This is a genomic window from Bacteroidota bacterium, from assembly GCA_016715945.1.
GTDB lineage: Bacteria > Bacteroidota > Bacteroidia > Bacteroidales > F082 > JALNZU01.
This window is the reverse complement of record JADJXJ010000003.1, coordinates 230,687-288,357: the sequence shown is the minus strand read 5'-3', so window position 1 is coordinate 288,357 and position 57,671 is coordinate 230,687. Positions and strand designations below refer to the sequence as shown.

Sequence of the window (57,671 nt, the reverse complement as noted above, 5' to 3'; positions counted from 1 at the left end):
ACGCTGCGCGACGGTAGCCAAAGAAATGTGATTTTAAGCAAGTCGGCCTTTCATACCCCGGAGGGAGAGGTTGCCGGCCTGATTGGCCTGATCATCGACATCACCGAGCGGAAGAAAAACGAACTCGACCTGATCATTGCCAAAGAAAAGGCTGAGGAAAGCGACCGGCTGAAAACCTCGTTCCTGCACAACCTCAACCACGAAATACGCACTCCACTGAATGCGATTCTCGGCTTCTCCGACCTGTTGTTCGACGACATCCCCGACGACCAGAAGCGTGAGTTTGTTGAAATCATCAACAGCAATGCCGAACAACTGCTGCGCATCATCGACGATGTGCTCATTGTTTCGCGCATGGATGCCGAGCGCCTGACAGTGGACAAGGTGACTTTCGACCTTGGACAGCTGTTGCACGATCTGCAACTTACTTTTGCCAATGCCTGCGCCGACAAAAACCTCAGCTTTAAAATAGAAAATGGTGCGTCGTCCCGGACAATGATTGAGACCGACAAAGCCAAGTTGCGCCAGGTAATCAGCGGATTGCTCGACAATGCCGCGAAATACACCCTCAAAGGAGGCATTACGATAAGCTATGATGTTGATGGCGACGACCTGAATATCCATGTGCACGACACAGGAATAGGCATCGAACCCGAAGATCAACACCGGATTTTTGATCGGTTTTACCGGGGCAATAAACCACAGAAAATGGCCATCAGGGGCAATGGGTTGGGACTCAGCATTGCCCAGGGCCTGGTCAGACTGCTGGGTGGCAGCCTTTCCGTTGCTTCCGAGCCTGGCATAGGCAGCACATTCAGCCTGCATTTGCCCGGGGTGGTCAGAACCTCTGAAATATTGCCCGCCGACCAGCCCGGGAGCCTTTCTCAACCAGTTGCCGGCAAAAAATACCGCTTCCTCGTGGCAGAGGATGAAGACGATAATTTCGACTACCTACGCAGGTTGTTGGGTCAGTCAGCATTGGCTGTCGACCGTGCGCGTACCGGAGCCGATGCCCTGCAAATGGTTGACCGCACTGCCTATGATATGGTGCTCATGGATCTGAAAATGCCAGAAATGGATGGTCTGGAAGCTACCAAAAGAATACGGGAAAAATATCCTGCCTTACCCGTTGTGGTGCAGACCGCCTATTCCCAACCCGACGAAATCAGGCAGGCCATTGCAGCAGGCGCCACCGATGTAATTGTCAAACCCATAAGCCGCGAAGTGTTTTATGAAGTGCTTCACCGGCTGCTTGGCTGATAAACAATTCTGACCACAGAAGAGTAGCCGTCAACCTGCTCCACCTGAAGCAAATAAAGTCCGGGGATCGCGCCGGAAGCTTGAAAAAGCTCATCCAGCACAATTCGCCCGCCCATCACCCTTGGCCTTTCCAGCCCTGACATACGCCGGCCATCGGCTGTAAACAGCCGCAGCGCCGACACCTCATCACCTATATCTGTCAGAACCAACGACTGTCCCCGATGTGCCGGGTTTGGCAAAACACGGTATATCCTGGCTTGCTGCCCGTGAGGATAAATACTTGCAATCCCTTGATATTCATAGGCTCCCAAATCAGGCAGGCCGTACATCACCCGCTCATGCCCGTCAAGGTCGGTGGCCGGAAGCGGATAAGCCGGCAATGAAGCTGTGCCAGCATCAATGCATGGACTCCCTTGTGCAAGCCTGAAATTCGAAGAGTTTTCGTCTTCGAACACAGGATAACTTTCAATACAATTATTATAAGTGCCTGTAAATGTGCTGCCGCCAAATCCTTCCACACCATATTGCACAGCACAGTGGTGAAACTCGGGCACGGAATTCACATCCCAGATCCAAACCTGAGAACCAAAATCACCTGCACAGGTATTGCCCCACAGGATGCTGTTGTAAAGCCTGGCATGAGCTTCAAAGTTGCAGTAATACCCTCCACCCATGGGGGCAAAATTGTTGACAATGGTCAGGTTGGTCATCACGGGCGAGGCAGTAATGCTGGCGATTCCTCCCCCGAAAAATACAGCCTCGTTGTTGTAGATCAGCAAATTGGCAATTGGCCGGTCGGGAACCGAACGCAAAAAACCGATGGCACCCCCGAGCGCGCTAAAGTTTTGGGTAAAAATGCTGTTCATCAACAGCGGACGGCTGTATTCAAACGAAGCTGCACCTCCGATGCCGTTGGAACTGTTGGTTGAAAAATGACAATGCGAGATATCCGGCTCCGACGACACATAACACACTGCTCCTCCATAGCCATAAATCATTCCGTCGTTGCCTGCATGGTTGCGCCTGAAATTGCAATGCGCCAGAAGCACATTGGTTTTGTAGCTGTAAATAGCTCCGCCCCAGTAAAATGCGTAGTTATTTTCAAAACTGCAGTGCCGGAAGGCAATTTTATCGGTTTGCAATGCCCTCAGTACCCCACCGTAGCAATTGACAGAATCGCCCGTGGCTTTTCCAAAACGGAACACGCAATGGCTGAAGAGGCTGGAGTCGGTCCCGATAGGAGTATATTCGAACCTGAGCCCGTTCCACCCGCCGGCATTGCTATGAATATTCCCAAAACCCGAGGTATCGGCCACGGTGAAATATGCTGTCGGAAGCAGTGCCAAGGGCCTTGAGATTGCCCTGCACTTCAATGGCATAGTGCCCCGTGAAAACAACCTTTGTGCCTGGCATGATCTGAAGCAATCCGCCCTGAGGCACAAGCACATTGCAGTTCACAAACACCGTATCATATTGCCAGGTGCCCGTCTGCTCGCCGCAGGCATAATGATTCTGAGCCAGCAGCTCAAACGGGGCTGAATGAAATGCTAGAAGCAAAATCAGGAATAAACGAATGGTTTTCATTTGGCTTTGGTTCTTCAACAAAGTTAGGGAAACTTTTTGCCAGCTTGAAGCGAATGGATAAGCCGGAAAAGTTTTCACGAAAAGCGCAATACGGAGGTGTCTTGTCTGTGTACCGTTTTTTTCGGAAACAAGTCCCTGACCCTTCTCGCAGGTGTGTCAGAAAATGTTTCCGCAAATGTTCAGTACCACTTGCGTTGTGCCTCATCCAGCAAGCTTTCGAGCTGTGCAAGATGCTTTTGCAGCATCTGCGCTTCATTTCGCAACGAGGCTGGCAATGGCCCGGCCGGCATGAGCAATCTGGCGCTTGTAAGCAGTTGTGATGAACGCAGAAGCAGTGGAATCACCTGCGCGCGTGGCTTGCGTTTGTTGTAGGCCTCCACAGCTTCGTTGTAGGTGGCCACTGCCGCATTGAACAACTCGTTGCTTTGCTGCATCGACCCGACAATGCGGTTATGGGTGAGCACCCTGACCGACTCCTCCAGAAAGCTGATGCGGCTTTGCGTGGCCGGATGCCGGAACTGCCCCTGACGAATCCGTCTCAGCTCAGAGGTGTATTGATCCAATGGGTCGCTGTTCAGGTAAACTGCAATGCTATCGTTGGGATGCCATATTCCGGGAAGCCGTGCATTGGTGTTTCGGACAAAGCCCTCGTGCGACAGGGGCTCCTGCAGCAGTTGCCAGATGGGGTCGTAAGGCATATGCGAGTGAATCATGCGTTGTGGTGGCACCATAAACCACAAGGTGTCGTATTCAGCCTGATACTTTCCGTTGACGATGGCTCCTGAGGCCCAGGTCGGATCGGACAAATACCAGTTGCTGTCGAGAAGTACCGCAATCCACAGATGAGGTTCGGGTTGCAGCTTGCCCTGCCAGCGCGTATATCCGGGCACCTTGATGGTTGTAAGTCCCATGAGCCTGCTCAGGCTGTCGAGCACGGCTACGTAACCTTCACACAAAGCGGCGCGTTTGCGCAAGGCCATGCGTACCAGTTCCTGATTGCTGTACAGCTTCTGATCGTGCAGGGCAGCCACATCATACCGCAGATTTTGGGCTGTCCACGAAAATGCTGCCCGAAAACGGTCGGCAGGCGATGCATATCTGGTCTGAATGGTATTGGCCAAAAGGACAATATCGTTGATATACCTCCGTTCTGTCTCCCGCATCAGTGCATCCGGCTCCGGATTTTTCTGACCAGATAGCTGAACCACAGCAAACAACAAGATTATCAGCAACCTGAATTTCGACCTGCCGGCCCGAAACAACATATCTCGCTTTAGTGGAGAAAACGTACGCAATGTGGCTTTTGTTATGGAGAGAAGGCTGGATACCGGAAAAAAAGAAAGGCGCCTGTTGGCGCCTTTTTTGGTACCCGGAGCCGGGATCGAACCGGCACGAGTGTTATCTCACTGGTTTTTGAGACCAGCGCGTCTACCAATTCCGCCATCCGGGCAGTGAGGATCGACAGCGGTGCAAAATTAATGCAAAATTATTGACCCGCACCACAGAATTAAAGGCATCGCTCATGGATTATCAAAAACAAGCTATTCCATTCCCGGGCGATTGCCAAAAAATGTCTGCAAGCATTCACGCACACGATTGCGCAAATTATATATCTTCGTGGAGTGGGCTTTGGCCCGTCATTCCGCTTTTGTTATTGATGTATCACCTGATGATTTAAGTATGAAAAAAGTATATCCCGATGCCTTGTCTGCCCTGGCCGGAATTTCCGACCATATGACCTTGATGGTTGGAGGCTTTGGCTTGTGCGGTATTCCTGAAAACTGCATCTCGGCCCTGGTGCAGATGGGCGTAAAAGGGCTCACCTGTATTTCGAACAATGCTGGTGTGGACAATTTCGGTCTGGGATTGTTGCTTCGCAACCGCCAGATCCGTAAAATGATCTCCTCGTATGTGGGTGAAAACGCGGAATTTGAGCGCCAGTTGCTTGCCGGCGAGCTCGAAGTGGAACTTATCCCTCAGGGCACCCTTGCCGAACGATGCAGGGCGGGAGGTGCTGGCATCCCGGCATTCTACGTGCCGGCAGGTTTTGGCACCGAAGTGGCACAGGGCAAAGAAGTACGCGAGTTCAACGGAAAGATGTATCTGCTCGAACATGCTCTCACTGCCGATTTTGCACTGGTCAAGGCATGGAAGGGCGACACCCACGGCAACCTGATTTACCGCCACACCGCCAACAACTTCAACCATGCCATGGCCATGGCCGGCAAAATAACCATTGCCGAGGTTGAACACCTGGTGCCCGCCGGCGAGCTCGACCCCAACCAGATACACACCCCAGGCATCTTTGTCCAGCGCATCTTCCAGGCCACCAATCTGGAAAAACGCATCGAATTTGTCACCACACGCAAAGCTTAACTTTTATGGCACTCGATAAAAACGGCATAGCAAAACGCATTGCGCAGGAGCTGCGCGACGGTTATTACGTCAATCTGGGCATTGGCATTCCCACCCTGGTAGCCAACTACATTCCTGAAGGGATGGAAGTGGTGCTCCAGTCGGAAAACGGCTTGCTTGGCATTGGCCCTTTTCCCCTGCCAGGAGAAGAAGACCCCGACCTGATTAACGCCGGCAAGCAAACCATTACCTACACCAAGGGGGCGGCATTTTTCGACTCGTCCACCAGTTTCGCCATGATCCGTGGCGGACATATCGACCTCACCGTCCTGGGCGCCTTCGAAGTTTCGGAAAAAGGAGACATCGCCAGCTGGAAGATACCGGGCAAAATGGTCAAAGGCATGGGAGGCGCCATGGATCTGGTAGCCTCTGCAAAAAACATCATTGTGGCCATGACCCATACCGACCCGAAAGGAAATTCAAAATTGCTGCCGGAATGCACCCTTCCGCTCACGGGCGTGCGTTGCGTGCGCAAAATTGTCACCGACCTGGCCGTGCTCGAAATTACCGCGGAAGGCTTCCTTTTGCTGGAGCGTGCTCCTGGCGTGGAGGTGGAGGAGATTGTCCGGAAAACAGCCGGTAAACTGATCGTGCCGGACTACGTACCCGAGATGCAGGTCTGAAATGCTCAGATAAAGCGCTCGCCCTTGTCAACCATAATGTCATTGACAAACTGGCGGATCATCTGTTCGTTTTTTTTCTGGCAGATCAATAAGGCATTGTCGTCTTCCACCACGATGTAATCTTCGAGGCCCTGCAGCACCACGAGCTTGTCTTTGGGCATGTTCACAATACAACCCTTCGAATCGTAGAGCATGACGTTGTTGCCCACCACCGCATTCATGTTGTCATCCTTGGAACGGATTTCGTAGAGCGAACCCCAGGTGCCCAGGTCACTCCAGCCAAAATTGACGGCCATCACATACACATTGGTGGCCTTTTCCATCACTCCGTAGTCAATGGAAATGTTGCGGCATACGGCATATGTCTGACGGATAAACTCCTTCTCCTGTTCCGTACCGTATTTTCCCAGCCCTTCGCGAAACAACTCGTTCACCTCGGGCAAATAGGCATCGAAGGCACGGTTAATGTTTTTCAGCGACCAGATAAAGATGCCGGCATTCCACAGAAAATCGCCACTTTCGAGGAAAGAAACGGCAAGATCGTAGTTGGGCTTTTCGGTGAATGTTTTCACCTTGCGCAGCTTAGGCACCTCGCTAAGCACCTCATCTTCAAAATACTGTATATATCCATAACCAGTATCCGGGCGACTTGGCCTGATGCCCAGGGTAAGCAGCCAGTCGTGTTCGGAAGCCACCTTCATGGCATCGGACAGGTCGTCGACAAATTCCTTCTCGTTGAGGATGATATGGTCGCTGGGCGCCACCACTATGACTGCATCCGGGTTGCGTTGCATGATCACGTGGTTGGCATAGGCAATGCAAGGTGCCGTATTGCGCCGGCTCGGCTCGCACAGCACCTGTTCCGGACGTATGGCCGGAAGCTGTTCGAGCACAAGGTCGCGGTAAATTTCGTTGGTGACAATGTAAATATTTTCAGCGGGACAAAGCGAAAAAAACCTGTCAAAAGTCATCTGAATCAACGTCTTGCCTGTTCCCATAATATCAATGAACTGCTTGGGACGCGAGGTTTTGCTCATGGGCCAGAATCGGGCACCTATGCCACCGGCCATGATTACGCAGTAATAATTGCTGTTTGGGCTCATTGTTTTGCTTTTGCTTGATTAGCAAAGTTAGTGCGTCGGGATTGAAAAACAATACCCGGATGAAAAAAGCCTGAACCTACGACGGCTTGCTTAGCGGTTCGCAGCATGCTCTGGCTCAGAAACCAGAATCACCTGCACTTTTGGCCCGAAAATGTAGAGGCGATTGTCGTCGCAGCACAGGCAGGTGTAACGCGTTCGCCGGAGCTTCAGCTTGATAAACTGCCTGCCGTCGGGCAAAGCAAAGCGGCTGTTCAACGGCAACATATCCACGGTAGGATATAAACTTTTCACAGGCTTGCCGCAGTCGGGGTCGTAACGCCCGAAGAGTTCACGCAATTGTCTGTCGCTGCAGTCGGTGATGCCGGGTTTGGAAAAGTGCTCCATGATGCCCTGTTCGAGGTCGGGCGGAAAGACTTTTCGCGTCAAAAAAGGCATCACCAGCTCACGAAATGCTGCGCGCCATTCAGGGCCATGGGGTTTGTGTCGCCTTCCGTATCGTATATATGTCTGATAATGTGCATACTCGTGAAGAAAAGTGAACAGAAACTCATACTTGTTTAGGTTGTGGTTTACCGATATCCGGTGAGGCAAATTACGTGTGGCGGGGCGGTAAACACCCAGCCTGGTTTTGCGTTCGCGGCTGATGACAAACTTCACACCACCCGTGAGGAGCATGTGCAGCACATTGTTTGCTGTGTCATCCGGCAGGTACTTTTCAAGTGTTTTAAGACTGTCGGGCATGGTCGGGAATTTCAGAACGGTGCACCCAGCTGCGGCAATCGCAATCGCCTTTGTGGGGCTTACCCCCGGGCAGATAAACCTTAGTTCGGCAGGAAGTGAGTGCAGGCAGAATAAAAAGGATGCTGATTATGAATAACTTCTTAAATTTCAATTCAATAGAATTTTGCGAAACAAACATAAGACAATGCCGGTTATTGCATGAAACACGGCAGGAGTTTTCAGAAATCTTTTGCATGAAACAAGGCTACTATACACGTGTTTATTGTTGTAATTTTACCGCATGTTGATTACGGGAACATTACAAACCATTGGGGAATATGTGCTGCTGATGTTCGAAACCTTCAAGCGTCCGGACAAGGGACCGGTTTTCCGACGTCAGTTGCTGGTCGAGATCATCGGCCTGGGGGTCGATTCGATTGGTTTGGTGGTTCTTATGTCAGTATTCACCGGGGCTATCGTGGCATTGCAAACAGCCTACAACATCGACTCGCCTTTCATCCCGCTGAGTATGGTTGGCTACACCACACGCCAGCTGATGGTGCTCGAGTTTTCGCCCACCATCATCAGTATTATCCTTGCGGGCAAAGTCGGGTCGCGCATTGCTTCGGAAATAGGGACCATGCGAGTGACCGAACAAATCGATGCCCTCAGGGTGATGGGTGTGAATCCGGCCAACTTTCTGATTCTTCCAAAGATCACCGCCAGCATGCTTTTCAACCCGGTGCTCATCACTTTCAGCATGGCTGTGGGCATATGGGGCGGCTGGGCCGCATGTGTGGTTACCGGGCTGGTCAGCTCGGTGGACTACGTGGAAGGTCTCCGCGGCTGGTTTGAGCCTTTCACGGTTACCTATGCCTTCATCAAGACCCTCGTTTTTGCTTTCATCATCACTTCCGTATCCGGTTTTCTGGGTTATACCGTAAAAGGCGGCTCGGTCGAAGTGGGCCGCAACAGCACTCGTGCCGTGGTTATCAGCAGTGTGCTTATCATTGGTTTCGACTTGTTGCTCACCCAACTCCTGCTGGTATGATCGAAATCAACAAAGTGAGCAAAGCCTTTGGTGAAAAGGTGGTGCTCAAAAAAATCAGCACCTCTTTCGAACAGGGCAAAACCAATCTTATCATTGGTCAAAGCGGCTCGGGCAAGACAGTGCTGATGAAATGCTGCATCGGCCTCATCGAACCCGATGAAGGCGAGATCACCTTCAACGAGCGTCCTTTTTCGTCGCTACGCGAAAAACGCAAACGGGAAATCCGCAAGGAAATGGGGGTGCTTTTTCAGGGTGGGGCGCTCTTCGATTCGCTCACGGTGGAGGAAAACGTGATGTTTCCATTGAATTTGTTTACCAACATGAGCCTTGAGGAAAAACGCGAACGCGTCAACTTCTGCCTCAACCGCGTGAACCTGGTAAACGTCAACCATCTCTACCCTTCCGAAATCAGTGGGGGAATGATGAAAAGGGTGGCCATTGCCAGAGCCATCTCCAACAACCCGAAGTACCTGTTCTGCGACGAACCCAACTCGGGCCTTGACCCAAAGACGGCCGAAATCATCGACCACCTCATCAGCGAGATTACAGAAGAATACAACATCACCACCGTTATCAACACACACGACATGAACTCGGTGCTGCAGATCGGTCAGCGCATCAACTTCCTTTACAAAGGCGAGCTGTGGTGGACGGGCGACAAAAACAGCATTTTGCACACAAGCAACCCTGAGCTGAATGAGTTTGTCTTTAGTACTGAATTGACACGGCGCTTAAAATGACGGTTCCATGATCGACACCATAATATTTATCTTGCTTGCCCTCAGTGCAATAGGTGGCTACCGCAACGGGCTCATCTCTGAGGTGACCTCCTTGCTTGCTTTGTTGCTTGGCTTTGTGGCTGCCTACTACTTCTCGGGCATCACAGCCGAGTTCCTGACTGAAATTATGGGAATCGGCGGGCGATTTCTTTCCATTCTGGCCTTCATCGTTACCCTGATCCTGGTGATGATGCTTATCATAGGATTAGGAAAACTGATTGAAAAATTCACCGAAAGTCTGATGCTGGGCTTTTTCAATCGTCTCACCGGAGCTTTGTTTGGCCTGCTCAAGGGCGCACTGATCCTGAGCCTGCTAATCATGCTGCTCAACTTTTTGAAGATTTCCGATCACCTCATCCCGTCAGAAAGGCGACAAAGCTCAATGCTTTATCCGCGCATCGAAGCCTTTGCCCCACTGGTACTCAAACGCACCGGGGCAGAAAAGTACATACCCGAAAACCTGCGTCCGGAGGAAGATGAAAAAGATGATAACGCTGCCTCCGAAACGGTTATCATCTGATTTACAATAAAATAAGTTAAAGCCCCAGGCTCAGGCTAAGCAACTCGGCAATGTCGTAATTCTTCATCCGCTCTTCCTGATTTTTGTATTTGATGCCGTCGCTCATCATCACCATGCAGAAAGGGCAGGCCGTGGCAATGATATCGGCTCCGGTGGCTATCGCCTCCTCCGTGCGCTCGATGAAGACTTCCTTGTGACCCTTCTCAGCTTCTTTAAACATCTGCCCTCCGCCTGCTCCACAACATAAGGCTTTGCTGCGGTTGCGCTTCATCTCTACTTTAGCCACCGGCAGGATGTCGAGCACCGCCCGGGGCGCTTCGTATTCGTTGTTGGCCCTTCCGAGATAGCACGGATCATGAAAAACGATGGTCTTGCCCTCAAATGGGGTGCTTTTAACTTTGATGCGACCCTCGTCAATAAATTTCTGCAGGAACTGGCTGTGATGCCACACTTCGTACTTGCCCCCAAGCACCGGATACTCGTGTTTGAGCGTGTTGTAGTCGTGCGGGCAGCAGGTCACAATCTTTTTCACCCCATAGCCATTGAGCAGCTGTATGTTGGTGAGTGCCTGCATCTGAAAAAGCATCTCGTTGCCTGCACGCCGGGCCACATCGCCGCTGTCGCTTTCTTCTGTTCCCAGCACGGCATAATCCACCTTCAGGTAAGTAAGCAGTTTGACAAATTCGCGTGTCACCTTGCGGTAACGATCGTCGAATGCTCCGGCCGATCCTACCCAGAAGAGCCATTCAGGCTGGTGCCCTGCTGAAACTACTTCGGCCATCACAGGCACCTTTATGTTGATCTTGTTGTCCATGTCGGCTTCGTTTTCTTTGTTAGTCAATGTTGTTCATACTGAGGTCTTCGGCCCATTTCAACCTGTCGTAAGGCGAAAACTGCCAGGGCGCCCCGTTGTTTTCAATATTGGTGAAAGCGGCGTTGAGTCCGCCGGGGGCTGCCGACTTTTCGAGCACCAGGTACCGGCGCATATCGAGGATCAGCGAGGGCTGGTGAATATTGACCGGACATTCCATAGCACAGGCATTGCACATGGTGCAGGCCCAGAGTTCTTCTTCGCTGATATAGCTGCCAATCAATGCCTTGCCATCGTCGTACTGCAATCCGTTCTTTGCCAGTCCGGGGCCTTTTTCTTTCATTCTTGCCCGCAAATCCATCATGATCTTGCGGGGCGAGAGCAGTTTTCCGGTGATATTGGCCGGACAAACTGCTGTGCATCGGCCGCACTCGGTGCACGAGAGGGCGTTCATGTAGTTGACCCATGTCACATCCTCTGCGTCAGCCACTCCAAAACGCGAAGGAGGCGCATCAGCCGGAGCATCGGCAGCCAGCGAGGGATCGAGCATGAGCTTCACCTCGCGGGTAATGCTGTCCATATTGTCAACCACACCCAAAGGCTCAATACGGCTCACAAACACATTGGGCACCGACATGAACACATGAAAATGCTTGGAATAGGGCAGCACATTGGCAAACACAAAAATCAAGAGGATATGAAACCACCAGTTGAACTCGTGCCAGAAATGCAGCTGTTCCGGACTCATGCCCTGAAACAATGTTGCAATCCGTTCGCTCACAGGATAGTTGCCGACAAGCGGACGACCTGCCGCAGAGGCATCAAGCAGATAAAAAGTATTCATTCCAAGCAGGCTCACCATCAGGAGCAGAATAAAACTCAGGGCAAGATTGGCATCGGCTTTGGAAACCGGCTTCATTTCGACCCCGTAAAAACGCTGAACCCTGAAAAACAACCTGCGGGCCAGAAAGATGAGAATGCTAATCAGTATGATAAAGGCAAAAACATCTCCCGCTCCGGTGAGAAAATCGTAAAACCCGCCCAGAAACGAAAACATCCGCTCGGTGCCTGCCAGCCCGTCGAACACCATCTCGATGCTGCCAAACAAAATCACGATAAATCCCCAGAAAACCAGCGCATGTAAAACGCCGGCAAAAGGAAAGCGCATGATCTTGCTTTGCAGAATGGCCACCTTAAAGGTGACCAGCAGCCTCTGACCAAAGTCGGTGAGCTTTTTGGGCTTTGTAAAACGAAAATTATAAAACAACTGCCGCATGGTGTAGGCAAAAACACCCAGTGTGACAAGCAGCGATATTCCAAACAGAATTTGCTTGAGCATGACGATGAGGTTTTGGAGTCAATGCAATATTATGTTTTTTTAACGAAGCCCGGAAATTAGGTTACTGCCCAGACCTCTCCGGAATTACGCCAACGCATTCGGAAACCGAGGTTATCTACCTGTTTTACTGTTATTTGCATGATTATTTAGGCTGTGTACAAATTACAATCCTGTGCTCATGCGTGGTTTTAAAGAAAATTTCTTGAGGATTTTAACACTTCTTAACCTAAACTTTGGAAACTTTCAGAACATTTCAGGTTTCCTTGGTGTTAAATGCCCATCATACTAAACAACCTGTTCAACACAAAAAAAATGACGCACAAAAACTTGTTATTTGCGCTCGCCTTGTTATTTTCAGCAATCGGGGTGTCAGCCCAGCAGGAGCTGCGCCTGAGCCTGGATGAGGCGATCGCACAGGGACTGAAGCACAACTACAGCCTTCAGCAGGCGGGAATAGAAGTTGAGTCGGCACGGCAGAAAGTGCGCGAAACCACTGCCACGGGTTTACCGCAAGCCAATGCCAACATCAGCTACAACGACAATGTGAGTTTGCCCACCACCCTGCTTCCGGGAGCTTTTCTTGGTCAGGACGAACCGGTGGCCGTACGATTCGGCACCCGATACAGCAGCACCGCAGGCCTGACACTTAATCAGCTGCTGTTCAGCGGCAGCTACATTGTGGCGCTGCAGTCGTCGCAGGCTTTCCTGAGGCAAAGTGAAAAAAACCTTGTCAAAACTCGCATCGGGGTGACCAAAAACATCAAAGATGCCTATGCCCTGGTACTGGCCACCTACGAAAACCTGAGGGTAATCGATTCAACGCTTAGCATCACCCGCGACCTTGCCCGCCAAACCCGCATCATTGTGGAAACCGGCTTTGGCGAGGAAACCGACCTTGACCAGCTTTTGCTGATGGTTGACGAACTGGAGACTGCACGCAACAATGTCCTGAGTCAGGTAAAAATCGCTGAAAACCTGCTGAAGTTTCACCTCGGCATCGATCCACAAACCCCGGTACATCTGACCGACAAGCTCGACGATCTCGTTGCACGTTTTGCCAGCGAACAGCTGATCAGCCAGGAGTTCATGATCAACGAAAACATTGATTATCAACTGCTCAAAAACCAGGAACAGTTGGCCGGGCTGCAGCTCAAACTTCAGAAAAGCGCCTATCTGCCCACACTTTCGGCATTTTTTAATGCCCAGACCAATGCCCAGCGGCCGGAGTGGGACTTTTTCGACAGCAAAGGCCGGTGGTATTTCAGCTCCGTTTGGGGCCTGTCGCTCAACATCCCCTTGTGGAGCAGCGGCGAGCGGGCAGCACGTGTGCGACAGGCTCAGTTGCAGCTCGATGCCATGAAAGTGGCCGAAGCCTCCTTGCGCAACAACCTTGGCCTTCAATTTCAAACCTCGCAAAACGCCTTCGGCAATGCGCTGCGCACCACCGAAAATACGAGAAGAAATAAAGCCACAGCCGAAAAAATCTACTACCGCACCAGCGTAAAATATACCGAAGGACTTGCTTCGAGCCTCGATGTGCTCAACACCCACAACCAATACCTCAATGCACAAACCCAATACATCAATGCAACCCTCGACCTGCTTAACAAAGCCACCGAACTGGAAACATTGCTGGCAAAACCCTGAATAACACCATGAACAACGACAATCGCAGCCAGGAAATCATCGTTCATGCAGTGGAAGTGTTCAGGCGCTTTGGCATCAAAAGCGTGAGCATGGACGACCTTGCCCGGCATATGGGCATGTCGAAAAAGACACTTTACCAACACTTTGACGACAAAAACCAGCTGGTGGAGGTTTCGATGAATCACCTTATTGAGGCCGACTATTGTTCGATGAAAAACATCGAGCAGCAAAACCTCAATGCCATCGACGAAATGTTTGCCCTCTACCGGCACGCAAGCGTCAATGTGCGAAACCACAATCCTGTGCTTGAATACGATCTGCAACGCTACTTCCCGAATATCTACAAGAGACTACGCGACCGCACCCGCGCCCAGATGCACGAGATTATGCTCAACAACCTCAGGAAAGGGAAAGCCGAAGGCTTTTACCGCAGCAACCTCAACGAAAACATCATCGCAAAACTCTTTGTGCTCAGGATGGAAAACCTCATGCATACCGACATGGTAACAACCGAGGAGCTTTATTCCGAGGCTTTTTTCATCGAAACCTACCGCTACCATTTATTTGGCATCCTTTCGGAAGCCGGACTACAGTTTATCAAACAGAACTATCCCGATTTTTTTGAATCAAATAACTAATATCCAATGAAATACAAACTCATCATTGCTTTTTCCTTTGCGGCCATATTGCTCTCCTGCAGCAACGGCAACAACGGCAAGGACGCCGAAAAACAACTCGAAAACTATTTGAAGCAACAAGCCGAACTCAACGCCAAAATTGAAGCGCTGAAACAATCAGGTCTTGGCGAAACCCGCATGGCAGAAGTGCCGGTGGTGACCAAAACCATTGAACCCACGGTTTTCAGGCACTTTTTCCAGGCCAGCGGCACAGTTGTCCCCATGCGCGAAGCCTTTATCAGCCCTGAGATGAGCGGTCAGATCAGGGAAATCAGTGTGGTTGAAGGTCAGCGTGTCAGCCGGGGTCAGGTATTGGCCCGACTCAATACCGATGTGATTGCAGGCAACATTGCTGAGGTAAAAACCCAACTGCAGCTGGCCCGCGATGTTTTCGAACGCCAGAAAAGGCTCTGGGAACAAAAGATCGGATCGGAACTGCAATATCTTCAGGCAAAAAACAACCTGAGTGCCCTTGAAGACCGGCTCAAAACGCTTGAAGCACAGCTTGATATGGCCATCGTAAGGTCACCTATCGACGGTGTGGTTGAAAAAATCAATCAGAAAAAAGGCGAACTGGCCATGCCCGGGGTGCAATTGATGTATGTGGTTAGCCTGAACCCCTTGCTGGTCAAGGCCGACATCTCCGAAAGCCATGCCGGAGCCATACGCGTGGGCGAACCGGTAATTATGCGTTTTGCCGCCTATCCCGACATGCAAATCACGGCAAACATCTCGCGTGTGGGAAACATTGTAAACAAAAACAACCGCACTTTCGAGATTGAGATACAGGTAACTAATCCTGACCTCTTGCTCAAACCCAATATGGTGGCTGTGATCGACATCAACGACTTCACTGCCGAAAACAGCATAGTGGTGCCCTCACGCCTCATTCGTGAGGACCTGAAGGGGAAATACCTCTATGTGGCAAGCGAAGAAAACGGGCAACGCTTTGCCCGCAAACGCTACATAAATACCGATCGGCTGTATCTCGACAGCAGCCGCATTTCCGAAGGATTGCAAGCTGGTGACCAGATTATTGTAGAGGGATTCAACCGCGTGAGCGATGGAAGCCTCCTGCGTGTGGTATCGCAAATGGCAAGCTAAAGCGTTTATTACCATGGAAAACAACAACGAACAGCTCATCCGCAATTTTGGGCCAACCACCTGGGCGCTCAAAAATGCCAATACAATCTTTCTGCTCATCCTCATCCTTGGTTCATTTGGCCTCTTCACCTACCGCTCGCTTCCAAAAGAACTCTTTCCGGATATCGTCATCCCCACGGTGATGGTACAAACCATCTATCCCGGCAACCCACCCCTTGATATCGAGAACCTGATCACCCGCGAACTCGAAAAAGAAATCGAATCGGTGAAAGGCATCAAAAAGATGACCTCGCTGTCGAGCCAGGATGCATCGAGCATTTTTGTGGAATTCAACACCGATGTGGATATCAAAACTGCCCTGCAAGATGTAAAAGACGCAGTGGACAAGGCAAAAAGCAACCTGCCCGACGACCTGCCCGACGACCCCATGGTGTCGGACATCGACTTTTCCGAATTCCCCATCATCAACATCAACCTATCCGGCGATTTCAGCATTAACGAGTTGAAAGGTTTTGCCGAACTCCTGGAAGACGAGATCGAGTCTTTTCCCGAGATTTCGAAAGTCGAAATTACCGGCATCACCGACAGAGAAGTGAAGGTCATGGTTGACCCCTACAAGCTTCAGGCTGTTGATTTGAGCTTCAACGATATTGAGTCGGCTATCAGAAACGAGAACATGTCAATGTCGGGGGGCGAACTGCTCACGGGGGGCATCCGGCGCGCCTTGCGCATCAGCGGCGAATTTACCGATGTGCGCGAGATAGAAAACATTATCATAAAACATGAAGACCAACATATTGTCTATCTGCGCGATGTGGCCGACGTGGAGTTTGGTTTTGAAGAACCAGATAGTTTCGCCCGCCTCGATCACCAGCCTGTAGTCAGCCTTCAGGTAGTGAAAAAAAGCGGTGAAAACCTGCTCAATGCCACCGATAAAATTTTCCGCCTGATCGAAAGGGCGCGCAACGAAAACCTGCTGCCTTCCAACCTGCGCCTGACCCTCACCAACGACCAGAGCGAACAAATCAAGCTGCAGCTCAGCAACCTCGAAAACAGCATGATCATGGGAATCATCTTCGTGGTTTTTGTACTGTTTTTCTTCATGGGTACCCGCAATGCCGTCTTTGTGGGCATCAGTATTCCGCTCTCGATGTTCATTTCGTTTGTGGTGATGGGGCTGCTTGATTATCAAATCAATATGATTGTGCTGTTCAGCCTCATTCTTGCCCTGGGTATGCTGGTGGACAACGCCATCGTAGTGGTCGAAAACATCTATCGCTTTGTGGAGGAAGGCAAACCCATAGCTCAGGCAGCCCGCGAAGCCGTGGGCGAAATTGCGGTGCCCATCATCTCGTCCACTGCCACCACACTGGCAGCATTTTTTCCGCTGCTCTTCTGGGAAAGTATCATCGGAGAGTTCATGAAATACCTGCCCCTGACGCTGATCATCACGCTCACCTCCTCACTGTTTACTGCACTGGTGCTTGTGCCGGTCATTATGCAGCGCTTTTTCAAAAACGAGGACCCCAGCGAAAAACCCAATACCAGAAAAAGTCTCATTGTGGCTGGTGCCATGCTTTTGCTGGCAGTGCCATTTTTTGTGGCCGGGAACAACACTCCGGGAAGCCTGCTGGTCATCTTTGCCTTAATTGGCCTGGCAAACTTACTGTTTCTTAATCGTTTAGCCTTATGGTTCCAACAGGTTTTCCTCACATGGCTCGAAAAAGCCTATCTGGCCACCTTGCGCCTTGCGCTCAGGGGTCGAAATTCCTATTATGTCATCCTGGCCACCTTTGTACTGCTTGTTTTGGCCACGGGTTTCTATTTCGGTACCAACCCAAAAGTCATTTTCTTCCCTTCGGGTGAGCCCAAGTACATCAATGTGCTGGTCGAACTTCCGCTGGGCACAGATATCAGATTTACAGATTCAGCAATACGCACCGTCGAAGACAGGGTTTATGAGCTTATTGAACCAGAGCGGCATATTGTGAAATCGGTGCTAACCAATGTCGGCAAAGGCGCTGTATCGGAAAATGAGGGATTCAGTGGTCGAGGAGGCGGCCCAAACCGCGCAATGATTACCGTGACATTCGAAAACTTTGAAGATCGTGGCGGCATCAGCACCGCAAACATTCTCAAGCGCCTGGGCGACAGCCTCATCGGTCGTTATCCCGGCATGCAGATCTCGGTTGAGAAACAAAACGAAGGTCCGCCCGTGGGTAAACCTATCAATATTGAGGTGAGCGGCCGCGACTTCAACAAACTGCTCAGCATTACCGACACGCTCACTACCTTGATCGAAAATTCGGGCATCCGCGGCATCGAAGGTCTGCAAATCGACCTCGACCTGGGTAAACCTGAGCTTCTGGTTCACATCGACCGCGAGCGCGCACGCAGGTTTGGGCTGTCCACAGGCCAGGTAGCCAGCACCATACGCACTGCATTGTTTGGCTCCGAAGTATCCAACTTCAAAGTTGGCGAAGACGATTACCCCATTCAGGTGCGCATGAAAGACGAATATCGCTACAACCTTGCCACCCTGCTCAACCAAAGCATCACTTTCCGCGACCAGGCCAGCGGCCGCATTGTGAAAGTACCCATCTCGGCTGTGGCCGATGTGCAACTCACCTCCACCTACGGGGCCATCAACCGCATCAACCGCGAACGCGTCATCACCATTTATTCGAATGTTCTCGAAGGGTACAACCCCACAGAAATCAACAACCAGATCCGCAATGTGATCGACAGCTACGATTTCCCCGACGGTTATCGCTACGCCTTTACCGGCGAGCAACAGGAGCAGGCCGAGTCGATGGGCTTTCTGATCAATGCCCTGCTCATCGCCATTGCAATTATCCTGCTCATTCTGGTAGGGCAATTCAACTCGGTCATCAAACCTTTCATCATCATGACAACAGTGCTGCTCAGCACGATTGGGGTGTTTGGCGGCCTGGCCACCTTTCGTATGGAGTTTGTGGTGATTATGACCGGTATTGGCATTGTTTCGCTTGCTGGCGTGGTAGTGAACAACGGTATTGTGCTAATTGACTATATCAATCTGCTGCGCAACAAGCGCAAGCTGGAACTGGGCCTCAAAATCACCGACGATCTTCCGCGCGAAGAATCGCTCGAGCGCATCGTCGAAGCAGGCCGTACCCGTCTGCGACCGGTCTTGCTCACCGCCATCACCACCATTCTGGGTCTTTTCCCTCTCGCCATTGGCATCAATATCGACTTTTTGAGCCTGTTCGAAAACTTCGACCCAAAAATCTATTTCGGTGGGGATAATGCCCTGTTCTGGAGCCCCATGTCGTGGACCGTCATCTTTGGTTTGAGTTTTGCCACTTTCCTCACCCTGGTGCTCGTGCCTTCGATGTATCATGCGCTTTATCTGGTCAAGATTAAAGTAAAAAACGCTTTTGCAGCCCGGGATACAAAATAGCACGCCTTCAAAATGAAAACGGGCAGCCTGACCAGTGCTGCCCGTTTTCGCTTTTATTGAAATCTCAAATCACAGTTCTCTGCTTAATCAGTGCGATGAATGGTTTGCTTTTTTGCCATTATCCGGTGCATCCTGCCGCTGATCTCAAATTCAAGCACCACATCCACCTCGATATTCGGACCCCAGAACGGTCCATTCCGCACCACCCCTTCGATGGTAAAGCTGTTGCTCATCGAAGATTCGCTGAAACCCGTTTGCCACACTTCATTACCTTTTATCACGTAAAGACGCACCAGTCGAATTTGCTGTGGCAAGGCCGCTTCGACGGTATCAGCGAGCCGGATCACGCCTAAAAGCCTGCTGCCCTCGCCCGATCCTTCGATCATTGGCATAAAATCGCGCCAAAGGTATGTGCTCAGCATTAGCTTGTTGCCACTGATGTTCAGGCTTTGGCTGCTCTTGCGAAGCGACGCGGCCAACCGGGCATCTGTGCTCACACTCAGTTCGTTGTCGTGTTTCTGACAGGAAGCCAGGCCAACGATCAGAAGCAAGTAAAGAACGAAATTTTTCATGGTCTCCAAGGTGTTATTGTCCTGTTATCTGGGGTTTTCGATGTTGCGTGCGCTGCGTTCGCTGCGGTTGCTGCTTCTGCCCTGGCTTTCCTCGTTGCGGTTGTTTTGGCTCCTTTCGGAGCGTGTGCTCACGTTGTCCTGCTTTCTGTTTTGCTGTTCCGTGCGGTTTGAGCGCACGTTTGTTCCGGAGCTACGCTCAGCAGGTTGGGTGCGCACCTGCCGCACCTGTTGGTCGGTTTTGGGTGCTGTGCTGCGTTCTACCCTCGAAGGTCCGGCCCACACCCCTGAAGGTGAGCGGTCGTTCCTGCCGTTTTCGCTGCGGCGCACTTCGTTGGCTGGCCTTTGCACCGGTGTGCCCTGGCGCACTTCGCGCTCCTGACGCACCTGGGGCGTCTGCCTTACGGCCGGCCTCACCTCTTCTGCCTGCCGCGAAGGCCGTTCAACCGATTGGCTGCGCTCTGGCCGCACATCCGATGACCGGCCGGCACGTTCTGCCTCACGTACCGGACGCTCGGTGGAAGTGCCACGTCCCATGCGTTCGTCCTGCTGCCTAACACCCCGCTCGCTTCCGGTTGTGGCAGGCCTCGGAGCAACATCCTGGCTACGGTCGGCCCGCTGTGGCGGCATGGTTCCCCCCGACATGCTGGCCCGGTGGCTGTAGAGCCGCTCGCCTTCGCTGCGCAATTCAGGCCTGCTGTATGTTTGCTTGTAAACGCCTTTGTTCACGTTTACAATCACTGTAGGCGATGTGTGCCGGATGGTTGTATAGTAATTTACCCGGTAATGCCTGCAGCGAATGTGGTCGTATGGCCGGTAGTACACATAATAATGCCCGAACCAGTTGTAATGATAACCGTAATAGAAGTGCCAGTAGTGAGGCGTCCAGGGCCTCCAGTAGTCGGGATAATAACCCCACGACCAGGACGAACGCCACACCACATAACCCGGGCGGTTGATGTAAACGATCACCGGCCAGCTGGCTACTTCATAATAGGTGGTAGTAACCACTTTCACCTTTTTGTTGTTGTGGCGCCTGTAGGTGTTAACCATATAGCCGGGATTGGGCGTTTCGCCATAGTTGGGTTCAATGATATAGTTCGGCCCGTAAAGCGCCTCATCACCAATGATCTGCAGCTGAACTGCACCATTGCGGAGGTTTTCTACCGTAATCACTGCCACATCCTGGTACTCACGCTTGTTTAGCGCTACCCTGAGCACGATGTTGTGCACATTGCCATCAGGATAATGCATCACCATGATGTAATCCACATAGTTGTCGCCGTTCAGATCAAGGTTGTTGATCATCCGGTCCGGATCGTTCAAACCCCTTTCGAAAGCCTCGAGGGTTTCGGACTCCTGAAAGAGTTTCAATACTGCATATAGATTCAGATTATCGCCCGGAAGTCCGAGATACTCCCTTTGATCAGCAGGCCTGCGTGCCCACAATGTTCCTGCGGTTACCAAGATGGTTAAGGCGATGATTACAAGCTTTTTCATGGCTTTGGGGTTATTAGTTCAACAACAGAAAAACCAAAACCATGCCAGAAAACCCAGCTTGCAGTCCGGCAGCAAGAAATTCTCGGAGGAGATATTTTATCAGCGGTATAATTCGCTATTGGATCAGCTATGTCACAGTGCAACAATCCGATGCGAAATGGTGGCTCCGGATGAGGCGGTCACTTTCAGAATAAAGATCTGGGGCTGAAAAGCGCGCAGGTCGAGCACCGTTTCGTTTTCCAGATTCACGGCATTGCGCAGCAGCAAGCGTCCGCTCAGGTCGAACAGTTCAAGCCTCGTAATCGGCTGGTCGCTCTGCACCAATACCTGTCCGCCCGCAGGATTTGGCGCAACACGGATGCGGACCACAGCCTGGGGCGAAACAATGCCAACCAGCTGTTCGTTGCTGGCAATCCAGTTTTCGGGAAGGCTGTTGTCGAGATTCAGATCGATAAGTTTTAAATGCGGCCCGTTGCCGTCGGCCTCAGGCGGCCAGGGTGCGCTGTCGAAATAGTGCACTTCGTCGATTACATTGCCCCAGGCATCCGCAAGCACGATTTTGTATGACTTGTTCGACAGATAGCGGGCGTATTGTCCGAATGGTGCAAACCCATAGAACTGCTGAAACACCTGGGCATTCGACGATAACATGATTGTGCCGCCAGGTGCAATGCTGCTGTTTGGCGGAAACTGGTAGCCTATACCCGGCTCACGCATGTAAATTCCCGTCAGGTCAACCACCTGGCTGCTGTTGTTCGTGATCTCTATAAACTCAAGATCGTCTTTGGCAAAGCCTCCCGCTGCCTTGGGATGGTAATGAATGCGGCTGATCACAAGTTGAGGGAGAACAGGGTTGGAACAGGCCTGAGGATTGGGCAGATTGGTGTTCAGCCAGTTGATTCGTGCCATTATCCACGATTTCATGCTGTAAATATGCTCCAGATGGTTGCCTACGGTGGCCCAGCGCTGTTGTTCGCGCACAGCAGCCTCGCTGATTAGGTTAACTGTTTGGTCTATAAGCTGGCTCACGTGCGCAAAGCTGAGTGGCTTTCCGGGAGCCGACATCTCAGCCCACCTCCGTGACAAATAGCACCTGAAGATGGAATTGTTGTAGAGGTCTTTCCAAAATTTCGACCCCATGTTTTCGTAGCTGTGCTGCCACACATAGGTATGGCTCCGGTTGAACCCCCAGTGAAACAGATCGTTGCCGTACGTGAGGTTTAAGTCCCAGATTGGACCGGCCCTCAGTTTGCCCCCCCTGTCTTTGTGAAAGAAGGTACTGTACTGATAGGCATCCACATTTGAGGCATATTCGTTGAGCAGCATGAAATCGACGAACGAGGGCACATCGATCATCGCAGGGAATCCGTTGATGAGCGAGGTATTCTGGGAAGTGGCAACAGACTGAAATGCAGTAAAATAACCTTTTATGTAATTATGCTGTTGCAAAGTAACTTCGGAGGGCTTGGGCTGGTCGTGAATGTATGCCACGGTGGCATTGGCACCTGAATAGCAGGGCATGGTCCAGGCCACCGGATCGCCACCGGTGGTTTTATCGGCTTTGGTGATATAACCTCCGGTAACGGCAGGCTCGCTGTTGTCGGCTGTGGTGAGTTTGACGAGATTAAGGCGTTCGGTATCAATCTTGATTTTTTCCATGATTATATAAAGCCCTTTGTAGTCGCCATTGACAATTACCTCGCAATAGCGCCCACGGGTTGCATAGTTGCCCATCTCCTCGTAGAGTTTGTAAGAAATAAAGTCGCGGATGAGCGATGGATCATAGGCCAATGCGTTGAGTATCCAATCGTTTTCTTTTGGCATACCCAGAATCGAAACATTATTGTTGGTCTGATCATCGGCCAAACGGGTGGTGAGCCCATAGGGCTTTTTTGGCAGCAACTGCGAAGTGGAGCCGCGGGTTTCGATGCCAATGCGGCCGTTGTAGTTCAGGTAGGCCGGATTGTTCTGATCAGAAACATAATTGCGTGAACCATCGGGCCGGTATATGATCTTCATTGTGGCCGGCACCTTGGGTTCGTCGGGTATTGGAGTCGGTTGGCCTGTATTGGGATCAATATCGGTATTGATGATAACGATAGGCAGGTTGCTGCTGGTAAAAGTCTGTGCGAATCCACCCGTTGAAGACAGGGTGAGAAAAGAAGTTGCCAGCCAACAATACAGGGCAACCAACCCTGGCAACCGATAGCCTGGCGTTGTCAATCTGCGCGCATTACCTGTGGTGAGTATTCGTGATCTACTTTTGCAGGATGATATTTTCTTCATTCGTTTATTGCGGGTTTTGGCCTAAGGGACCGGGCAGTGGGTCAATTCCTGTTTCGTTGTAAAGTTACGCACAAATGGCGGCCTTTGCACAGGGATTATTGCTTGCGTTGAAATCGGGGTAGTAAGCGGAAAAAACCAGGGATCTGCGATCCGGCCTGCCATGAAACCTGCAGGAATTAAGACAAAAAAATCCGGCGGTTATACCGGATCTATAAGTTAATACAATGTCAGAGGTTTATTCCAGCTTTCCTAAATGAGTTGTCTCACAATTTCCGACTGAATTTCGGAAAATTCTTCCTTGCTCAGTTTCAGTTTGGGCCTGCTGAAATCCATGTCGTAGATGCTGTTGATCGGAATGAGGTGGATGTGCGCATGTGGCACCTCGAGTCCGATGACGGTAACACCGATGCGATGGCATGGCACAGCTTTTGCGATGGCTTTTGCCACTTTTTTTGCAAACACCATCATGCCGCCAAGCTCTGCATCTTCGATATCGAAGATATAGTCGGTTTCCTTTTTGGGGATGACCAGGGTGTGACCTTTGGCCAGCGGATTGATATCGAGGAACGCCAGATAGTGGTCGTCTTCGGCAATTTTGTAGCAGGGAATTTCTCCGCTTACGATCCGGCTGAAAATACTTGCCATGGCATTAAGTTTTAGCGTGATACCTCAACAATTTCAAAAGTAATCTTTCCTGCAGGCACATCGATCTCAACCTTATCGCCAACTGTTTTGCCCAACAATCCTTTGGCGATGGGCGAGTTTACCGAGATTTTTCCGCTTTTGAGCTCCGCTTCCTTTTCGGGCACAATGGTATAGGTCATGGTGCTGCCATTTTTGAGGTTTTTGATTTTCACCTTCGACAGCAACAGCACTTTGGTCACGTCCATTTTCGATTCGTCGAGCACGCGGGCCGACATGAGCAACTCCTGAAGCTGGGCTATCTTCATTTCAAGCATTCCCTGAGCTTCTTTGGCTGCATCATACTCCGCATTTTCCGAAAGGTCACCCTTGTCGCGTGCTTCGGCAATCATCTGCGATATCCGGGGGCGTTCCCTGTTCATCAGGTGGTCCAGCTCATCCTTGAGGCGTTGCAAACCCTCTTGGGTGAAATACTTCGTCTCCGACATAGTCTTTTTTATTTGAAATATTAAGTAAAAAAGACCCTTAGCAGAGTAAGGGCCTTTTGCGTTGCAAAGATAAGCGATTTTGTGCCGGAATTCAACAGCTAGAAGCTGATGCGGGCACCTATGCTATGATTTCCTTTGAAGTGATCTGTCGAACGGTAGGAGTAATCAACCGAAAACGAAGAGCCGCTTTCCTTGTTGAGGGGCACCTGAACCGTGAAACCAGCGGCCAGGCCTTTGGTCACGTTGGTGCGCATGCTTGTCTCGATCTGGTCCCAAATACCATCCTCGTAGGTGTATCCGGCGCGAAGCATCAGGTAATCTTTCATACTGAATTCTCCGCCGAGGGTAATCTGGTCTTTGGTGAAGGAGTTCGAGGTAAAGTTTCCGGCAAGGGTGAAGCGGTAATCGTTTTCGAACAGGAAGTCGTATCCGGCGCCAATCACCAGCTGGGTGGGCAGCTCAAAAGCATCTTTGCGCTGTTCGAGCGTAAACTGGGTTTCCTGACCCGGGATGAAAGCGCGCAGCGACAAGCCGTCGCCCGAGAATTTCATCGTAGGTCCGATGTTTTTGAGCGTGATTCCAAAATGGATGTTTTCGAGGGCGCCTGTCACATACTGGATACCTGCATCAATGGCCACACCTTCGGCGCTCACGTCGGAAATGCTCTCGGAAATAATCTTGAGCACAAAACCGGCATGGATGCTGTTCGAAAAGGTCTTGCCATAAGAAATGCCGATGTTGAGCAGGCTGGGCGAGAAATTTCCCAGCCCTCCGTCGGGATATTCCGTGGTGGTGATCGGAATATCGCCGAAGTTCATCGACATCACGGCCAGACCGAGCACACCCGATTCGCTTACACGTTGGGTAAAACCGAAAGAGTAGATGTTGACGTCGGAACCTTTTAGCCAATTGGTGTGGGCAAAGATGAGCTCAGTCTTTTTGGTAAAAGCTGTGCCGCCTACATTGCTCCAGATGGCTTCAAGGCCTTTGATCTGCGACATTCCGGCATTGCCCCAGCCTGTGCTTCTGGCCCAGGGGTTGATGAGCAGTTCGGAGGCTCCGGCTTGCCCCGAACGGTCTTTGTTACCGGCAGTGAGTGTGGCTGGCATGAGCATTGCAGCCGTTGTCAGTGCTAAGATGAAGTTGATATGCCTTTTCATGGGTTCTCGTGTTATTAATTGCATCTCACTGCTTTGCTTAGAAGGTGTTGAGGTCAATTGGACGCAGCGTACCAAACCATTTGATGATCCTTTCTCCGTCGTCGGACTTGATATGGATCAGGTAAACTCCGCTGGCGATAGGCACACCGGCAAAGTTTTTCAAATCCCAGTCGATGGAAGTCTTGGGCTCATCTTTCTTGAACTGCCTGATCTTCGTACCACTCATGTTATAGATGGTGATGACGCACTTTTCTGGCAGGTTGGTAATTTTCACCCTGTTGTCGAGGGCGTTTCGCTCATAGGCTGAGTAGGCGTAATAAGGATTGGGTACGATGTTGACCAGGTCTAGATCGGTTTGCAGCTTTTCAGGATTGCGGAACTCGGTGGCCAGATCGCGTGTCGAGAAGCGATACATCGGGAATCCATTATTCAGGTAAACGCCTGGAGTGGGTTCGTCGAGCGGGATCAGCGAGTGATGCCTTGCATAGGGTTTTGCTGTGCGGATGCGGATGCGCACCTCGTTCGACAACCATTCCTGCCCTTTGACTGCCATAGGTAAGCCCACATACATGATTTGCGAGAAGAAGTAGTTGGTCAGGAAGGGGAACCTGGAGGTGAACAAGGTATCGAGCATGGTAAATGCATAGCGGCCAGCATCGTAAGCAGGCGAGTAGAAGTCGGCATTCAGCTGTGCAAATCTGTAAAAATCATGACGCATGATGTATACATAGTGCATACCTCCGAACACAGGTCTGCGGCCAACAGTGGTAAATACGTTCGGGTCAAACTCCTGGGGCACACTCAGGTCGCGGGGCATGGGGTTGTACAACATGTCGCGGCCGTTGTACTGCGACAGATAGCTGTCTTCGCCAAACATGATATTCAGCCTTTCGCCGGTCTCAACACTTATGGCATAACCGGGGAACCATCCCATACCATAGCTACCGATGTAGTGCGGATCGTTGGGATTATCGCTTGGCGGCATCGTCATTGAGGCAGCAGGGCGACCTTCTTTGTCAACCGATGGCGAGCGGCGCAGGCTGAACCTGTGGGCACCACCTTCGGCCAGGGCGCGGTCGATCTGCATCTCGAGCACCGGAGCGCGCGACCATTTTGATTTGTCGGGTGTGAGCACAATGTCCACACTGGTGATATTTTCGAAGCGGCTCTGGTTCTTGCTGTCTTCGCTGAAAGCCGGCCCAACAGAACTCTGTGTGCCGCCCTGGCTAAAGTTGTTGCCAAAGCTTACCAGCCCGTAAGGTGCCCAGGTACCGTTGAGGATCTTTTCCCAGTTTTCGTTGGGGTCCCATGGACGGTCAGGATCGGACGACATGTTCCAGTCGTCTTCGGTGCTTGAACCCTGGCTTTTGTAAGTGCCCGCACGAATCCAGTTGAGGGGTGAGCCGGGTTCATCATTGTCGCGGATGCCATCAAGCCACCTACGGGAGCTGTCGGCATAACTGATGGTTGCCTCAAGGAATCCGTTGTTAGGTGCCAACACCCTGAACATCACCCTGTTGGAATTGTTCTGACCCACCCTGTAAGGTCCGGGTTTGAAAGGCTGATTTACCTGAATCGAGATACCACGGCTCAGGAACAGCTGCTCGTCGTTGGCCAGAATGCTGGTATCGCTCTTGAATACCTCACCGGTGGTCAGGTCTTTGAGGAACCAGCGGGCCGTTTGTTTGCTGGCTGTATCACCCTGGATATCAGGCTCACCGGTTACATGGAACAGTTTAATTGTGCGCAGGCTGTCCATCCAGAACTCATAATCTGTACCCACAACGTTGAGCGGATCGATGACACGCACGTTGAGTGGTCCACGGTTTTTCTGATATTTTGCCTGGTAAGCGATGGGGTAGTTTGGACCGCCAAAGACATTTCCAGGAAGGGCAGGTTGCTTACTCAGAATTTCATTGACTGTTTCTTCCTTCAGGTCGATGATCAGGCCGCCATTGCCGTGACCTGCAACTCTGGTAATTTCGGGGCTGTCGCCGAAATTGGCCCGCGCAACCACACCGTTGACAGTTTTGTGCGGAATGGCAGTGTAGAGTTTAATGTTTTTGCGGCCGGCCAGGTATGGATACTTTTGTCCGAACAATCCGCCCAGCACATTGGGGTTATCAGAGTATGGCATATATTCGTTGTAGGCGTAGGCCAATGCCATGTAGTAATATTGTTTGTGGTTTACCAGGCGCACGTCGCCACTTGCGAAAGCATCCTGGGTGAGGCGGAAGGTATGCTGGATACCATTGTCGCCACCTACTACTTCCACTACAGGCACTGTTGCACCAATTGCCTCGTCGAAGTAATAGTTCACAAGCTTACCCACGCCGTTTTTCTTATCGAACTGAGCCACGATCCGGGCCTTGCTCGGATCTTTGAGGCTTTCCACGCCCACAGTGGCATCTTTCAGCTGGAAGATCTGATAACCTTCGAAGCGATAGAGCGAGTCGCTGCGCTTGGTGGGGTCGGCCGGGTGGGGTTGAATGATATTGGGGTCGTATTCTACGTATTTTTCCAGGTAGTTGTTTGAGGAGGGGCTGTTGCTGATATACACGATAATTTCGCGGTCGAGTTCCTGGAATGAGAGGTCAGGGGCATTGGGTCCGTCGATCACCTTGAAGCAGTTGTCGAACAGGGCCTGGCATTTGTCGTCCACAGTACGGAGGAGCTGAACTGAAGCAAACGGACCACCGCTGGTTGCCCTGGCCCACGGAATACCCACAGTGATGTAGTTAACTGCGCCGGGTTTCAGGGTGAAGGGGCCTGCCGACTGCATGAAACGGCGGTCGCCCGGGTCGTTGGGTGAGCCGTTGTTGCCTGTTTCTTCGGTCCACCAGAAACCGTTCACACCAAAGCCACCATTTGGTGGTGCGCCACCAGTAGCCCAGTTGCATGGGTCGCTGTCGCCCGGGAACATAAAGTCGGTTTCCGGTCCTACGGTTCCTGCACCGGAAATGTGGGCGGTGCCGCCGTAAAGCATCTTGGTGCCATCTTTCCAGATACCGCGGAGGAAGTTGTAATATTCAGGTGCAATGCTCGGGTCGCAGGTCGGGCCAGAGGAGCAGTTGTTGTGGTAAACAAAGCGACGCATCCCGAATCGTTCATTGCCGGGGATCCCATCACCGAAGTTTACACCATTGATACTTTCGTTGCAAAGCTGTTCGCGGCCGATGGTGTCTCCGGTCTGGGGATCGGTGATGAACCGGTATTTTGGACGGTCGAATGGGAGTGGATCCATGTAAGGTCCCTGGAAGAAGTCCACACCAATTGCCGGCGGCTGGTCGCCATAGGCTTCGGGCTGGCCATTGCCATCCACGGCCTTACCATTGTAGCAGTATCCCAGTCCGCGGTGAACGTCGCAACCCACAAAGTCGTCGTAGGCATAGCCAAGGTCGGTATCAACCCAGGGAGAGAAGAAGGTATTGGTCAGTTCAAAGGTGGAACGGTTGATGATTTCATAACTGTAAAAAGTCATGTTGTTAATCTCATCGTTGGTGGCAAAGGCAAAAGCCTGCGCCCTGATTTCCATTCCAATGGCAGCGCCATTTGTTTCGGAATGGAAATTCCCCTTATCGTTGAACACCCACCAGATGGTTTGGTCGCCTTTGATGACCTGGTCGGCCAGGATGGATCCCCAGATGACGCCTTCGATGGATTCGTCCATGGTAGGCGTGCGGGTTTTACACAGGCTGTTGTCAATGTCGTAATAGGGATAGTCGCCTGCGAGGGGGTTATATTCGCCATCGCCGTCCACATCGTAGAATGGCGCCAGGTAATAGCTTTGTTTTTTTGACACATCGCCATGTGCAGGCCATTCAAGAATTTCTTTTGGGATGGTGTAATCGTCGCTTGGGATGAAGGCACCGGTTGCGGGGTCGGTATGCGACAAGAATTCATCCACCATTGCGCGTGTAATTTTCCATTGCCTGTCGTATTGGGCGCAGGTGGCTACATCTGTGGCTGCCGTACCATCGATGGTCAGAGGTCCTGTCCAGTAGTCGTTGCCCACCTGGCGGTAGCGCAAAGCGGCCAATTTGAGCTGGTTATTGATGTCGAGTCCTCCGATCCAGAGCGACCCACTAAACATAGAGGTTGCTGAACCGTTTTTTGGGATAAAGTACTTCGAACCTGTTCCACCCGGGAGGTCCCACCACATGTCGCCACCGGCGTTGATTCGTGCCCTGACGTTGTTGATGTCGAGCCACTCGAAGGATGCCGAGGGCGCACAGCCCGAAGTAGTTTGCTTTAACGGATAGGTCGATTTCAGGCCACTGGGATCCTGCAGCTCTCTTGCTTCGGCGCGGGTGGCAAACAACAGAAACAAGGAGAATGCAAGTAAGGCCGGATAGATATTCTTCATCTGAATCATCTTATTGTTCATAGTTAATTTTTACAAATACCGGAGAAATTAGAAGTTGAACATCACGCCCAACCTGATCTGACGTGGCGAACTGTAGTTGAAAGGAGCATTGACATACACAGAGTAAAGTTCCCTGAAGGCAATGGGATCCGTTTGATTGTTGATCTGGCGTTGCCATTCGGGGGCAGAGAGGTATCCGTCGTCGTCGGGGTTTCCGGTTGCAGGGTAAACACGCAACACGTTTCGTGTATCGAGTAGGTTAAGCACTTGGGCGTACACGTTGAGGTATGCTTTCTTGATCTGCTCACCATCTTTCTGATTAATCTTGAGGTTGAAGTCTTTGTCAACCCTCAGGTCAAGCCTGAATTGCCAGGGCAGTCGCGAACCGAAGTAGGTTCCGCGAAGCAGGTTGGCAATGTTGGACAGGGGCGAGTTGACATTGCGCGATGCAGTGTAAGGCGTACCCGAACCACCGAGTACGGTGAGGGTGAAGCCGGCATCCTCGAGCAGATTGATGGGTTTTTTGCCTTTCGATTCACGGCTGATGCGCGGTCCGTTGTATTCACGACCAGAGCCGTAACGATAGTCGAGCAGCAGGTTGAACTGGTGACGGCGGTCCCAAGGCATAGGGATGGTCGAACGCAGGTTGGGCAATCCGGCAGCCACAAGCGAAGCCGCAGTGGTTGTGGAAGCTCCTGTTGCATTGGCAAACTGAAGGGTATAGCCGGCACGAATACGGGCATTGTTCGTACGCCTGAGGTCGTACTCCACGGTGAGCCCTTTAACGGTTCCGAAGTCGAGGTTGCTGAACGAAGTGTAGTCCTTGGGATAAGCGCCGTTGAACCTGAAAATCTGGATCATGTTGCGCATCTCGCGGTAGAAACTGGTGAAGGTAATCGAAGAAGTATTGGTCAGCTTTTGGGTGAAACCAAGCTCATAGTCAATGGTCTGTGATGGTTTGAGTGAAGGATTGTTGATCGTGCCACCAATGTTTTCGAAGTAGTAATAAATAGCAGGATTGGAGAACAGGTTGCTGGTCGGACGCTGGGTGAGCACATCGTAGTGGGCAAAGAACAGGGCTTCATCCGAGATGGGGAATGAGAAGGAGATACGTGGCATGACGCTGAGCTGCGGGTCGTAATCTTTGAAAGCACTGGAATTGATCCCCTGCTGCGACCAATCGGTAAGGAAAGGCGTGATACCCGAACCCACGTCCAGCTGGCTGGGGTCCTGAATAACTGCGCCCTGATCATTGAACCAGGTGTTTTCGAACCGGTATCCCACAATACGGTTCGGGTCTCCTTTTTTATCTACGTAAACGGTGTAATCGCTTCCGATACCGGCCGGATGCACCACGGGCTGCCCTTTGATCTCAGTAACTTCACCAGCAGTTTTGGCGTTGTAGAGCAGGTAAGGGTCTTTGGGCACTTTCTGGTTGGCATCGAAACGGTCAACACGCACACCTATATTAAATATGAGGTCGCGGAAGGCAAACTTATCCTGCAGGTATCCTGCCATATAAATAGGCTGGAAAGCGCCGATCGGCCGGGTAAAGACCCCGTTTTCGTCGCGTGCGGTGAAAAACTCGTCAAAGCTGGGACGGGTTTTGAGCTTGTTGCCCATATAGTCGAAACCAAAGTAGCTGGCATAGAAATTACCATTGTTCAGGATTTCGTCGGCGCTAAACATGCTGATATCAAACATGTTTCCAGGTGCCTGAATGGTTCGGCGAATACCTAGTTTGTCGTAATACTCGATGGTATTGTTGTTGTAGTCGTAAGAATCGATAACAATAAAGTCGAGGCCGTCAACCGGGAGCCCCAGGCGCTGACGCAGATTGCGGTCGAAAACGCGCTGAGAGTTGGCATCGTAGCGACGGTAGTAAATTATGGTGTCTACAATACCGTCCCATCCGATAGTTACAGGATTTTGCTTGTCGAGCTCACGAATGTGGAAATTGGTGAGGCCGCGCATCAGGTTCCACAGTCCGGTGGGAGCGTATGAACAGATGCTCCGGTTGGTGCGTTGCTCGTATTGGAAGCCCAGTTTAATTTCGTGGTTACCAATATCCATCGATCCGGCCACATTGATGCTGAACTGCTCGTTGTCAACCTTGCTGTATCCTCCCTGATTACGCCCGGGAGCATCATAAAGCCCGTAGAAAGCGTCGGGGTTCTGACCGTTAATCAAACCACCGCCCAGCTGAATCTGGTCGAGGTTGCGGTAGTGACCGGCCGCTTGACCGAGTAGGTATTGTAATAGGAGGTAGTAAATTGGGCTATCAGCGGGTTCACATCGAAAGGGGTCCACTCAACAAGGGTGTCGAAATCCCAGCTGTTGAGCACCCAAACGTTGCGGTACCACTGTCCATTGACGGAATCGCTGCCGATTTCGAATGTGTTGCGCTTGTAGATGGAGAATTTTCCGAGGTAACCGTAATCGAATAAATTGTCGTAGTGATAAGGATCGCCCGATGAGTTATTCTGGCGTGTATAGTCGGCCTGAATGGAGTAGTAGAGGTTTTTAACCAATGAGCGGCTGTCGCTTGCGGTGGGGAAACGTTGGGTGAATCGACCGAATACGCGCCATGTTTGGTTGTTGTACTCGATGTTTTTATCCCAGTTAAAAAATGAGGCAGAATAGTCGAAAGCATTGCCATGAGCACGGTTGAAGGTTCCGCCAAAAGTAAGGTTCACCGTTTCGGTGGTACGGATGTTGAGGTTGCCCGAAAGGTTGATGTTGTAGTTTTGGGTGTTCATCGACCGGCGGGTCTTTTCCATATCCGACAGGCGGACAAATTCGCCGTTGAGGAAGGTACCTGTACCGGTACCTGTTGGCCGGAGGGGATTTTCTTTGAGGAATTGGAGGGTTTCGTCGGTGGCTCTCCAGTATCCGGTTGAGGAGATCTGGCCATCGCGTTCGTAATTGATATCGCCAGCAATGAAAAAGCCAAGCAGCGAAGTGTTCTTGCTTTTGCTTTTGATTAGCGGTCCCTGAATGTTGAATCCCAACCTGTTGTGGCCGTATGGGTCGAGCAGCTCGGAGGTTTCGAGTTCCAGTCCGGCGCCAAACTTACGTGACGGCCCACGGGTTGTGATATTGATGATACCCCCTGTGGCGTCGCCATATTGTGCAGGTGTACCGCCCAGAATAACGTCAACCTGTTCGATGGATGACTGAGGCACGTTACTGTTGCCGATGACACGAACACCATCGATGTAAACGGCGGTGGCATCCGAACGGGCACCGCGCACGTTGCCGCGCTCACCGTCGGCCGAGAACACACCGCCTACTGTGGCTGCAACGGCATCAGCCGATCGGTTTGGCATCTTTTTGATTTCCTCGGCTGTGATTGAGGCCCCGCTGGTAGTCTGGTCTTTCGAAATGAGTGGTACTTTGTAATCAACCACTTCCACCGTCTGCAGGTCGATGGCTGTGGATACCATTTCGATGTTGTAGAAAGTGATCTGGTTGGCTGTGATTACAATACCCCTGACTGTAACGGGATTATATCCCACAAAGGTGGCTTTGAGGTCGTACCGGCCCGGAGGTATGGGGTTGATCACATAGTTTCCGTCGAAGTCCGATGTGGCCCCACCCACTATCGTACCGCCATTTTCGAGCACGATGTTGGCAAAGGGAACAGGCTCGCGCGTTCCTTTTTCGAAGACTTTTCCCTGCAACCTACCCTGTTGGGCATAAGCCAACATATTGGTTGCCAACAGAAAGCTCAAGGCAAACAGTAAACGTTTTGTCATATCATGCAATTTTGTGTTGTACGCTGAGGTTCGATGGTTTAAGGTCGGTAAAAATAAAAAACATTTTCACATTAATTAACACTTGGTCGGCCGATAACAAATAAAATTCGGGATTCCGGCCTTTTTACCAGGCAGGCCGCTCCAGAATTGCGTTGTAAACGACTGCTCTGCGCAGTTCGATCAGGAATTGCGGGTTGTAATGAGTGGCCCTGATCTGAGTGAGGTCTCCGTTTGATGCGCGATGCAAGCACTGGCGAAACGACTTCGGTTTCTTCGAGCGAAATGATTTCAGGTATTGCGTTATCTGTTTCGTAAATCAAGGGTATTGTATGCTTCGTAGGGCGAAACATACCTGGGCCTTCAACTTCTGCAGGTGCGGGGATTCGCTGCTGAAACAGGGGCTGCACCTTCAAAGGCGATTCCTCTTCTTCATCTTCTGGTGGAAGTAATTCTTCGAGCATTTGTTCCCAGGACGTCTTTGGTGCGGGGCTCCTCTCGGCAGTTGGCCTTGCTGTTGGTTTTGCCTTGCCTTTACGACTGAAAATACGATCCACAACAATGCAAGAAGGACATATATCAGATCTTCCATATGAATTGGAAAAAGTTTGTTGATTAAGCTCAGTTGGCTAAAGTAGCAAGATTCGGCAAAGAATCTTGTTAAAATGCACGAAAAAACGACAGTATGCTATAAGCGGTGCAACAGTTCGAGGATTTTCTCCTTTTTGCGGCGTGATACCGGTATTTTTTCGCCGTTTGACAGGGTGAGATAACCGCCGTCGTCGCGACTGAAATTTTGAATAAAGCGTGTGTTGACCAGATGCGACTTATGGGGCCTGACAAAATTTGCTCCTTCAAGCAAAGCTTCTACGTCTTTCAGGGTTTTGCTGATAAGCAGATGCTTGCCGTCGGTGAAATAAAAGTGGGTATAGTAATTATCGGATTCGCAACGCAGAATGCGGTCAACCTCAACAACATGCAATTTTTCAATTGTCGATAAAACAATCTTCCTGGGCTCCACAAGGGGTGTGTCGAGGTTGTTCATGAGCACTTCGAATTTGCGCATATTGTGCTTGCGCTCTTTGTTCTGACGAACCTTTTCCACGGCAGCCTGCAGCTCGTCGGGCACAATAGGCTTGAGCAGGTAGTCGAGTGCCGCGTATCGGATCGCTTTTATTGCAAACTGGTCGAAAGCAGTTGTAAAAACCACATCAAAGGGCGCTTTGGTCTGGCTGTCGAGCAGGCGAAAACCACTGCCATCGGGCATTTCGATATCCAGAAAAACCAAATCGGGCTCGTTTTTTGCTATGGCTTCGCGCCCCTGCTGCACCCCGGCGGCCTCGGCCACCACCATCACATCCGGACAAAACCGGGCAAGCAGACTTTTCAGCGTTTCGCGCGAACGCGCTTCATCTTCAACGATAATTGCTCTTATCATCGGCTATTACACTTTCAATTCTTTGCAAAGCTAATGAAACCACAAACGGAATGCTCATCTGGCTTTATATCAGTTTGAATGTCTATTACTCTTCGGTAATCAATATGGTTACTCTGGTGCCCTGTGCCTTGCCCTGATCATCAAAAAGGTCCTCAACCTCAAGCGTATAGCCCTGGCCTGAATACTGGCTGAGCATTTCGAAACGCTCTGAGGTGATAGCCATTCCCAGCGACTCGCGCTTTATTCCCGAATGCCTCCGCAACTCGGCCGACTGTGCTCGCCCGATGCCGTTGTCTTCAATTACAATGCGAATCGATTGCCCTTCTGCTTTAAGGCTTATGAGCAGTTTTCCTCCTGATTCGCGGTGCATGAGACCATGATGAATGGCATTTTCGACAATGGGCTGAAGAATCATTGGCGGTATTTCGACAAACTGCTCGTCTATTGCAGGATCGAGTGTTATGGAGTACTCGAATTTATTCTCAAACCTGAGCTGCTCAATTTCAAGGTAAAGCCTGATGGCTTCCAGCTCGTCCTGCAGAGGAATGGAGCTTTCCTTGCTGTGGTTGAGCGTTCGGCGCATAAGTTGCGAAAATTTGGATAGGTATCGGATGGCGTTGTCAATATCGTTTTTCAACACAAAGCTCTGGATGCTGTTGAGGCTGTTGAAAAGGAAATGAGGGTTCATTTGAAGCTGCAGAGCCTTCTGTTCCAATTCGTTGGTTTTTTTCTGAAACTCCAGATACCGTTTCTCGTCCTGATGTTTGCGACGCACCGACCTGAGCCTCAGAAACAGAAAAAGGTAAAAACCCATGATGCCGGCCAGCACGAGCAGCGACCTGAACCACCAGGTCTGATACCATGGCGGATAAATGATAATGTTGATGGTGAGGGCATTGTCGGACCATAGTCCCTGGGCATTGGTCGATTGCACCACAAAACGGTAAAGTCCCGGACTCACCCTGGCAAACTCGGCAAAGCGTTGTCCCGCATTGCGCTCCACCCAGTTGTCGTTGTGGTTTTCGAGTTTGAAACGGTACTTGATTTTGTTGCTGTTGGCGAAATCGAGGGCAGCAAATTCGAAGCCAAAGAAATTTTCGTCATACCGCAGCCTCAGGGTGTCGCCATTGCATAGCTGCTTGTATTGCAACTGATTAAGCAACTTAAAGGATGACAGAATGATGCGGGCTGAGGGAGAATCATGTACGACATTCTCGGGGTAAAAAGCCGTAAAACCATTCATCCCGCCAAAGAAAATCTGCCCGTCGGATGCAACAAAGCCTGCATTAAAATTGAACTCGTTGCTTTGCAAACCGTCGCTTACTTCGAATGTGGAGAAAACTCCGGTGCCGACGTCGAGGCGAGAGAGCCCCCAGTTGGTCGAAACCCAGATGTTTCCAGATTTATCGCTGAGCGCCAGGTAGGCTACATTGTTCGAAAGTCCGTTGCGCTCGGTATAGCTCCTAAAAGTACTGGTTTCGGGGTCGAACATCATGATGCCTCCTCCACGCGTGCCCAGCCAGAGACGGCCTTGCGGGTCGGGGCTAATGGAAAACAGGCGGTTTGTGCCCCCGTTGTCGGGCTGCGAACGAAAAATGCGGAAGTTGTCGCTTTCCTCCTGATATTGAAGCAACCCATCGCCGGTGGCCAGCCAGATACGTTGCTTGTTGTCCTGATAAATATCCAGCACGCGACGGTCGGGCAGGCTATTGGGATGATCCGGATCGGGACGATAGTTGCGGAATTTTCTGTTAGCCGGATCAAGGCGGCCCAGACCATACGGGGTGCCAACCCATATTCGCCCTAAATGATCTTCATACACACTAACCACCTGGTTGTCAGGGAGACTGGTGGTGTCGTCGGGGAGGTGACGGAAGTGGCTAAAGCGCCTTGTTGCAGGGTCGTACACGCTCAAACCATTGTAGCGTGTGCCAATCCACATCCGATTGCGGCTGTCGCGATAGATTTCGCGGATGTGCCCTGACGGCAGGCCATCAACTTTAGGTAAAACTGAACGAAGCGATCTGAACGTCTGGCTTTTGGGATCGAGGATGCTGATTCCCTCCTCGGTACCTATCCAGATCCTGCCGTCCGCATCTTCTTCAAATGCCCAAACCGAGTTGTTGATCAGGCTGTTGTCCGAAAGCGGGTTGTTCCGGTAGGTTCGGAACATGGGCAAGGCAGTGCTCAGCCTGTTCAGTCCGTTGAACGTTCCAACCCATAGGTTGCCGCGGTTGTCGCGCAGGATGTCGAACACCCTGTTGTCGCTCAGGCTGTTGGGATTATCCACCTCAAAGTTGTAGCGGGTAAGCTCCCGTGTGGAAAGGTTATACCTGAACAATCCCGCTGTTTGCGTCCCAATCCAGAGGAGGCTGTCGGGTTCGTAATACAACCTGTTGATCTCAAGCTTAGCCAGATCAGGTTCTTCGCGCACAAGGTCGTCGGGCAGGGAAAAACGGTTTGTGTTGGGATCGAGCCGTGTGAGTCCTGCACGTGTGCCCACCCAGATTGCCTGGTCGGAGGTGATGGCCAGTGCATTCACCTGATCGTGGGGCAGCGTCCGGGGAGATGAGGGGTTGTGCAAATAACGCGTAATCGTGCCACTGCCTTCTGTGAAACTGATGAGTCCGTTGCGCGTGGCAGCCCAAAACCTCCCCTGACCGTCTTCGATAAGCGTGTTGATGTAATTGCTGCGGATCGGACTGCCGTATTCACTGCCCAGAAACTGCCGGATCTTTCCGGTGGATGGATCGAGTAGATTAAGGCCTGCGGCTGTGCTCACCCAAAGCCTGCCTCGGGAGTCCACAAATAAACAATTGATCCAGTTATTGGTCAGGCTGGTGCTGTCGCCCGGCAGGGCAAAAAAACTCCTGATGCTGCCACTGCGCAGGTTCATGGCGTTGAGGCCTTCCTCGGTGCCCACCCAAAGTATATCGCCGGTTTGGGCCAGGGCACGAATGGTTTCGTTGGAAAGCCCCGTTTCGCGGTTGTAATGCCTGAACTCATACCCATCGAAGCGGTTGAGGCCATCCCAGGTGCCCAGCCAAAGTAAACCGCGACTGTCCTGAAACACCACATACACAGTGTTCTGACTCAAACCACGCTCAATGCGGGCGTTCTCCGAAAAAAAACGCGTAAACTGCCGCCCCCCGGGCTGAGTGGCAGCCATCAGACCCGACGGACTAAATAACCCAAACCAAAAAAGCAACAAAAGACTTGTCCTGAATCTGGTACTGAGCGCCGGTTTCTTTTTTGCTGCATTCATGACTGCCTCATCGCAATTGCCTGCAAAATAACAATCTTTTGGCTAAATCGAAGCCTGATGAAATATGCCGGCCACAACCGTCATGACATGGGCAATGCTTTGAGCTAAATCACGTTATTTTGCACACAGTTTCATCTTTAATTTATGCCCAGTCGTCCCGTTTTGTTGGTCTTTGTGCTTTGGCTAGCGTTTGTTTCCTGCGCCAAGGAAGAACGTAATCCGAACATACCCAATGTGTATATCAATATCCTGATCAATCCAAACAGTACGCAGTATCAGCCGCTTAATACCGCCGGAGGCTGGATGTACCTCACCAGCGACCTGCCCAGCCGTGGCATTATTGTACACCGCATCAACCAAACCGAATTTGTGGCTTTCGACCGGATCCCGCCCAACGAACCAAACAAATGCTGCGATGGCAACAACTGTACCCGGCTGGTAGTGGACGGCAATTATCCTTTTGCCAAAGACAACTGTACGGGCACATTGTATTCGCTGCTCGACGGGAGCATTTTTCAGGGGTCGGGGCGCTGGCCCATGATCCGCTACAATACGGCCTACGATGGCGCCATGCTGCGGATTTTCAACTGATGGCAAAAAAGGCCACCCCGTCCGGGCAGCCTTGTCATTAACCAAATTGCTGTATGAGAACTATTTACGCGGAATAAGCTGTTCGTAAGCCTCCATACTTCCTCCTTCCAGGCAGGTTTCGATGATGCGCCTGCCCAGAGGCGAAAGCTCGGGGGTGAGAAACTGCTGAAGCTCCTTGTGAAAAAACCCGGTCAAAATAGCCGCGCCCTTGTCGTATCCTTCAAAGCCCATTTCGGGTTGTTTGTAGGTCTTCAGGAACCGGCTGGGGATTTTCGATCCTTCGATGGTCAGGAATTCCAGTTCATATCCCAGCAGGGGACAGCGGGCAGGGCTGATCTGGTCGGGCCTGAACTTGGCATTGCCTCGGCGCGTAAGGTATTCGCGCATAAGCAATTGCGGACGAAAACCCACTTTCCATACCCCCACATACTGATTCGGGGTGAGCACATACCTTGTGTCGGTTTTGGCAGCAATCTGTTCGAGCAGCAGGTTGGCCTGGGTCACCATTTTTCCGGTGGCAAACGGCCAATACGAACCCACGCCTTCACTTTCCATGCCTTTGCCGGTTCCTACGATGCTTGGGTTGGCATGCCCGCGGGGCGAAACCAGGCGCCAGAGCCAGGCCAATGCTGGCGGCAGAATATGAAACAGGCCAAGTATGCCGTAATTCGGATTTTCGAGCGAGCTGGGCGGAGTGCGCACTCCGAAACTGCGAACGTCGATATGCACGGGATGGCTCACCACCCCTTCGAAGAGTTCGCGGGGCACAATGACGCGCGGATTCGGACAAGGTTTGCCCGGGGCATCTTCGGTATGGTTCCAGATCAGGGCCGTGCCCCCCGGGTGTGTCCTGATGTTGAGAAATAACAAGGGCTGACGGGCATTGATCGTGATCTTTTCGAGCACAGGATCCACCCCATATCCGGTGATGTTGTCGGTGCGGATAAACCATGCATTCTCGGCATCGAGCAACCTGAGGCGCTTGCTTTCCGTCTGCAGGTCGGGGTGAATGGTGGCCATGTCGTCGGCAATGGGATTGATTTCACAAAAACGGGGTATCTGTATGGAACGTTTCTCGCCCGTAATACTGTTTACCCCGATCAGCACCTCTCCACTGCGCTCGCGCACAATGTGCTGAAGCATTTCGCTCTTGCCACCACCGCTTGCACCCTCGTGCATAAACCGGGTAATATTGTCGTAAGGACTGATCGACTCAACGGCTGAGCAATGTGCAGTGACCCAACCTTCGTTTTCGCCCAGGTTGAGCAGCACCCCATAGATTCCTTTTTTGGCGCTTGGGCCGGGATATAAATTATTAGGAGTAAATTTCGTAATGGTCGCTTTGGCGGCTGTGCACCACCACCTGCTTTCCTCCGAAATGGGTGTGCCGGAATACGGGCGCCACATACACAACAGCATAAATACGCTGTCCCTGAGGGATTTCGGATGGCCTGACCATGTGTTGCAACATGGCCAGCCCCAGCGAAAAGAAGGCTGCATTGGCCGGGGCGATGGCCATTCCAAAAGGGCTGTTTTCGAGTTTTCCGATCCGGAAGAAGAAATACGAGAGCTCCTGTTGGCTGAGCCACTCAAAAGTTTGTGCCCTCAAATCGGAAAACGGATAACCGTAACGATCCTCAAAGCGCTCCTTGTCCGATGGCAGGTCGTCGGCTATCAGCATGGTGTCGGGGTCGCGGCGGCGCATGTAAGCGTCGGTATAATTAGCTGATATGCCATTGGTTACACGATGTACTACCGCTTCAGTATAGCTCCCCTTGCCTGGCACATCGTATTTCACTTCAAACGCAAGCTGGTCGGGGCCTGAGGTAGCCGCATCGGCAAGCTCTTGGGTAGTTTCGAAACAAACGGCCTGTTTTACAGCGTTTTCGAGCAGTTGCCTGGCTGCATCCGGCAAAACAATATGGGTGTGTGTGATCATGGTCTTGATTTGTTAATGTATTAACAAAACTAAAGCAACTGCATGTGATTAAGCTTACGAAGCTGTCAGAATCGTACAAGGTCTGGCTTAAAACGGTTGCGATTTGAGCCTACAATTGGTTCAGGCAAGGCTTTTCAAGTGCCTCTGCTGATTTAGGGTTTTTTAATAAATCATCCAAAATTGAGCAGTGAAGCTATGTTCGGAAAGAGCTAAGCCTGTACGTTGGTCGGAATGTGCCTGCTGAGGCCGCTGATTGCATTGCCGGTGAACATACTTGGTTATATTTTTGCTGTTTACAAAGCTTGTTTCCAACAGCCATATCATATGCAATCGCTCATTTTTCGGACTGCTTCGCGGATATTGCTTCCGGTTTTGCTGTTGTTCTCGTTGTTCATTCTATTTAGGGGGCACCACGAACCAGGTGGGGGATTTGTAGGCGGATTGATTGCTGCCATGGCCTTTGCCATGGACGTGATGGCCCGTGGTGTGAAACACACCAAGAAGTTTTTTCCCAAAAGCCCTGTAATGTTTCTATTGCCCGGACTTGTCATTGCCCTGGGCAGTGGCTTGCTGCCACTATTTGTTGGAATGCCTGTCTTTTCCGGGCTTTGGGACCATACGCCCTTGCCAGGAATCGGACATATGAGCAACATTTTGATGTTCGACATAGGGGTTTACCTTGTGGTGATGGGCGTTACCACCAGCATTGTACTCAACCTCAACCAAACAAATTAACGACGCGGCCATGAATATCCTGCTTGCCTTGCTCATCGGGTTTTTGTTTGGCGCTGCCATTTATATGATACTGCGCCGAAGCATCATCAAGCTGATCATCGGGTTGATGTTGTTAAGCTATGCGGCCAATCTGCTCATCTTTGCCGTGGCCAAGGTGCAACGTGCCAGGTTGCCCCTCATTCCCGAAGGATCCTCCAATGTTGTTGCAGACGTGGCCGACCCGCTGCCTCAGGCTCTTGTGCTCACAGCAATCGTTATCGGTTTTGGTGTGATGGCCTTTGCAATTGTGCTCATTCAGCAACTTTACCAGCAATCGGGCGTTGAAGACAGTGATGAACTAAAAACTACTGACCACTGATGCAGGACACTTACGCTCAAATTCTGGTGGCCGCGCCAGTGCTTTATCCCTTGTTGCTGGGTATGCTCACGCTGTCGTTGTGGAACAAGCCCAGATGGCAGCAATGGGTAAATGTGGCCGGTACGGGTGTTTTCGTGCTATTCGGTCTGTTGTTGCTCCACACGGTGCTGAACGAGGGCATACAGGTGGTGCAGTCGGGCAACTGGCGCGCACCATTCGGCATCAGTCTGGTGGCCGACGTGTTCAGCTCGGTCATGGTAGTAATCACAACCATAATGGCTTTTGCCGTTGCCGTTTATTCGGTTTCGTCCATGGGCAGGGAGGATGAGCTACACGAAGCCCGCCGAAGCATTCAGTTTGCCTACTATCCCCTGCTCAACATCATGTATATGGGCATCAACGGAGCATTTCTGACCGGCGATATTTTTAATCTATACGTTTGGTTCGAAGTAATGCTTATTTCCTCTTTTGTGCTTTTGTCGCTCGGACAACGTAAGTTTCAGCTCGAGGGCACCTTTAAATATGTGGCTATTAACCTGCTTTCGTCCACCCTGTTTCTGATCGGGGTAGGATTGTTGTATGCCCTCACCGGCACATTGAACATGGCTGATCTCGCACTGAAGGTTCCGCAGGTGGAAGATCAGGGAATGGTGATGCTGGTGTCGGTGTTTTTCATGGTAGCATTTGGCATCAAATCGGCTGTTTTTCCGCTGTTTTTCTGGCTTCCGGCCTCCTACCACACCCCTCCCATAAGCATTTCGGCCATTTTCGCAGGTATGCTCACCAAGGTTGGGGTATATAGCCTGATCCGGGTGTTCAGTCTGATTTTTGTCACAAATGTCGGGTTCACGCATCACATCCTGCTCTGGATTGCCGGATTAACCATGCTGGTTGGGGTGATGGGTGCAGCGGTGCAGTTCGATATCCGTCGCATTTTATCTTTCCACATCATCAGCCAGATTGGGTATATGGTAATGGGCCTGGCCTTGTTCAGCCCACTCGCCATGGCCGGCGCGGTATTCTACATCATGCACCACATCATCGTTAAAGCCAATCTGTTTTTTATTGGTGGCCTGATCGAAAGGGTAAGCGGGCAGTTCGATGTGCGTCGTGTGGGCGGACTGCTCAATGCCTATCCGCTGCTGGCTGTTCTTTTTCTCATCCCTGCCCTCTCGCTGGCCGGGCTGCCACCATTGTCGGGCTTCTGGAGTAAGTTACTGGTAATCAAGGCTGGCATCGACCTTCAAAGTTATGTCGTTGTATTCGTGGCATTGTTTGTTGGTCTGCTCACCCTTTTCTCAATGATCAAGATCTGGAACGAAGGTTTCTGGGCACCCGCACCCGGGGATGCTCCCCCGTTTACCGAAAAGTTGTGGAGTGCGCGAAACATCTGGATGGTCATTCCTGTTGCCATGCTTGCAGCTATCACCTTGTGGATTGGATTTTATCCGGAACCTTTTTACCAGATTGCAGAAAAAGCTGCATTTCAGCTGCTTAATCCTGAGGAATACATCACCAAGGTTTTGGGAGGTGCACCATGAAATATCTGCTGCTTAACATCTTTCTGGCCTTTATCTGGCTTACGCTTACCCAAAAGTTCAGCCTGGATGAGTTTGCTTTCGGATATCTTGCCGGATATCTGGTCATCTGGTTTACGCATCACAAAGTGCGCAACAAACCCAGGTACGTAACATTTGTGCCCAAGTTTGCCTCATTTGCGTGGCTGTTTGTATGCGAGGTGGTCAAAGGCAGTTTGCGGATTGCAACCGATATTTTGCGATCATCACCCCGCATACGTCCGGGCATCATAGCCATTCCGCTCGACGCGCGCACGGATTTCGAAATAGCCACCCTTGCCAGCATCATCACCCTGACGCCCGGCACCACCAGCCTGGCCGTATCCGACGACAAATCACTTCTCTATGTGTATAGCGTCTATCTGGATGCAGATGAGCAAAAAAACATCGAAGGAATAAAAAAAGGTCTGGAGAAAAAACTGCTGGAGGTATTGCGATGAGCCTAGAAAACTGGATCCTTTACGTCATCCTGCCAATCATGGCCATTTCGATGGTGTTGATCACTGTCAGGGTATTGCGTGGCCCAAGCCTGATGGACAGGGTGGTGGCACTCGACCTGCTTGTGATTGTCAGCATTGGGGGCTTATCGGCTTATGCGGTGCTGCACAATCAGCCGGTGATGATCGATATCTCGCTGGTTTTGGCCCTGATAGCCTTTCTGAGTTCGGTAGGCTTTGCCACCTACCACATGCGAAGCAAAAAAGATAAAGACCGTTTTGACCTGCACTAAACTATGAATGAGATCGTTGTTGTTGCCTTATTGCTGATCGGGTCGCTGGTGATTCTGCTGGCCGCTGTGGGATTGCTCCGTATGCCCGATGTATATCTGCGCATGTCGTCGGCCACCATTGCTGCCACCTTCGGGGTGGCCTCCATGCTGCTGGCCGTTGCCCTGCATTTTGGCGAAACCGGCCATGCCCTTCATGTGCTCGGGGTGATCATTTTTCTCATTCTCAGCGTGCCTGTTGGTTCGCACATGTTGGGCATTGCCGCCTATGTGGCCGGCCTGCCCATGTGGAAAGGCACCGTAAGCGACCGGTTAAAAGATCAGATCAGCCTGGAAAACGGCCGCGTGAAACCCTTGCGACCGGACATTGAGCCGGAGGAAGAAGCAGATGAAATGGAGGAGGAATTGCCATGATTGTGCTGATCGTTTCCGGATTTATGGCAGCCATTCTGGCTCCGGCTTTGTATCACACCCTTCCCCGTTATGCAGGCAAAATACTCAGCCTGATCCCTTTGGCAATGCTGGTGTGGTTGGCTTCCTTTTTTCCGCAGTTGCAGCTCGAACCACAACAACTTTTCAAATACACCTGGTTCAGTTCGGCAGGAATCGGCCTGGACTTTCTGATCGACAGCTTCGGCCTGCTCTTTGGTCTGATCATCACCGGTATTGGCACACTCGTAGTTTTGTATGCTTCGTCTTATCTTCAGGGCCACCCGAAAGAGGGCCGTTTTTATGCATACATCCTCTTCTTTATGACCTCGATGATCGGGGTGGTATTGTCGGACAACATCTTTTCGCTTTTCGTTTTCTGGGAACTCACCAGCATCAGCTCATTTTTGCTCATCGGATTTAAGCACGAGAGCCTCAAATCGCGCAAGGCTGCCCTGCAGGCGTTGCTGGTAACGGGAGGTGGCGGACTTGCCCTGCTGGCAGGTTTGATCATGATGGGCAATATGGCCGGCACTTACAGCCTGGCTGCCTTGCTGCACAGCGGTACCAATTTCGGCACACAGCCCTTATACATCCCCGCGCTGATATTGATTTTGTTGGGCGCCTTCACCAAGTCGGCGCAGTTTCCTTTCCATTTCTGGCTCCCCAATGCCATGGAAGCGCCAACCCCGGTGAGCGCATACCTGCATTCGGCCACCATGGTCAAGGCCGGAGTGTTTTTGCTAGCACGGCTGAATCCCATGCTTTCGGGTAATCCCCTCTGGCACGAAAGCCTGATGATATTCGGAGGTATCACCATGATCAGCGGCGCTGCCATGGCCACCGGCCAGACCGACCTGAAACGCATCCTGGCCTATACCACTGTGAGCGCACTCGGTATCATGGTATTTCTGATTGGATCGGGAGGAAAGTATGCCATTACGGCGGCCGTGAGTTTTCTCCTCGTTCATTCGCTCTACAAAGGAGCCCTGTTCCTGGTTGCCGGAGCTGTTGACCACGAAACTGGCACGCGCGACATCCGTCAGTTGGGCGGTTTGCGCACAAAAATGCCGATCACCTTTGCGGCTGCCCTGCTGGCAGGTCTTTCTTATGCCGGGATTCCGCCATTTCTCGGTTTCATCGCCAAAGAGCTGATCTACGAATCCTCGCTCGGTTTAGCAGCGTTTCACCTGCCCTGGACAGCTGCCGCCCTGATTACCAACATCTTCCTTGTGGCCACTGCCGCATTGGTGGTCTGGAAACCCTTTACCGGCCAGATGACAAGCACCCCAAAAACTGCCCACGAGGCTCCTGTGGCCATGTGGATCGGTCCTTTGCTGCTGGGCCTGATTGGCCTTGCCACCGGTATCTTCCCTAAGATGATTTCGCCGGTCATACATTCAGCGATCCAAAATATTTCTGGTTTGCAGGGGGCAAAGCTCGTGCTCTGGCATGGGTGGAATATTCCCTTACTGCTCAGCATAGTCACACTTGCCGGTGGTCTGGGCTGGTTTGCTCTCACTCCCCGCTTGCATAAGATTACCCTTTTTGACCGGCTTTCCATCATCGGCCCTGAAAACGCATACGAAAAAGGCCTGAACGGCCTTCTGAAATGGGCTGATATCCAAACCAATTTCTTTCAGGATGGTAAGCTTCGACACTATTTTTACTGGATTTTATCCACATTCACCTTTTTAATATTTTACACCGCCATGCGATTCGGTTCGCTGGGCAAGCTGAACATCGAACCCAACGGCGTACTTTTTCATGAATTGATGATTGTGCTGGTCATGCTTATTTCCACATACAAGGCCATCACATCCGAAACCGTCCTCAGTGCGGTGGCAGCCCTTGGCATCACCGGTTTTGGCATGGCACTGCTGTTTGCCTTGTTCAGCGCTCCCGACCTGGCGCTTACACAATTCTCAATCGAAACGCTTACCGTGCTGTTGCTGGTGTTCATCATTTATAAGGTTCCCAGGTTCGGACAACATAGCACTGCGACAATCCGCAGGCGCGATGCCATCATCTCGTCCCTTGCCGGTATTTCGATGAGCCTGCTGGTGCTTATCGCATTGCAACTCCCCGAAGGAGAACGTATCAGCAGGTATTTTGTCGAAAACAGCTACGAGCTGGCCCACGGGCGCAACATTGTCAACGTGATACTGGTCGATTTCAGGGCGTTGGATACAATGGGAGAAATTGTGGTTCTTGCGCTGGCTGCCATAGGCGTTTTCACCCTGCTCAGGTTTCGCACTCGGGCCGAAAAAGCGGAAAAGGACTGATTATTAAGACTTAAAAAGCTTTATATCAATTCTTTCAGGCCCGATGGCACCAGGTTTTGTGGCTCACGACGGGGTTCGAAAATGTATGCTCAGTTTCTGGATTCAACTCAAATCGGCTTTCTACCAGGAGCCTTTCGCTCAGTAAGAAATTTCAATCTTCTGGTGGCCCTGAAGATCCAACCAGAAATAGGTCTTGTCGTTGTGCCGGCGCATCTGAAAACCTGCGCCCTGGACAACTATTTTCTCTGATGGTACAACAAAACTCAGTCCTTTGATTGCAAACGGGTTGTGGTTAATTACCCTGATCTGATTGTCGCTGATTGGAATGACCTCCACATGACGGAGGGCCTCATGATATTTTGCAAGCTGACCAAGCGTAGCAAGGTGCAGTCTGCCAGATTTGCGCAAGGCATCGAGTCGGGCCAGGGCGCGGTCGAAACCCGGCATAGCAACGAGGCTGCTGTCGGCACGCCATGTCCAGAATCCCTTTCCGGACAAGGCCCATGCCGGATAGATATGGTTGATCCAAATGCTGTGATACCGCAAAAGCCTTTCGAGGCGGGCAGGCGAGAAGGCGTAATCCCACATCCCGTCGTCGGGCATTTCGAGTGTGCCAGTGGTGTTCCACAACAGAAAACCCTCAGCCAGGGGATGTGTAGTAAAAACCGCTGACGGAAAGGCCGCCGAAAAGCCCGGGTATGGAATCATATAATTGCCGTCGAAACCGTATGCAGCAAAACGCTGAAGCTCCTCCGGGGCAGGGTTCCAAAGGTATCTGATGCCGTATTTGCGCCACAAGTCGGCTGAATAGTGCCGGCGGTGGCGGATGAGTCCGTCGCCGACAAGGTTTTCGCGGTTGGCATCGGGATGGTTGTTGTAACCATGATCAATCCATGTGGCTGAACCATAGTTTAATTGCATGTGCTTCAGCGATTTCCGCATCCAGCTCCGTTTGCTGCTATGTTGCTCAGGTGTGTGCAGGCATATTTCGTGACCTTGATAGTGCAAAGTATCCATCAGGCTGCGGAAATCATCCTCCTGCAGGCTGGCCTGTCGGCCGGGAAACATGCCGCGGCTGGCCTCCATGTTTGTGATCTGCTCCGGATTGTGATAAAACACACTTTTCGTGACAGGTATCCCGTATTTGTCGAAACCACCCTGAGCCCGCGAGGGATGGGCGATGGTATCGCTGCCAAAATGTACTGCCCGTTGGGTGCGCACATCCGTCCAATCGGCATGCTCGGTAAAAACCACCGCTGCTTCGGCTCCGCCAGGCACGGCCATGAGCAAGGGCATCGCCGGTGAGCCCCTGCCCACAAACAAATCTACCTTTCCTCGCAGTTGCCGGTGATGCCTGAGTGCGACATGGCTCAGGTCGCTAAATGAATCGCGCAACGTCTCGGAGCGCGGATACCGGATAAACGGCTGTGCATCAGCATAGTGAAGGTTTGCAATCAGGCGCCTGTTTGCCATATCCACCTGTGCCGAAGCCACATGGCGGGCCTGCATCAAAGCCAGCCTGCGCTGCCCGGCCCCACTCAGCATGCCGCCATGACCAATGAATACCGAGGTTTCATGCATCGGAGCATACTGCCTGCCCTGACCGTCGAAAGCCATCACAATATCGTCGTGAACCGGCACCACCAATGCCATGCGCGACAAAGGAGCTGTTTTGCGCATGCGGCCGGCCATCCGAAACTCAATGGCGCCCGAGCTCAGCGGACGAACATGCAATCTGGCAGAAGTAAACCGGTCAGCCGTTCTGAAGGCTGCGTACCACTCCCCCTCCCGACTTCTAAATCCCTGAAAAACAAATCTATCTGAAAAAGAACTGATTGCATGTCCATTGTTTGTTATTTCAACGATCCACTGAAAAGGGCCGGCAAGCATGTGGCCCCGGGGATCGGCCAGCACTATCTGCCCGGTAAGCCTGCTGTATAAAAGGGCATAATCGGGCGTCTGAAACAACAACCTGAAGTCAGGGCCAGGTTCGCTCTCGTAAGCAGGAGGGAGAAAGTGTGGCGCCTCGTGCGGCCTGAACAGCGCAAACGCCTGGCCGACCAATATATCAACCGAATCGGGATTCCAAAGATAAACGCGCAGAAAAGCCTGATCGAGGTAATCGCGCGGTAACAAAACTTTGCCGGATACAATCGTTTCGACCCCTGCGGGTTCAGCATTTATGGGCAATGCGTGCCAGTATCTCAGGCTGTCGGCCGCCATGACTGTGAGCACCATCCAGGCTGTGCCATCCGATGCCAGCTGCGCTCGCACAAAAAGTTCAGCCTCGGCATTTTTACCTGCCAGACTTTCAGGCAGAAAAAAATCCCGGGCAAGCGAGTAGGTATCGGCCGGGCCGATTTGAAACTTATTGTCTGAATGGCCGGAATGCCAGAGGGTAAGGGTATCGGCTTGGCTGCCCTCTGAGTTGGGCAACAATTGCTGCGCGCGCAGCGTAAAGCCGCTGAGGACTATGGCAAAAAGTAGTAAGATGCGGCTTGCACCATCATTCATATTCAAGCACTTCCACCTCGCCTTTCACAATGCGCATGGCGTTGTAGGCATGGGCTTCGAGGTCGTTCACAGTGGGATAAAGCGCAAGTGGGGCCAGTTTGCCAACCCGCCTCTTCACATTGTCGAGAAACAGTTCGCTGTTGAAAATCTGTCCCGACAGGATGATGGCATCCACCTCGCCTTCAAGGGTGGCATAATGGGAGGCGATTTCTTTGCTCACCTGGTAGGCGCAGGCTTCCGAAACAAAAAGTGCTTTTGGATCTTTGGCAGCAATCATTGCATTGATCTGCTGGATGTTGTCGGTGCCAAGGTAAGCCGCATAACCGCCTTTGACATTGACCATTTCGCGCACTTCTTTTTCGGAATATTTCCCGCTGAAGCACAGGCTGATGAGCTGACCAACCGGCAAAGTTCCGGCGCGTGTGATGCTGAAAGGTCCGCTGCCGTCGAACGCCTGATTTACATCCACCACGCGGCCTTTCTGGTGGGCACCCACCGAGATGCCACCCAAACCGATGTGGCAGACAATCAGGTTGAGGTCTTCGTACTGCCTGTTGATGCTCTTGGCATATTTGCGGGCAAAAAACTTATGGCTCAGGGCGTGGAAGATCGACTTATGTTCAAACATGGGATGGCCTGTCATACGGGCTAGGTCCGATAGCTCATCAACCACCACAGGATCAGCCATATAGGCCTGCTTGCCCGTCATCGCAGCCAGATCGAAGGCAATGAGCCCGCCAAGATTGGTTTCGTGCATGCCCGAAACACCTTTACGCAGATCTTCGACCATACGTGCATTGACCCTGTAGATGCCTGATTTCAGGGGTTTGATCAGGCCACTGCGCGCCATGATGATGTCCACTTTGTGCACATCGTAGTCGTTGCGCCTGAGCTCGGCTATGATGGCATCGCGGCGGTAAGCAGTTTGATCCGGAATGAAATCAAAGCGTGCCAGGTCGTCGGCCGGGTGTTTGATGCTTTTCAGAAACATGGGCTCGTTGTTGTAGTACACGGCTATGCGTGTGGCCCATTTCTCGGGATAGATGACCAGAATCTTTTTTTGCAGCATAATGGCAGGCGTTGAGGTATCGGGCAAAGGTAAAAAAGCTTTCTCAAAAGCGGTTACAGATGAGCGGCACACCTGTCGTTTCCTGGCCCTGGCAGCGCAATCACATATTTCGACGGTATTGGCCGCCCACCTCAAACAAAGTGTGTGTGATCTGGCCGAGGGAAGCATATTTGGTGGCTTCCATCAGGGCTTCGAACACATTCTGGTTGTTGAGTGCGGCCTTGCGCAACCCGGCCAGTGAACGCGCCGTTTCGTCGGCCCAGGTTTTATGCAGGGCTTCGAGCATCGCAATCTGATATTCCTTTTCGGCTTCGGTGGCCCGGATGACTTCGTCGGGTATAATGGTCGGAGAGCCTTTGGACGACAGAAAGGTATTCACCCCGATGATGGGCAGTTTGCCGGTGTGCTTGAGGGTTTCGTAGTAGAGCGATTCTTCCTGTATTTTGCTTCGCTGATACATGGTTTCCATGGCGCCGAGCACCCCTCCGCGTTCTGTAAGGCGGTCGAATTCGGCCATCACCGCCTCTTCCACCAGCCGGGTAAGCTCCTCGATGATGAACGAACCCTGCAGGGGGTTTTGGTTTTTTGCCAGCCCGAGTTCGTGGTTGATAATCATCTGAATGGCCATGGCACGGCGCACGCTTTCCTCGGTTGGTGTGGTGATGGCTTCGTCGTAGGCATTGGTATGCAGTGAGTTGCAGTTGTCGTAGATGGCATAAAGCGCCTGCAGTGTGGTGCGGATATCGTTGAAATCAATCTCCTGGGCATGCAGCGAACGGCCTGATGTCTGGATGTGGTATTTGAGTTTTTGCGAGCGCTCGTTGGCTCCGTAGCGGTTTTTCATGGCCTTGGCCCAGATGAGCCTGGCCACGCGACCGATGACCGAAAACTCCGGATCGACCCCATTGGAAAAGAAGAAGCTCAGGTTGGGCGCAAAGTCATCAATGTGCATGCCCCGCGAAAGGTAATATTCCACATAGGTAAACCCGTTGGCCAGGGTGAATGCCAGCTGGGTAATCGGATTGGCGCCCGCCTCGGCGATGTGGTAACCTGAGATGGAAACCGAGTAGAAATTCTGCACATTGTGACGGATGAAATATTCCTGCACATCGCCCATCAGTTTGAGGGAGAAGTCGGTCGAAAAGATGCAGGTATTCTGAGCCTGGTCTTCCTTCAGGATATCTGCCTGCACAGTGCCTCTTACCCTGCAAAGGGTATCGGCTTTGATGCGCTCGTACACTTCGCGCGGCAGCACCTGGTCGCCCGTGATGCCCAGCAATAGCAGCCCAAGCCCGTCGTTGCCCTTTGGCAGCTGACCCTGATAGGCCGGACGCGGCAGGCCTTTTTGCCGGTAAATGCGTTCGATGGTGGCATTCACTTCTTCTTCCAGGCCATTTTGACGGATATAGAGCTCACACTGCTGGTCGATGGCGGCATTCATGAAAAACCCGACCAGGGTAGGTGCCGGCCCGTTGATGGTCATGCTGACACTGGTCTTGGGGTCGGCCAGGTTGAATCCGGAATAGAGTTTTTTGGCATCGTCGAGGCAGGCAACCGACACCCCGGCATTGCCGATTTTTCCATAAATATCGGGCCGCCGTCCGGGGTCTTCGCCGTAGAGGGTAACCGAATCGAAAGCCGTGGACAACCTTCTGGCCGGTTGGCCGTAGCTCAGATAATGAAAGCGTTTGTTGGTGCGCTCCGGTCCGCCTTCGCCTGCAAACATCCTTGTAGGATCTTCCTCCTCACGCTTGAACGGAAAAACCCCGGCAGCATACGGAAATTCTCCCGGCACATTTTCGCTCAGGCTCCAGCGCACAATCTCGCCCCAGGCCCTGAAGGGGGGCAAGGCCACCTTGGGGATACGCAGATGCGACAAACTTTCGGTATGTGTTGCCACACGAATTTCGCGTCCACGTACCTTGTACACGTATTCCGGACCGGCATACAGCGCTTTTCTGGCGCTCCAGCCCTGGATGATTTCGTGCGTATTGGCATCCATTCGGGCTTCCGTTTCCCGGATCAGGGCATCAATTTCAGTGGTATCCCTGCCCTGGCTGCGAAGCAATTCGGCGGTTTGCACAAGCGACTGCAAACGGGCTGCAGCCTCGCTCTGCGCCTCAACCCAACGGTTGTACTGCCGCACGGTTTCGGCTATCTCGCTCAGGTAACGCACCCTGCCGGGCGGGATGATGAACAGCTTTTCCGACATCTCCTCCGGAGGTGTCATGACAGTGTCGAACCTTGCACCCGTCTTCTGGTTGATGGCATGCAGCAGGGCCAGATAAAGGGCATTCACCCCCGGATCGTTGAACTGCGATGCGATGGTGCCGTACACGGGCATCTCGTCGGCAGGACGATCGAAAAGACGGTGGTTGCGCTGGTATTGTTTTTTTACGTCGCGCAGCGCATCGAGTGCCCCCCGCTTGTCGAACTTGTTGATGGCCACCACATCGGCAAAGTCGAGCATGTCGATCTTCTCGAGCTGGCTGGCTGCACCATATTCCGGAGTCATCACATAAAGCGAAACATCGCTGTGATCGACAATCTCGGTATCGCTCTGACCTATCCCACTGGTTTCGAGGATGATAAAATCGAAACCTGCCGCCTGCAAAATTACTTCCGCATCGCGCACATATTTCGACATGGCCAGGTTGGATTGCCGTGTGGCCAGCGAGCGCATGTACACATTTGGATGGTCTATGGCATTCATCCGGATGCGGTCGCCCAGCAAAGCGCCTCCGCTTTTGCGTTTGGAAGGATCTACCGATATGATTCCCAGTGTTTTGCCAGGCTGATCATGCAGAAAGCGCCTCACCAGTTCATCCACCAGACTTGATTTGCCTGCACCTCCGGTTCCGGTAATGCCCAGCACGGGGGCGCGTTTTATTGTTCCGGCCCTGAGGCGTTCGATGGTGGCGGCTGCCTGGTCAGGATTGTTTTCTGCTGCCGATATCAGCTGACCGATAAGGCGATGGTTGCCAGGGTTCAGCTCTTCGGGCTTAAAGTCGGTGAGTTTGCCCGTTGGGAAATCGCAATGGCTGAGCAGATCATTGATCATGCCTTGCAGGCCCATGGCCCGGCCATCGTCGGGCGAATAAATTCGGGTAATTCCATAGGCATGCAGCTCTTCGATTTCGTTGGGTAAAATCACCCCGCCGCCTCCGCCAAAAATGCGAATGTGCCCGCATCCGGCTTCGTGCAGCAGGTCGTACATGTATTTGAAAAATTCCATATGCCCTCCCTGATAGGAGGTGATGGCAATGGCCTGTGCATCTTCCTGAATGGCAGCCTGCACGATCTCGTGCACTGAGCGGTTGTGTCCGAGGTGTATCACCTCGGCCCCGCTGGCCTGCAATATGCGTCTCATGATGTTGATGGCTGCATCGTGCCCGTCGAACAGCGAGGCAGCGGTGACGATGCGCACGTGATGCTGCGGCCTGTAAATATCAGTGGGAAGGCCGGTTATGGCCCTGGTTGCGGCTTGTTTCTGCATACGTATTGCGTGCTGTTTTTGCAAAAATAAACTTTGTGGGGCACGCACCGCATACGATTGCGGAAATCGGTAAAGTTTTACCTGTTTGCCCGCGTGAGCAGTACCAAAGGATTGATTAACCGCAACATTTCCATTGGGTTGCTGAACTCCCCAACCTTGAAATGACAGGATTGTGCGGAATTGAGGTTAGTCAGCGGTGGTGTTGACCTGTCGTACCCGGTTCAAAATATTACCTCAGGTTATATCCAGAGTAAAACAGTATGTGAAAATGAACTAAGCTTTTATATGCATCAAATCCGGTAAAACTTCTTCCGCTCCACGAAGTAGGCCAGTCCCTCGGGTGTAGCCACACTTCTGATCAGGCTTTCGAAGGCTTGTGCAAACAAAATCTCGAACGAGAAGCTCTCGGGCGGAAACAATTCGGGATTGTGGATGTCGATGATGCGGGCCAGATAAAGCCGGGCGATGAGTTCGGTGCTCAGGTCGCTGCGATACATGCCCTGGGCGATGCCACTGTTGAGGTTGCGCCGGATGCTGCCGGAGATAAACTCAAGTCGTTTTTCAAATTGATTTTGCCAGGCCTGGGGATAAAGCAGTTTGAGCTGGGGCGAAACAGAAGGAAAAATCTCGCTGAAACGTTCGGCTATACGCTTCGAAACCAGCAACATGGCATCTATGGCATTGCTATCTCCGTTGATGCCGCTGACGATGTCGCTGAACTTTTCCAGTTCGTATTCGAGCAGGTGTTCCACCAATTCGTCGGGGGTTTGCACGTGCATGCGCAACTGGTGCACATCAATGTTTCCGGATTGTGCAAGCCGGTCGAAGGTCAGATCGACCTGGCCATTGAGGATCAATTGGTGACGGATGGTATCGAGTATAGGTCTCAACTGTGGTTCAACCATGATGGTGTTGTTTGGCAATCAGCAATACAAAACGAGGGCAGGTTTGTTCACTGCCCGGCTGAATGACGCTTTGCATGCGATGAGGGTTGCAGGATTCAGCGGGTGAGGATCACTTTTTGTTTTTTTTGGGCCTGGTTGCTTTTCAGGCTCAGAAAATACACCCCTGGTGCGAGCTGATGTGTGGCATTGTCGAAGATCACCTCATATTTTCCGGCCGGCATAAACTCATCGCGCAGGCGCGCCACCTCGCTGCCTCTGGCGTCGAGCACCGACAACAGCACCTGCGAGGGTTTGGTGATGCGGAAGGAAAAAATCGTATGTTGGTTGAAAGGATTGGGCGAGCTGGGTTCAAGGTGAAGCATGCCTTCGTCGCTTTCGGGCAGGAAAGTGGTCATATCCACTATGGCTGTGTAGATGGCCAGGCTGCCATTGTTTTCGCGTCGGGTCCAGATGGGCCGCACCATTCCGTTCACAGCCGAGATGTTGTTGTAATCGCCGAAAAACTGGCCGCCTGAAGGTGTAAAAGGACTTTCGCTGACCTTGAAATTTGTAAAAGTCCCGCCCCCGTCGTACGACACTGCCATGTACACATCGGTGGCGTTGTTGCTGTGGTTGCGCCGGTCGTAAAACACAAAATACAGGTAGCCGGTGGATTGGTCAATGGTCATCCAGGTGAAAAACTGGTGTTTTCCCGGCGGGTCGTCGTTCACCCTGATCGGAGCGCTCCAGGTGCTGCCGCCATCAGTGGATTTTGTCAGCCAGATGTCGGTATCGTTGGTGCCATTGCGCTGGTCGGCCCAGTTGATGTAGATGGTGCCCCTGTTCGGGCCGTTGCTGAGGTCGCAAACCGTAACCGGCATGCCGTTGCAACGGTAGATGCCCGGTATGCTGATATCCCAGCCACCGGGTTGATCGGTCACAAAGATGTCGTTGTCGAGCCAGGTTTGGCCACCATCGAGCGAGCGGTCGAACACAATACCCAGCGGACCAGCCCAGGCCACATAAACCTCCCCATTGGGTCCAACAGCTGGCACAGCCCCTTCCACAGTGTTGTCGCTGTCGATGCAATCGCCGGGCACCTGGTTGATGGTGATGGCATCCGACCAGGTTTGGCCGCCATCGGTCGATTTGCTGAAACGTATGTTGCTCTGGCAGTTGGGGTTGCTGCTGCCATAGGTGTCGAATTGCGTCCAGGTCACGTAAATGGTGTTGGTAGCCGGATCAATCACGGCCCAGTGTTTGTCCTGTGCTTTGGTGCCATTCAGCCCCATGTATGTTCCTGCTCCCCAGGTATTTGTGTTTTTATCGAACTTCTGGCAAACGATGCGGTCAATCCAGCTGCCATTTACCGGATTCGACAGGTGAAAATAATAAAAATCGCCCAGGGTATCGGTGATGATCACCGGATCGCCCCACACGCCCAGCACGGGTTCGGTGAGGATACCCGAAGTCCAGGTGTAGCCGCCATCCTGAGAATAATACCAGTAGTTGAGGTTCGACCCGGCCATGATCTGATTCGGATTTTTGGGATTAATCCAAATGCTGGGTTCATTGGGGCCGCTGAAATTTCCAAGCTTTATGTTTTGATATTGTGTTAGTTGCGCATTTGCAACTGTCGCTATGAAGAGGCTAAGCAATAATGCCGGAATCCGGTTCATGTTGTATGGTTTTGAGGTTTCATTTTGTTTTCGGTGGTAGCCACGATGCAGGCCACTCCGGCATCGCCGGTAACGTTGACCACAGTGCGAAGCATATCGAGGGGCCTGTCCACAGCAAAAATGAGGGCGATGCCCTCGGCGGGTATGCCCACAGCTCCAAGCACGATGACGAGCATAATCATGCCTGCACCCGGTACGGCAGCAGAACCGATACTTGCCAGGGTGGCCGTAAGTATGATGGTGAGCTGTTGTGCCAGGGTAAGATCCATGCCGTAAATCTGTGCGAGAAAAACAGCCGCCACGGCCTGATAGAGGCTCGTACCATCCATGTTGATGGTAGCGCCCAGCGGAAGCACGAAACTGGCTACCTCGTTTTTCACTTTCAGGTTTTCCTCGCAACACTGCATGGTCATGGGCAGGGTGGCGGCGCTCGAGCTGGTGCTGAAGGCCAGTAACTGAGCCGGGGCCATGCCGCGCAAAAACTCGAAGTATCGCAGGCGAGTAAAGAAATGTATCATCAGGGGGTAGAAGCCAAATACCAGCAAAAACAATCCAAGAACCACCGAGAGGGCATACATGCCCAGGGAAGCAAAAAGGCTGATGGTGTCGGCAGGATTATTGCCGGCAACATCGGTAATGATGCCGGCCATCAGTGCAAATACGCCCAAAGGTGCCACATACATCACCATGTGGATCATTTGCATGACCACGTCGTTCAGGCCGGCAAACAGCGCCTTCAGGGAGGCTGCTTTACCGTTGTCCACTTTGATCAAAGCCAGCCCAAAGAGCAGCGAAAAGAAAATCACCTGAAGCATGCGTGCATTCTGGCTCAGGGCGGCAAAAA

General features: G+C 51.8%; 42 protein-coding genes, 1 tRNA gene and 1 pseudogene (2 of these 44 running past the window's edge). 18 read left to right on the top strand and 26 right to left on the bottom strand.

Annotation, left to right across the window (positions count from 1 at the left end; genetic code table 11):
• A protein-coding gene (locus IPM52_11525) for a PAS domain S-box protein (protein MBK9292239.1) crosses the window boundary here: on the top strand, positions 1–1,260 show its 3' portion. 2,319 nt of this gene lie to the left of the window's left edge; only the last 1,260 of its 3,579 coding nucleotides appear in the window; the start codon falls outside the window, past its left edge; its stop codon occupies positions 1,258–1,260.
• On the opposite strand, the gene IPM52_11520 is transcribed toward IPM52_11525, so the two are convergent.
• The 4 genes from IPM52_11520 to IPM52_11505 form a co-directional block, all read right to left on the bottom strand.
• Positions 1,242–2,606 carry a right-handed parallel beta-helix repeat-containing protein gene (locus tag IPM52_11520; protein MBK9292238.1) on the bottom strand — a complete coding sequence of 455 codons (1,365 nt, stop codon included), beginning with the start codon at positions 2,604–2,606 and terminating at the stop codon, positions 1,242–1,244. The genes IPM52_11525 and IPM52_11520 overlap by 19 nt on opposite strands.
• Positions 2,542–2,844 carry a hypothetical protein gene (locus IPM52_11515; GenBank protein MBK9292237.1) on the bottom strand — a complete coding sequence of 101 codons (303 nt, stop codon included), beginning with the start codon at positions 2,842–2,844 and terminating at the stop codon, positions 2,542–2,544. Before IPM52_11515 ends, IPM52_11520 begins: the two co-directional genes overlap by 65 nt.
• A 179-nt stretch (positions 2,845–3,023) precedes the next feature.
• Entirely contained in the window at positions 3,024–4,109 is a 1,086-nt protein-coding gene (locus IPM52_11510; GenBank protein MBK9292236.1) for a hypothetical protein, read from the bottom strand.
• 98 nt (positions 4,110–4,207) lie between these two features.
• Positions 4,208–4,294 (bottom strand) — tRNA-Leu (locus tag IPM52_11505).
• Between the two features lie 230 nt (positions 4,295–4,524).
• Between IPM52_11505 and IPM52_11500 the strand changes: the two genes are divergently transcribed.
• Together IPM52_11500 and IPM52_11495 are read left to right on the top strand one after the other, a co-directional pair.
• Complete coding sequence (locus tag IPM52_11500) at positions 4,525–5,220, top strand: CoA transferase subunit A (GenBank protein ID MBK9292235.1); 696 nt, start codon at positions 4,525–4,527, stop codon at positions 5,218–5,220.
• 5 nt (positions 5,221–5,225) lie between these two features.
• Positions 5,226–5,882 (top strand): CoA transferase subunit B, encoded by a 657-nt coding sequence (locus tag IPM52_11495; GenBank protein ID MBK9292234.1) that lies wholly within the window; start codon positions 5,226–5,228, stop codon positions 5,880–5,882.
• 5 nt (positions 5,883–5,887) lie between these two features.
• Here the strand turns inward: IPM52_11495 and IPM52_11490 are convergent, their stop codons facing one another.
• On the bottom strand, positions 5,888–6,985 hold the full coding sequence (locus IPM52_11490) for a mannose-1-phosphate guanylyltransferase (GenBank protein MBK9292233.1): 1,098 nt from the start codon (positions 6,983–6,985) through the stop codon (positions 5,888–5,890).
• Between the two features lie 90 nt (positions 6,986–7,075).
• A complete protein-coding gene (locus tag IPM52_11485; GenBank protein ID MBK9292232.1) occupies positions 7,076–7,726 on the bottom strand; it encodes a SprT-like domain-containing protein in 651 nt (216 codons plus the stop codon).
• Between the two features lie 280 nt (positions 7,727–8,006).
• On the opposite strand from IPM52_11485, the gene IPM52_11480 reads away from it, so the two are divergent.
• The 3 genes from IPM52_11480 to IPM52_11470 are packed head-to-tail and all read left to right on the top strand — an operon-like array spanning position 8,007 to position 10,055.
• Entirely contained in the window at positions 8,007–8,756 is a 750-nt protein-coding gene (locus IPM52_11480; GenBank protein ID MBK9292231.1) for an ABC transporter permease, read from the top strand.
• Positions 8,753–9,496, top strand: a complete 744-nt coding sequence (locus tag IPM52_11475; GenBank protein MBK9292230.1) for an ATP-binding cassette domain-containing protein — start codon at positions 8,753–8,755, stop codon at positions 9,494–9,496. The genes IPM52_11480 and IPM52_11475 overlap by 4 nt, the downstream gene beginning before the upstream one ends.
• A gap of 7 nt (positions 9,497–9,503) precedes the next feature.
• Positions 9,504–10,055 carry a CvpA family protein gene (locus IPM52_11470; protein ID MBK9292229.1) on the top strand — a complete coding sequence of 184 codons (552 nt, stop codon included), beginning with the start codon at positions 9,504–9,506 and terminating at the stop codon, positions 10,053–10,055.
• A gap of 16 nt (positions 10,056–10,071) precedes the next feature.
• On the opposite strand, the gene IPM52_11465 is transcribed toward IPM52_11470, so the two are convergent.
• Together IPM52_11465 and IPM52_11460 are read right to left on the bottom strand one after the other, a co-directional pair.
• On the bottom strand, positions 10,072–10,869 hold the full coding sequence (locus IPM52_11465; GenBank protein MBK9292228.1) for a (Fe-S)-binding protein: 798 nt from the start codon (positions 10,867–10,869) through the stop codon (positions 10,072–10,074).
• Between the two features lie 19 nt (positions 10,870–10,888).
• A complete protein-coding gene (locus tag IPM52_11460) occupies positions 10,889–12,205 on the bottom strand; it encodes a 4Fe-4S dicluster domain-containing protein (protein MBK9292227.1) in 1,317 nt (438 codons plus the stop codon).
• 312 nt (positions 12,206–12,517) lie between these two features.
• Between IPM52_11460 and IPM52_11455 the strand changes: the two genes are divergently transcribed.
• The 4 genes from IPM52_11455 to IPM52_11440 are packed head-to-tail and all read left to right on the top strand — an operon-like array spanning position 12,518 to position 19,075.
• Positions 12,518–13,852 carry a TolC family protein gene (locus tag IPM52_11455; protein MBK9292226.1) on the top strand — a complete coding sequence of 445 codons (1,335 nt, stop codon included), beginning with the start codon at positions 12,518–12,520 and terminating at the stop codon, positions 13,850–13,852.
• Positions 13,853–13,860: 8 nt separating this feature from the next.
• Positions 13,861–14,490 (top strand): TetR/AcrR family transcriptional regulator, encoded by a 630-nt coding sequence (locus IPM52_11450; protein ID MBK9292225.1) that lies wholly within the window; start codon positions 13,861–13,863, stop codon positions 14,488–14,490.
• A gap of 6 nt (positions 14,491–14,496) precedes the next feature.
• Positions 14,497–15,633 carry an efflux RND transporter periplasmic adaptor subunit gene (locus tag IPM52_11445; protein MBK9292224.1) on the top strand — a complete coding sequence of 379 codons (1,137 nt, stop codon included), beginning with the start codon at positions 14,497–14,499 and terminating at the stop codon, positions 15,631–15,633.
• Between the two features lie 13 nt (positions 15,634–15,646).
• Complete coding sequence (locus tag IPM52_11440; GenBank protein MBK9292223.1) at positions 15,647–19,075, top strand: efflux RND transporter permease subunit; 3,429 nt, start codon at positions 15,647–15,649, stop codon at positions 19,073–19,075.
• A gap of 83 nt (positions 19,076–19,158) precedes the next feature.
• Here the strand turns inward: IPM52_11440 and IPM52_11435 are convergent, their stop codons facing one another.
• The 11 genes from IPM52_11435 to IPM52_11385 all read right to left on the bottom strand — a co-directional run bounded on the left by IPM52_11435 (position 19,159) and on the right by IPM52_11385 (position 38,544).
• Positions 19,159–19,647, bottom strand: a complete 489-nt coding sequence (locus tag IPM52_11435) for a hypothetical protein (GenBank protein MBK9292222.1) — start codon at positions 19,645–19,647, stop codon at positions 19,159–19,161.
• 24 nt (positions 19,648–19,671) lie between these two features.
• Entirely contained in the window at positions 19,672–21,144 is a 1,473-nt protein-coding gene (locus IPM52_11430; GenBank protein MBK9292221.1) for a hypothetical protein, read from the bottom strand.
• 132 nt (positions 21,145–21,276) lie between these two features.
• A complete protein-coding gene (locus IPM52_11425; GenBank protein ID MBK9292220.1) occupies positions 21,277–23,430 on the bottom strand; it encodes a CotH kinase family protein in 2,154 nt (717 codons plus the stop codon).
• A gap of 249 nt (positions 23,431–23,679) precedes the next feature.
• Complete coding sequence (locus tag IPM52_11420) at positions 23,680–24,075, bottom strand: HIT family protein (GenBank protein MBK9292219.1); 396 nt, start codon at positions 24,073–24,075, stop codon at positions 23,680–23,682.
• An 11-nt stretch (positions 24,076–24,086) separates the two neighbouring features.
• Positions 24,087–24,560 (bottom strand): transcription elongation factor GreA, encoded by a 474-nt coding sequence (gene greA / locus IPM52_11415; GenBank protein ID MBK9292218.1) that lies wholly within the window; start codon positions 24,558–24,560, stop codon positions 24,087–24,089.
• 98 nt (positions 24,561–24,658) lie between these two features.
• A complete protein-coding gene (locus IPM52_11410; GenBank protein ID MBK9292217.1) occupies positions 24,659–25,720 on the bottom strand; it encodes a PorV/PorQ family protein in 1,062 nt (353 codons plus the stop codon).
• A gap of 37 nt (positions 25,721–25,757) precedes the next feature.
• Positions 25,758–30,107, bottom strand: a complete 4,350-nt coding sequence (locus IPM52_11405) for a T9SS type A sorting domain-containing protein (protein MBK9292216.1) — start codon at positions 30,105–30,107, stop codon at positions 25,758–25,760.
• Positions 30,108–32,272: 2,165 nt separating this feature from the next.
• On the bottom strand, positions 32,273–33,844 hold the full coding sequence (locus IPM52_11400) for a TonB-dependent receptor (GenBank protein MBK9292215.1): 1,572 nt from the start codon (positions 33,842–33,844) through the stop codon (positions 32,273–32,275).
• A gap of 71 nt (positions 33,845–33,915) precedes the next feature.
• Positions 33,916–34,305 carry a hypothetical protein gene (locus tag IPM52_11395; GenBank protein MBK9292214.1) on the bottom strand — a complete coding sequence of 130 codons (390 nt, stop codon included), beginning with the start codon at positions 34,303–34,305 and terminating at the stop codon, positions 33,916–33,918.
• Positions 34,306–34,529: 224 nt separating this feature from the next.
• Positions 34,530–35,279 (bottom strand): response regulator transcription factor, encoded by a 750-nt coding sequence (locus tag IPM52_11390; GenBank protein MBK9292213.1) that lies wholly within the window; start codon positions 35,277–35,279, stop codon positions 34,530–34,532.
• An 85-nt stretch (positions 35,280–35,364) separates the two neighbouring features.
• Positions 35,365–38,544 carry a histidine kinase gene (locus tag IPM52_11385; protein ID MBK9292212.1) on the bottom strand — a complete coding sequence of 1,060 codons (3,180 nt, stop codon included), beginning with the start codon at positions 38,542–38,544 and terminating at the stop codon, positions 35,365–35,367.
• Between the two features lie 144 nt (positions 38,545–38,688).
• On the opposite strand from IPM52_11385, the gene IPM52_11380 reads away from it, so the two are divergent.
• Positions 38,689–39,135: a hypothetical protein gene (locus IPM52_11380; protein MBK9292211.1), complete on the top strand. Its 447-nt coding sequence runs from the start codon at positions 38,689–38,691 to the stop codon at positions 39,133–39,135.
• Positions 39,136–39,195: 60 nt separating this feature from the next.
• Here IPM52_11380 and IPM52_11375 read toward each other — a convergent pair.
• Positions 39,196–41,074, bottom strand: a pseudogene (locus IPM52_11375) (DUF4914 family protein).
• 324 nt (positions 41,075–41,398) lie between these two features.
• On the opposite strand from IPM52_11375, the gene IPM52_11370 reads away from it, so the two are divergent.
• The 7 genes from IPM52_11370 to IPM52_11340 are packed head-to-tail and all read left to right on the top strand — an operon-like array spanning position 41,399 to position 47,185.
• Positions 41,399–41,809 carry a Na+/H+ antiporter subunit B gene (locus IPM52_11370; GenBank protein ID MBK9292210.1) on the top strand — a complete coding sequence of 137 codons (411 nt, stop codon included), beginning with the start codon at positions 41,399–41,401 and terminating at the stop codon, positions 41,807–41,809.
• A gap of 10 nt (positions 41,810–41,819) precedes the next feature.
• On the top strand, positions 41,820–42,167 hold the full coding sequence (locus IPM52_11365; protein ID MBK9292209.1) for a Na+/H+ antiporter subunit C: 348 nt from the start codon (positions 41,820–41,822) through the stop codon (positions 42,165–42,167).
• Entirely contained in the window at positions 42,167–43,708 is a 1,542-nt protein-coding gene (locus IPM52_11360) for a Na+/H+ antiporter subunit D (GenBank protein ID MBK9292208.1), read from the top strand. The genes IPM52_11365 and IPM52_11360 overlap by 1 nt, the downstream gene beginning before the upstream one ends.
• Positions 43,705–44,184: a Na+/H+ antiporter subunit E gene (locus tag IPM52_11355; protein MBK9292207.1), complete on the top strand. Its 480-nt coding sequence runs from the start codon at positions 43,705–43,707 to the stop codon at positions 44,182–44,184. The genes IPM52_11360 and IPM52_11355 overlap by 4 nt, the downstream gene beginning before the upstream one ends.
• Complete coding sequence (locus tag IPM52_11350) at positions 44,181–44,474, top strand: cation:proton antiporter (GenBank protein MBK9292206.1); 294 nt, start codon at positions 44,181–44,183, stop codon at positions 44,472–44,474. The genes IPM52_11355 and IPM52_11350 overlap by 4 nt, the downstream gene beginning before the upstream one ends.
• 3 nt (positions 44,475–44,477) lie before the next feature.
• Positions 44,478–44,885: a monovalent cation/H(+) antiporter subunit G gene (locus IPM52_11345; protein MBK9292205.1), complete on the top strand. Its 408-nt coding sequence runs from the start codon at positions 44,478–44,480 to the stop codon at positions 44,883–44,885.
• Positions 44,882–47,185 carry a putative monovalent cation/H+ antiporter subunit A gene (locus IPM52_11340; GenBank protein ID MBK9292204.1) on the top strand — a complete coding sequence of 768 codons (2,304 nt, stop codon included), beginning with the start codon at positions 44,882–44,884 and terminating at the stop codon, positions 47,183–47,185. The genes IPM52_11345 and IPM52_11340 overlap by 4 nt, the downstream gene beginning before the upstream one ends.
• Before the next feature lie 138 nt (positions 47,186–47,323).
• On the opposite strand, the gene IPM52_11335 is transcribed toward IPM52_11340, so the two are convergent.
• From IPM52_11335 to IPM52_11310, 6 genes are all read right to left on the bottom strand, one after another.
• A complete protein-coding gene (locus IPM52_11335; protein ID MBK9292203.1) occupies positions 47,324–49,699 on the bottom strand; it encodes a hypothetical protein in 2,376 nt (791 codons plus the stop codon).
• Positions 49,692–50,768 carry a butyrate kinase gene (buk, locus tag IPM52_11330; GenBank protein MBK9292202.1) on the bottom strand — a complete coding sequence of 359 codons (1,077 nt, stop codon included), beginning with the start codon at positions 50,766–50,768 and terminating at the stop codon, positions 49,692–49,694. Before buk ends, IPM52_11335 begins: the two co-directional genes overlap by 8 nt.
• A 100-nt stretch (positions 50,769–50,868) precedes the next feature.
• Positions 50,869–54,264: a methylmalonyl-CoA mutase family protein gene (locus tag IPM52_11325; GenBank protein ID MBK9292201.1), complete on the bottom strand. Its 3,396-nt coding sequence runs from the start codon at positions 54,262–54,264 to the stop codon at positions 50,869–50,871.
• A gap of 290 nt (positions 54,265–54,554) precedes the next feature.
• Positions 54,555–55,169 (bottom strand): hypothetical protein, encoded by a 615-nt coding sequence (locus tag IPM52_11320; GenBank protein ID MBK9292200.1) that lies wholly within the window; start codon positions 55,167–55,169, stop codon positions 54,555–54,557.
• Positions 55,170–55,264: 95 nt separating this feature from the next.
• Complete coding sequence (locus tag IPM52_11315; GenBank protein ID MBK9292199.1) at positions 55,265–56,827, bottom strand: T9SS type A sorting domain-containing protein; 1,563 nt, start codon at positions 56,825–56,827, stop codon at positions 55,265–55,267.
• Positions 56,824–57,671 carry the 3' portion of a dicarboxylate/amino acid:cation symporter gene (locus IPM52_11310; GenBank protein MBK9292198.1) on the bottom strand. It continues 445 nt past the right edge of the window, so the window shows 848 of its 1,293 coding nt (coding positions 446–1,293); the start codon falls outside the window, past its right edge; the stop codon is at positions 56,824–56,826. The genes IPM52_11315 and IPM52_11310 overlap by 4 nt, the downstream gene beginning before the upstream one ends.

What these genes read in the sequence shown, in the direction of transcription:
- IPM52_11515 (MBK9292237.1), bottom strand. Translation starts at nt 2,844, where the DNA reads ATGAAAACCATTCGTTTATTCCTGATTTTGCTTCTAGCATTTCATTCA.
- IPM52_11510 (MBK9292236.1), bottom strand. Translation starts at nt 4,109, where the DNA reads ATGTTGTTTCGGGCCGGCAGGTCGAAATTCAGGTTGCTGATAATCTTG.
- IPM52_11500 (MBK9292235.1), top strand. Translation starts at nt 4,525, where the DNA reads ATGAAAAAAGTATATCCCGATGCCTTGTCTGCCCTGGCCGGAATTTCC.
- IPM52_11495 (MBK9292234.1), top strand. Translation starts at nt 5,226, where the DNA reads ATGGCACTCGATAAAAACGGCATAGCAAAACGCATTGCGCAGGAGCTG.
- IPM52_11490 (MBK9292233.1), bottom strand. Translation starts at nt 6,985, where the DNA reads ATGAGCCCAAACAGCAATTATTACTGCGTAATCATGGCCGGTGGCATA.
- IPM52_11485 (MBK9292232.1), bottom strand. Translation starts at nt 7,726, where the DNA reads ATGCCCGACAGTCTTAAAACACTTGAAAAGTACCTGCCGGATGACACA.
- IPM52_11480 (MBK9292231.1), top strand. Translation starts at nt 8,007, where the DNA reads ATGTTGATTACGGGAACATTACAAACCATTGGGGAATATGTGCTGCTG.
- IPM52_11475 (MBK9292230.1), top strand. Translation starts at nt 8,753, where the DNA reads ATGATCGAAATCAACAAAGTGAGCAAAGCCTTTGGTGAAAAGGTGGTG.
- IPM52_11470 (MBK9292229.1), top strand. Translation starts at nt 9,504, where the DNA reads ATGATCGACACCATAATATTTATCTTGCTTGCCCTCAGTGCAATAGGT.
- IPM52_11465 (MBK9292228.1), bottom strand. Translation starts at nt 10,869, where the DNA reads ATGGACAACAAGATCAACATAAAGGTGCCTGTGATGGCCGAAGTAGTT.
- IPM52_11460 (MBK9292227.1), bottom strand. Translation starts at nt 12,205, where the DNA reads ATGCTCAAGCAAATTCTGTTTGGAATATCGCTGCTTGTCACACTGGGT.
- IPM52_11455 (MBK9292226.1), top strand. Translation starts at nt 12,518, where the DNA reads ATGACGCACAAAAACTTGTTATTTGCGCTCGCCTTGTTATTTTCAGCA.
- IPM52_11450 (MBK9292225.1), top strand. Translation starts at nt 13,861, where the DNA reads ATGAACAACGACAATCGCAGCCAGGAAATCATCGTTCATGCAGTGGAA.
- IPM52_11445 (MBK9292224.1), top strand. Translation starts at nt 14,497, where the DNA reads ATGAAATACAAACTCATCATTGCTTTTTCCTTTGCGGCCATATTGCTC.
- IPM52_11440 (MBK9292223.1), top strand. Translation starts at nt 15,647, where the DNA reads ATGGAAAACAACAACGAACAGCTCATCCGCAATTTTGGGCCAACCACC.
- IPM52_11435 (MBK9292222.1), bottom strand. Translation starts at nt 19,647, where the DNA reads ATGAAAAATTTCGTTCTTTACTTGCTTCTGATCGTTGGCCTGGCTTCC.
- IPM52_11430 (MBK9292221.1), bottom strand. Translation starts at nt 21,144, where the DNA reads ATGAAAAAGCTTGTAATCATCGCCTTAACCATCTTGGTAACCGCAGGA.
- IPM52_11425 (MBK9292220.1), bottom strand. Translation starts at nt 23,430, where the DNA reads ATGAAGAAAATATCATCCTGCAAAAGTAGATCACGAATACTCACCACA.
- IPM52_11420 (MBK9292219.1), bottom strand. Translation starts at nt 24,075, where the DNA reads ATGGCAAGTATTTTCAGCCGGATCGTAAGCGGAGAAATTCCCTGCTAC.
- greA (MBK9292218.1), bottom strand. Translation starts at nt 24,560, where the DNA reads ATGTCGGAGACGAAGTATTTCACCCAAGAGGGTTTGCAACGCCTCAAG.
- IPM52_11410 (MBK9292217.1), bottom strand. Translation starts at nt 25,720, where the DNA reads ATGAAAAGGCATATCAACTTCATCTTAGCACTGACAACGGCTGCAATG.
- IPM52_11405 (MBK9292216.1), bottom strand. Translation starts at nt 30,107, where the DNA reads ATGAACAATAAGATGATTCAGATGAAGAATATCTATCCGGCCTTACTT.
- IPM52_11400 (MBK9292215.1), bottom strand. Translation starts at nt 33,844, where the DNA reads ATGACAAAACGTTTACTGTTTGCCTTGAGCTTTCTGTTGGCAACCAAT.
- IPM52_11395 (MBK9292214.1), bottom strand. Translation starts at nt 34,305, where the DNA reads ATGCTCGAAGAATTACTTCCACCAGAAGATGAAGAAGAGGAATCGCCT.
- IPM52_11390 (MBK9292213.1), bottom strand. Translation starts at nt 35,279, where the DNA reads ATGATAAGAGCAATTATCGTTGAAGATGAAGCGCGTTCGCGCGAAACG.
- IPM52_11385 (MBK9292212.1), bottom strand. Translation starts at nt 38,544, where the DNA reads ATGAATGCAGCAAAAAAGAAACCGGCGCTCAGTACCAGATTCAGGACA.
- IPM52_11380 (MBK9292211.1), top strand. Translation starts at nt 38,689, where the DNA reads ATGCCCAGTCGTCCCGTTTTGTTGGTCTTTGTGCTTTGGCTAGCGTTT.
- IPM52_11370 (MBK9292210.1), top strand. Translation starts at nt 41,399, where the DNA reads ATGCAATCGCTCATTTTTCGGACTGCTTCGCGGATATTGCTTCCGGTT.
- IPM52_11365 (MBK9292209.1), top strand. Translation starts at nt 41,820, where the DNA reads ATGAATATCCTGCTTGCCTTGCTCATCGGGTTTTTGTTTGGCGCTGCC.
- IPM52_11360 (MBK9292208.1), top strand. Translation starts at nt 42,167, where the DNA reads ATGCAGGACACTTACGCTCAAATTCTGGTGGCCGCGCCAGTGCTTTAT.
- IPM52_11355 (MBK9292207.1), top strand. Translation starts at nt 43,705, where the DNA reads ATGAAATATCTGCTGCTTAACATCTTTCTGGCCTTTATCTGGCTTACG.
- IPM52_11350 (MBK9292206.1), top strand. Translation starts at nt 44,181, where the DNA reads ATGAGCCTAGAAAACTGGATCCTTTACGTCATCCTGCCAATCATGGCC.
- IPM52_11345 (MBK9292205.1), top strand. Translation starts at nt 44,478, where the DNA reads ATGAATGAGATCGTTGTTGTTGCCTTATTGCTGATCGGGTCGCTGGTG.
- IPM52_11340 (MBK9292204.1), top strand. Translation starts at nt 44,882, where the DNA reads ATGATTGTGCTGATCGTTTCCGGATTTATGGCAGCCATTCTGGCTCCG.
- IPM52_11335 (MBK9292203.1), bottom strand. Translation starts at nt 49,699, where the DNA reads ATGAATGATGGTGCAAGCCGCATCTTACTACTTTTTGCCATAGTCCTC.
- buk (MBK9292202.1), bottom strand. Translation starts at nt 50,768, where the DNA reads ATGCTGCAAAAAAAGATTCTGGTCATCTATCCCGAGAAATGGGCCACA.
- IPM52_11325 (MBK9292201.1), bottom strand. Translation starts at nt 54,264, where the DNA reads ATGCAGAAACAAGCCGCAACCAGGGCCATAACCGGCCTTCCCACTGAT.
- IPM52_11320 (MBK9292200.1), bottom strand. Translation starts at nt 55,169, where the DNA reads ATGGTTGAACCACAGTTGAGACCTATACTCGATACCATCCGTCACCAA.
- IPM52_11315 (MBK9292199.1), bottom strand. Translation starts at nt 56,827, where the DNA reads ATGAACCGGATTCCGGCATTATTGCTTAGCCTCTTCATAGCGACAGTT.